Source organism: Micromonospora sp. RHAY321 (genome assembly GCF_023896955.1).
Taxonomy (GTDB): domain Bacteria; phylum Actinomycetota; class Actinomycetes; order Mycobacteriales; family Micromonosporaceae; genus Micromonospora.
Map to the genome: position 1 here is coordinate 449,553 of NZ_JAMHIW010000003.1, position 57,671 is coordinate 507,223.

The 57,671-nt window shown below is 71.4% G+C and carries 46 protein-coding genes and 2 pseudogenes (2 of these 48 cut by a window edge); 16 read left to right on the top strand and 32 right to left on the bottom strand.

Annotation, left to right across the window (positions count from 1 at the left end; translation table 11 throughout):
• The 9 genes from M8C17_RS10200 to M8C17_RS10240 all read right to left on the bottom strand — a co-directional run.
• Positions 1-684: the 5' portion of a hypothetical protein gene (locus tag M8C17_RS10200; RefSeq protein WP_252416347.1), read on the bottom strand. It extends 522 nt beyond the left edge of the window; the window shows 684 of its 1,206 coding nt (coding positions 1-684); it begins with the start codon at positions 682-684; the stop codon falls past the left edge of the window.
• Positions 681-1,892 (bottom strand): TadA family conjugal transfer-associated ATPase, encoded by a 1,212-nt coding sequence (locus tag M8C17_RS10205; RefSeq protein WP_252416155.1) that lies wholly within the window; start codon positions 1,890-1,892, stop codon positions 681-683. Before M8C17_RS10205 ends, M8C17_RS10200 begins: the two co-directional genes overlap by 4 nt.
• Positions 1,889-2,992 carry a septum site-determining protein Ssd gene (gene ssd, locus M8C17_RS10210; RefSeq protein ID WP_252416156.1) on the bottom strand — a complete coding sequence of 368 codons (1,104 nt, stop codon included), beginning with the start codon at positions 2,990-2,992 and terminating at the stop codon, positions 1,889-1,891. The genes M8C17_RS10205 and ssd overlap by 4 nt, the downstream gene beginning before the upstream one ends.
• A 213-nt stretch (positions 2,993-3,205) precedes the next feature.
• On the bottom strand, positions 3,206-4,213 hold the full coding sequence (locus M8C17_RS10215) for a CU044_5270 family protein (protein WP_252416157.1): 1,008 nt from the start codon (positions 4,211-4,213) through the stop codon (positions 3,206-3,208).
• Positions 4,213-4,764 (bottom strand): RNA polymerase sigma factor, encoded by a 552-nt coding sequence (locus M8C17_RS10220; RefSeq protein ID WP_252416158.1) that lies wholly within the window; start codon positions 4,762-4,764, stop codon positions 4,213-4,215. The genes M8C17_RS10215 and M8C17_RS10220 overlap by 1 nt, the downstream gene beginning before the upstream one ends.
• A gap of 91 nt (positions 4,765-4,855) precedes the next feature.
• A complete protein-coding gene (locus M8C17_RS10225; RefSeq protein ID WP_252416159.1) occupies positions 4,856-5,947 on the bottom strand; it encodes a hypothetical protein in 1,092 nt (363 codons plus the stop codon).
• A gap of 251 nt (positions 5,948-6,198) precedes the next feature.
• Positions 6,199-7,053: an alpha/beta fold hydrolase gene (locus M8C17_RS10230; protein WP_252416160.1), complete on the bottom strand. Its 855-nt coding sequence runs from the start codon at positions 7,051-7,053 to the stop codon at positions 6,199-6,201.
• A gap of 179 nt (positions 7,054-7,232) precedes the next feature.
• A complete protein-coding gene (locus M8C17_RS10235; protein ID WP_374557910.1) occupies positions 7,233-7,679 on the bottom strand; it encodes a DUF3592 domain-containing protein in 447 nt (148 codons plus the stop codon).
• A gap of 719 nt (positions 7,680-8,398) precedes the next feature.
• Positions 8,399-9,526 carry a VCBS repeat-containing protein gene (locus M8C17_RS10240; RefSeq protein ID WP_252416162.1) on the bottom strand — a complete coding sequence of 376 codons (1,128 nt, stop codon included), beginning with the start codon at positions 9,524-9,526 and terminating at the stop codon, positions 8,399-8,401.
• Between the two features lie 430 nt (positions 9,527-9,956).
• Here M8C17_RS10240 and M8C17_RS10245 point away from each other — a divergent pair, with 430 nt between their 5' ends.
• On the top strand, positions 9,957-10,406 hold the full coding sequence (locus tag M8C17_RS10245) for a DUF4259 domain-containing protein (RefSeq protein WP_252416163.1): 450 nt from the start codon (positions 9,957-9,959) through the stop codon (positions 10,404-10,406).
• Positions 10,407-10,560: 154 nt separating this feature from the next.
• Here the strand turns inward: M8C17_RS10245 and M8C17_RS10250 are convergent, their stop codons facing one another.
• The 3 genes from M8C17_RS10250 to M8C17_RS10260 form a co-directional block, all read right to left on the bottom strand.
• Complete coding sequence (locus M8C17_RS10250; RefSeq protein ID WP_252416164.1) at positions 10,561-11,019, bottom strand: SUKH-3 domain-containing protein; 459 nt, start codon at positions 11,017-11,019, stop codon at positions 10,561-10,563.
• A 262-nt stretch (positions 11,020-11,281) separates the two neighbouring features.
• Positions 11,282-11,602 (bottom strand): hypothetical protein, encoded by a 321-nt coding sequence (locus M8C17_RS10255; RefSeq protein ID WP_252416165.1) that lies wholly within the window; start codon positions 11,600-11,602, stop codon positions 11,282-11,284.
• A 133-nt stretch (positions 11,603-11,735) separates the two neighbouring features.
• The gene (locus M8C17_RS10260) at positions 11,736-11,909 is read right to left on the bottom strand and encodes a hypothetical protein (RefSeq protein WP_252416166.1); all 174 of its coding nucleotides are present in this window, start codon (positions 11,907-11,909) and stop codon (positions 11,736-11,738) included.
• Positions 11,910-12,241: 332 nt separating this feature from the next.
• Between M8C17_RS10260 and M8C17_RS10265 the strand changes: the two genes are divergently transcribed.
• Together M8C17_RS10265 and M8C17_RS10270 are read left to right on the top strand one after the other, a co-directional pair.
• Positions 12,242-13,387, top strand: coding sequence for a tyrosine-type recombinase/integrase (locus M8C17_RS10265; protein ID WP_252416167.1), 1,146 nt, complete (start codon positions 12,242-12,244; stop codon positions 13,385-13,387).
• A 24-nt stretch (positions 13,388-13,411) separates the two neighbouring features.
• Positions 13,412-14,215 carry an HAD family phosphatase gene (locus M8C17_RS10270; RefSeq protein WP_252416168.1) on the top strand — a complete coding sequence of 268 codons (804 nt, stop codon included), beginning with the start codon at positions 13,412-13,414 and terminating at the stop codon, positions 14,213-14,215.
• 36 nt (positions 14,216-14,251) lie between these two features.
• Here M8C17_RS10270 and M8C17_RS10275 read toward each other — a convergent pair whose 3' ends face one another.
• Positions 14,252-14,998: an oxidoreductase gene (locus M8C17_RS10275; protein ID WP_252416169.1), complete on the bottom strand. Its 747-nt coding sequence runs from the start codon at positions 14,996-14,998 to the stop codon at positions 14,252-14,254.
• 188 nt (positions 14,999-15,186) lie between these two features.
• Between M8C17_RS10275 and acs the strand changes: the two genes are divergently transcribed.
• From acs to M8C17_RS10305, 6 genes and pseudogenes are all read left to right on the top strand, one after another.
• A complete protein-coding gene (gene acs / locus M8C17_RS10280) occupies positions 15,187-17,151 on the top strand; it encodes an acetate--CoA ligase (RefSeq protein ID WP_252416170.1) in 1,965 nt (654 codons plus the stop codon).
• Between the two features lie 263 nt (positions 17,152-17,414).
• Positions 17,415-20,210, top strand: coding sequence for an immune inhibitor A domain-containing protein (locus tag M8C17_RS10285; RefSeq protein WP_252416171.1), 2,796 nt, complete (start codon positions 17,415-17,417; stop codon positions 20,208-20,210).
• 374 nt (positions 20,211-20,584) lie between these two features.
• Entirely contained in the window at positions 20,585-22,891 is a 2,307-nt protein-coding gene (locus M8C17_RS10290; RefSeq protein ID WP_252416172.1) for an immune inhibitor A domain-containing protein, read from the top strand.
• A 322-nt stretch (positions 22,892-23,213) separates the two neighbouring features.
• Positions 23,214-25,639 (top strand): annotated as a pseudogene (locus M8C17_RS10295) (immune inhibitor A domain-containing protein).
• A 107-nt stretch (positions 25,640-25,746) separates the two neighbouring features.
• Positions 25,747-26,244, top strand: coding sequence for a hypothetical protein (locus M8C17_RS10300; protein WP_252416173.1), 498 nt, complete (start codon positions 25,747-25,749; stop codon positions 26,242-26,244).
• Positions 26,245-26,321: 77 nt separating this feature from the next.
• Positions 26,322-27,254, top strand: a complete 933-nt coding sequence (locus M8C17_RS10305) for an alpha/beta fold hydrolase (RefSeq protein ID WP_252416174.1) — start codon at positions 26,322-26,324, stop codon at positions 27,252-27,254.
• A 4-nt stretch (positions 27,255-27,258) separates the two neighbouring features.
• Here M8C17_RS10305 and M8C17_RS10310 read toward each other — a convergent pair whose 3' ends face one another.
• Together M8C17_RS10310 and M8C17_RS10315 are read right to left on the bottom strand one after the other, a co-directional pair.
• On the bottom strand, positions 27,259-27,624 hold the full coding sequence (locus tag M8C17_RS10310) for a hypothetical protein (protein ID WP_252416175.1): 366 nt from the start codon (positions 27,622-27,624) through the stop codon (positions 27,259-27,261).
• A complete protein-coding gene (locus M8C17_RS10315; protein ID WP_252416176.1) occupies positions 27,621-30,386 on the bottom strand; it encodes an SseB family protein in 2,766 nt (921 codons plus the stop codon). Before M8C17_RS10315 ends, M8C17_RS10310 begins: the two co-directional genes overlap by 4 nt.
• Positions 30,387-30,538: 152 nt before the next feature.
• Between M8C17_RS10315 and mycP the strand changes: the two genes are divergently transcribed.
• The gene (mycP, locus tag M8C17_RS10320; protein ID WP_252416177.1) at positions 30,539-31,762 is read left to right on the top strand and encodes a type VII secretion-associated serine protease mycosin; all 1,224 of its coding nucleotides are present in this window, start codon (positions 30,539-30,541) and stop codon (positions 31,760-31,762) included.
• Between the two features lie 85 nt (positions 31,763-31,847).
• Here mycP and M8C17_RS10325 read toward each other — a convergent pair whose 3' ends face one another.
• Together M8C17_RS10325 and M8C17_RS10330 are read right to left on the bottom strand one after the other, a co-directional pair.
• Positions 31,848-32,141: a WXG100 family type VII secretion target gene (locus M8C17_RS10325; protein ID WP_252416178.1), complete on the bottom strand. Its 294-nt coding sequence runs from the start codon at positions 32,139-32,141 to the stop codon at positions 31,848-31,850.
• Positions 32,142-32,164: 23 nt separating this feature from the next.
• Positions 32,165-32,485: a WXG100 family type VII secretion target gene (locus tag M8C17_RS10330; RefSeq protein ID WP_252416179.1), complete on the bottom strand. Its 321-nt coding sequence runs from the start codon at positions 32,483-32,485 to the stop codon at positions 32,165-32,167.
• A 228-nt stretch (positions 32,486-32,713) separates the two neighbouring features.
• On the opposite strand from M8C17_RS10330, the pseudogene eccE reads away from it, so the two are divergent.
• The 4 genes and pseudogenes from eccE to rarD all read left to right on the top strand — a co-directional run bounded on the left by eccE (position 32,714) and on the right by rarD (position 36,651).
• Positions 32,714-34,667 (top strand): annotated as a pseudogene (gene eccE / locus M8C17_RS10335) (type VII secretion protein EccE).
• Positions 34,668-34,719: 52 nt separating this feature from the next.
• Positions 34,720-35,106 (top strand): phage holin family protein, encoded by a 387-nt coding sequence (locus M8C17_RS10340; RefSeq protein WP_252416180.1) that lies wholly within the window; start codon positions 34,720-34,722, stop codon positions 35,104-35,106.
• A gap of 127 nt (positions 35,107-35,233) precedes the next feature.
• The gene (locus M8C17_RS10345; RefSeq protein WP_252416181.1) at positions 35,234-35,710 is read left to right on the top strand and encodes a GNAT family N-acetyltransferase; all 477 of its coding nucleotides are present in this window, start codon (positions 35,234-35,236) and stop codon (positions 35,708-35,710) included.
• Between the two features lie 17 nt (positions 35,711-35,727).
• A complete protein-coding gene (rarD, locus tag M8C17_RS10350; RefSeq protein WP_252416182.1) occupies positions 35,728-36,651 on the top strand; it encodes an EamA family transporter RarD in 924 nt (307 codons plus the stop codon).
• Positions 36,652-36,663: 12 nt separating this feature from the next.
• Here the strand turns inward: rarD and M8C17_RS10355 are convergent, their stop codons facing one another.
• A complete protein-coding gene (locus M8C17_RS10355; RefSeq protein ID WP_252416183.1) occupies positions 36,664-37,383 on the bottom strand; it encodes an anti-sigma factor in 720 nt (239 codons plus the stop codon).
• A complete protein-coding gene (locus tag M8C17_RS10360; RefSeq protein WP_266249813.1) occupies positions 37,380-37,895 on the bottom strand; it encodes a sigma-70 family RNA polymerase sigma factor in 516 nt (171 codons plus the stop codon). Before M8C17_RS10360 ends, M8C17_RS10355 begins: the two co-directional genes overlap by 4 nt.
• A gap of 242 nt (positions 37,896-38,137) precedes the next feature.
• Here M8C17_RS10360 and M8C17_RS10365 point away from each other — a divergent pair, with 242 nt between their 5' ends.
• The gene (locus tag M8C17_RS10365) at positions 38,138-40,273 is read left to right on the top strand and encodes a PhoX family phosphatase (RefSeq protein WP_252416184.1); all 2,136 of its coding nucleotides are present in this window, start codon (positions 38,138-38,140) and stop codon (positions 40,271-40,273) included.
• 79 nt (positions 40,274-40,352) lie between these two features.
• On the opposite strand, the gene M8C17_RS10370 is transcribed toward M8C17_RS10365, so the two are convergent.
• Positions 40,353-41,135, bottom strand: coding sequence for an IclR family transcriptional regulator (locus tag M8C17_RS10370; protein ID WP_252416185.1), 783 nt, complete (start codon positions 41,133-41,135; stop codon positions 40,353-40,355).
• 154 nt (positions 41,136-41,289) lie between these two features.
• Here M8C17_RS10370 and M8C17_RS10375 point away from each other — a divergent pair, with 154 nt between their 5' ends.
• Positions 41,290-42,507: an MFS transporter gene (locus M8C17_RS10375; protein ID WP_252416186.1), complete on the top strand. Its 1,218-nt coding sequence runs from the start codon at positions 41,290-41,292 to the stop codon at positions 42,505-42,507.
• Here M8C17_RS10375 and M8C17_RS10380 read toward each other — a convergent pair.
• The 12 genes from M8C17_RS10380 to M8C17_RS10435 all read right to left on the bottom strand — a co-directional run.
• Positions 42,483-43,568, bottom strand: a complete 1,086-nt coding sequence (locus tag M8C17_RS10380) for a polyprenyl synthetase family protein (RefSeq protein ID WP_252416187.1) — start codon at positions 43,566-43,568, stop codon at positions 42,483-42,485. The genes M8C17_RS10375 and M8C17_RS10380 overlap by 25 nt on opposite strands.
• A 41-nt stretch (positions 43,569-43,609) precedes the next feature.
• The gene (nuoN, locus tag M8C17_RS10385; protein ID WP_252416188.1) at positions 43,610-45,163 is read right to left on the bottom strand and encodes an NADH-quinone oxidoreductase subunit NuoN; all 1,554 of its coding nucleotides are present in this window, start codon (positions 45,161-45,163) and stop codon (positions 43,610-43,612) included.
• A 52-nt stretch (positions 45,164-45,215) separates the two neighbouring features.
• Entirely contained in the window at positions 45,216-46,748 is a 1,533-nt protein-coding gene (locus M8C17_RS10390) for an NADH-quinone oxidoreductase subunit M (protein WP_252416189.1), read from the bottom strand.
• Positions 46,749-46,812: 64 nt separating this feature from the next.
• Positions 46,813-48,738: an NADH-quinone oxidoreductase subunit L gene (gene nuoL / locus M8C17_RS10395; RefSeq protein WP_252416190.1), complete on the bottom strand. Its 1,926-nt coding sequence runs from the start codon at positions 48,736-48,738 to the stop codon at positions 46,813-46,815.
• A gap of 11 nt (positions 48,739-48,749) precedes the next feature.
• Positions 48,750-49,049: an NADH-quinone oxidoreductase subunit NuoK gene (gene nuoK / locus M8C17_RS10400; RefSeq protein WP_007454601.1), complete on the bottom strand. Its 300-nt coding sequence runs from the start codon at positions 49,047-49,049 to the stop codon at positions 48,750-48,752.
• Positions 49,046-49,816 (bottom strand): NADH-quinone oxidoreductase subunit J, encoded by a 771-nt coding sequence (locus M8C17_RS10405; protein ID WP_252416191.1) that lies wholly within the window; start codon positions 49,814-49,816, stop codon positions 49,046-49,048. The genes nuoK and M8C17_RS10405 overlap by 4 nt, the downstream gene beginning before the upstream one ends.
• A complete protein-coding gene (nuoI, locus tag M8C17_RS10410; RefSeq protein WP_252416192.1) occupies positions 49,813-50,454 on the bottom strand; it encodes an NADH-quinone oxidoreductase subunit NuoI in 642 nt (213 codons plus the stop codon). Before nuoI ends, M8C17_RS10405 begins: the two co-directional genes overlap by 4 nt.
• A 1-nt stretch (position 50,455) precedes the next feature.
• Positions 50,456-51,808, bottom strand: a complete 1,353-nt coding sequence (gene nuoH / locus M8C17_RS10415) for an NADH-quinone oxidoreductase subunit NuoH (protein ID WP_252416193.1) — start codon at positions 51,806-51,808, stop codon at positions 50,456-50,458.
• Entirely contained in the window at positions 51,805-54,312 is a 2,508-nt protein-coding gene (locus tag M8C17_RS10420) for an NADH-quinone oxidoreductase subunit G (RefSeq protein WP_252416194.1), read from the bottom strand. The genes nuoH and M8C17_RS10420 overlap by 4 nt, the downstream gene beginning before the upstream one ends.
• Positions 54,312-55,628: an NADH-quinone oxidoreductase subunit NuoF gene (nuoF, locus tag M8C17_RS10425; RefSeq protein WP_252416195.1), complete on the bottom strand. Its 1,317-nt coding sequence runs from the start codon at positions 55,626-55,628 to the stop codon at positions 54,312-54,314. The genes M8C17_RS10420 and nuoF overlap by 1 nt, the downstream gene beginning before the upstream one ends.
• Positions 55,625-56,779 (bottom strand): NADH-quinone oxidoreductase subunit NuoE, encoded by a 1,155-nt coding sequence (gene nuoE, locus M8C17_RS10430; protein ID WP_252416196.1) that lies wholly within the window; start codon positions 56,777-56,779, stop codon positions 55,625-55,627. The genes nuoF and nuoE overlap by 4 nt, the downstream gene beginning before the upstream one ends.
• On the bottom strand, positions 56,776-57,671 hold the 3' portion of the coding sequence (locus tag M8C17_RS10435; protein WP_252416197.1) for an NADH-quinone oxidoreductase subunit D. It continues 430 nt past the right edge of the window; the window shows 896 of its 1,326 coding nt (coding positions 431-1,326); its start codon lies beyond the right edge, outside the window — the gene reads right to left on this strand; its stop codon occupies positions 56,776-56,778. Before M8C17_RS10435 ends, nuoE begins: the two co-directional genes overlap by 4 nt.

Consider the following 57,671-nt stretch of genomic DNA (forward strand, 5'->3'; position numbering starts at 1 on the left):
GGCCACCGGCCCGGCGAGCACGGCGCCGACACCGGCTCCCAGCAGGCCGACAAGCAGCAGCATGCTTGCCGGCGAACGTGGGGCACGCGGTGGGATCGGCCGCCCACCAGCCCCGGCGGCGGTCCTGGTCATCGAGTCGACGGCCCGAAGTCCGCCGCCGTCGACTGCTGCCACGGTGAACGGATCGTCCCGAACCGACAGGTCCGCTTCGATCACTGGCACGGAGGCGGGCGTTACCGGCCGCCGCTCGGTGTCCGGTGCGAGGGCCACCGGTCGGGCGGTACCGGCCGGACCACGGGGGTCGCGCCGGGTCGGCGGACGTTGCGGACCTGCCGGTCGCGTGGATCCCACTGCGCCGCCCGCCGCTCTCGGCCAGGGCTGGTCGCCGCTGACGTCCCTGGTGGACCAGCCAGTCAGCGTCCGCCGGCCGCCGACGTTCCGGGCTACGGGCGGCTGGTGACCGGAGGAGGGTGGAGTGCCGAACCCATCGACAGGGACGTCCAACCCGTGACCGAGTTCTCTGACCCAGTCCACCAACGCGTCGTCCGGGTCGGCACCGCTGTTTCCACGGCCGGCCGCCGTCAACACGCGACGGCGACGGCCCCGGATGCTGTGCACAGGCCAGGCCACGAGTGCCGCGGCGGCCAGCAGCAGTGCCACCACCAGCAGCGCCCCGCCCGTCATGCCGGACCCGCCGATCCGGGCCACGGCTCGCCGAGGATCGGCGGCACCGCCACGCCACGGTCCCGCAACAGCGCGCCGAACGCACGGGCGGCCAGCCCGAGCCCTCGACCGCGTACCCACGCGGGCACCACGGTGACCACCCGGTCGGGGCCTTCCGGGAGCAGCAGGCAGATCGATTCCAGGACCCGTCCCCGATCGCCGCGACGGACCTGGAACAGGACCTGCAACGCGGCGATCACCTGAGCGTGCAGCGCGGCGCGCGGCAGGCCACCCAGCATGCCGAGCGCCTCCAGCCGGGCCGGCACGTCGGATGGTGTGTTGGCGTGCAGCGTGCCGGCGCCCCCGTCGTGGCCCGTGTTCAGCGCGGCCAGCAGGTCGACCACCTCGCCACCCCGGCACTCGCCGACCACCAGCCGGTCCGGACGCATCCGCAACGCCTGCCGGACCAGGTCGCCGAGGCTCACCACGCCCGAGCCCTCCACGTTGGCGGTACGCGCCTGCAGCCCCACCACGTGCGGGTGCCCCGGTTGCAGTTCGGCGGCGTCCTCCACGAGCACGATCCGCTCGGTGGCCGGCACCAGCCCGAGCAGCGTGTTGAGCAGGGTGGTCTTGCCCGACCCCGTGCCGCCGGTGACCAGGTAGGCCAACCGGGCTGCGACGACGGCGGCGAGCACGGGTGCCACCGGTCGTGGCACGGTCCCCTGGCTCACCAGCTCGTCCAGCGTGAACGGTCGGTGCCGGAAGGTTCGCAGGGAAAGGTACGGGCCTTCGGTCGCCACCGGCGGCAGTACGGCGTGCAGCCGGGTGCCGTCGGGAAGCCGGGCGTCGGCGTACGGGGAGCCGTCGTCGAGCCGCCGCCCGGCGCTGGCGATCAGTCGCTGCGCCAACCGGCGAACGTCCTCGACCGTGCCCACCGGGACCGCCACCTGGTGCAGCCCCGCTCCCCGGTCGACCCAGACGCGCGTCCCGTTGACGAGTACGTCGGTCACTTCCGGGTCGGTCAGCAGCGGGGCCAGCGGCCCGGCGCCCACGAGGTCGTCGTGGACCCGGTCGGCGATCCGCAGCACAGCGGTGTCGCCGAGCACCGCCGCGGTGGGTTCGGCCCGTACCGCGGAGACGATCGCCGCCGGGGTGACCGGGGTGGTGGCCGCGGCGATGCGCTGCCGTACCCGGCCGGCGAGGGTGGCGTCCTCCGGCCGGCCACTCATGCCGCACCCGTGGCCGGTACGCCGGTGAGCTCGGTGACGATCCGCTGGCAGAGGGCGGCCAACGGGCCCTTGCCGGCGGCGGCCGGAGCCTCGCCCCGTTCCAGCCCGCGGCAGAGCCCTGGCTCGGGGCGTAGCGTGCCGGCGAGGGGAAGCCCGAGGGCGCGTGCCACCTCCGTCGCGCGCAATCGACCCGGCGCGGGACCGCGCACGACCACCGAGAGTGCGGAGCAGTGCGGGACGGCGGCGGCCACCACCCGCGCGGCTGCGGCTGTGGCTCGCAGCTCGGCCGGGACGACGACGAACGCCTGGTCGGCCGCCTGCAAGGCGACCAGGGCGGCGTCGTCCAGCTGTCGAGGCAGGTCGATCACCACGACGTCCCGGCCACGCCGGGCCGCGTCCACGGTCGCCGCCATCGCCGCTGCGGGCAGCGGCAGCAGGTCGCCGCGGTCCCAGGAGAGCACCACCAGGTCACCGCGGCTGGGCAGTGCCCGGACCAGCGCCGGGGCGTCGACCCGCCCGTCCGCACCGGTCAGCGACGGCCAGCGCAGCCCTTCCAGCTGCTCCCAGCCGAGCACGAGGTCGAGACCGCCGCCGAGCGGGTCGGCGTCGACCAGCAGCGTGCGAAGTCGGGCCCGCGCGGCGGTCACGGCGAGCCCGCCGGCGAGCACGCTCGCCCCGGCGCCACCCCGCCCGCCGAACACCGCGACGATCCGCGCGCCGGAGCCGTCCGGCCGGTCCGGGCCCTGCTCGGCGAACCGGTCCACCAGCCACGGTTCCGCGGCGGGCAGCGCGGCGACGTGCTCGGCACCGATCAGCTCGGCGATCTGCCAGCCGGGGTCGATCTGGCCGGCCCGGCCGACCAGCACCAGCCGGGGTCGGTGCGGCAGCCGCGCGCGAAGGCACGACTGCGCCTGGTCGGCGCCGAGCAGCACCAGCGGCGCGGGCAGCCAGCGGGTGCGGGCGGCCGCTGGGTCGGCGGCGAGCTCGACCTCGGTCCCGCCTGCGGCGGCGAGCCGGAGCAGGTCGTCGAGCAGGTCGGCGTCCTCCGTGACGATCAGGGGGAGTCGTCGGATCGGCGGAACGGAGGTACGGGGTGCCATCGCGGCCTCCAGCGGGTCGGGCTCGGGTGTGCCGCCGACCCTGCTCGGATTCCGCCCCGCGAACCGTCCCGACCGCACTGCCTGTGGACAAAGCGGCGGCCTGTGGACAACGCCCGCCGAGCCACTTGATCTGCTACGCGCACCCTGTCCGACCGCCCCGGAACACAAACGCAGCGGGGCCGCTCCCGAAGGAGCGGCCCCGCTGTCGGTCGGTCAGCCGATCCGGTCGGTCCAGGCGGTATCGAGGATCACCTTGTACGAGCTGATCCGGACGGGTGCGAGCGTCAGCCGCTCGTGGGCGAGCAGCTCACCCGTTTTCGGCTCGAAGATCAGCAGAGACTGAGCGTCGTGCTCTCGGTCGTCGAAGGTCACCGCCACGCCCTTCCGTCCGGCGCGGTCGGTCACCTGCCCTCGCCACCGGAAGCCGGGAACGTCGGCGAGGACCCGGAGGATCTCCGCGCGGGTCTGACGCGGTACGACGTACCGCCCGTACACGGTGCTGACCTCCTTGCTCACCGCACCCGCTCCGTGGACGACCTTGAGCAGTTCGCGCAGCTGCGACCTGTCGGTCGGCAGCGGCGTGAGGTCCCTGGGTGGCAGCGGAAAGCTGGCGGGTGCGGGTGTGCCGGCGACCCCGGGACGCGTCCAGGGATTCCGCTGCCAGTAGTCCCGGGACTCCTGATCCGGGTACTGCGGTTCCAGTTGGACGGTGACCTGGTTGCCGGTCCCGTCGGCGGCCTGCCAGACCTTGGTCTCGTCGGCGAAGGCAACGTGGTGGCGGCCGTCGGAAGAGGTCATCACGGGATCGCCCCACAGTTTCGTGTGGTGGTACATGTAGCGCCCGCCGCGGTTGTCGTACCCCGTGCCGACCAGCTTCCCGGCCAGGGCCCGCAGCTGCGGGCCGGCCGGCGGCGCTTCCGAGGCGAACTGGTACGCGACCGGCACGAGCACCGAACCCGGTGCGGCAGCCGGCACGTCCGCGGTGTCCGGGGTGGCCCCGCCGAAGGGCTGGAGGACCGCCACGGCGCCGGCCGCGACCGCCATGGTCCCGGCCGTCAGGACCAGCCGCCGGGTCGGGCGTACCCGGCGGTGATTGGTTGTCGGCTCGGCCTCGCCGGCCCGGTCGATCAGGTCGCGCGCCGAGACCGGGGGTGGCGCGACGGCGGCCCGGGCCGGGTCGGCCGGGCCGAGGAGGGTACGGGTTCGCTCTGCTCCGAACATCACAGGTCCTCTCGAATGCTGGCCAGCACCGGACGCCGGGGCCGGACGGGGCGGTCTGACATCGCTTCGGTGAGGCGTCGGCGGGCACGGTGCAGACGCACCGCCACGGTGGTGCGGGCACAGCCGAGTACCTGGGCGGCCTCGGAGACCGTCAGCTCCTCCCAACCGATCAGCCGGAGGATCTCCTGATCGAGGTCGTTGAGGGTCGCCAGGGCAGCCCGGATGTCGGCGACTCCCACGGTGGCGTCAGCGCCGGACGGGTGCGCCACCCGCGCCAGGTCGGCGTCGCTGATCGGCAGGACGTCCGGGGCGGCGCGCCGGGACCGCCACTGGTTCGCCAGGAGGCGCCGGGCCACCCCGTACAGCCAGGGCAGGCTGCGGTCCGGCACCTCGCCGCGGCGCCGCCAGGCGACGACGAAGACCTCCTGGGCGAGCTCCGCCGACGCGTCCGCGTCGGCGAGTCGACGCAGGCCGTACCTGACGATGTGCGCGTACTCGGCGGCGTAGAGGCTGGTGAACCAGTCCTCGTCGCGTTTCTTCGGTGGACCCACCCGAACCCCCACTGCCTCGGCGACTCTCACCTTGGCTTGTGTCGCGGCCGGCCAGACGATTACCGGACGGGGCATGATCGGGTCGGGACGGCTACGTGGTGGCGCCCGGGGCGAGGACGGTCACCGACTCGGGGAACGTCGTCACGAGGCGCCGGACACTGCGGCGAGGGTCGATGACAAGCAGCTCGGTGCCGACCCCGGTCTCGCGCTGCACCACGACGCCGTCGGCCACCACCCCTCGACACAACTGCCGGCCACCTGCGCCGGAAGGAGCTATCTCGATCCGGCCGGCGGCGACGCCGGAGGCCACGTCGACGCCCAACAGCGCGACCGAGGGCGCCACCAGCATGCCCTCCGGGGCGCTGGTCGGCACCAGATCGGGTCGGCCGACCTCCACCCAGATGCTCGGTGGGCTCCCACCCCCGTGGATCAGCGCGAAGGGACCAGCCACCTCACCCGGCCCGAGCTGACCCGGTACGACCACCGGCAGTGCCCGGCCCTCACCCGTGAGGATGTCCTTGAGCGTGACAGCCACCTCGTGCGGCGCGGACCCGACGAGCAGTGGTTTCGGATCGAACACCGCCAACTCCCTGCCGGCGATGAAGGCCACCACCGCGGCGGCTGGAGGGAGGGCCACGGTGAGCTGTCGCACCGTGCCGCCTGGCAACGCCATGGTCGAGAAGGTCCAGGCCGTGCCCGGCTTGCCCAGCAGGGCCGAGCGGCCGTCCGTGGACCACCGCAACAGCTCATGCTCCTCGGGAACCTCGTACTCCGTCACGGCCGACAGGTCCCTCAACCACCACCGGCCGTCCCGCTTCCCGCCCAGCCACCGCCCGTCCGGCGACAGGGACAGGTTGAGCGGTCCCGTGTCCGGGGGCGTACGGCCGACGCGAAAGTGCTCGCCGGACCGGGTCACCAGGTAGACGTCGTTCTGCTCGAACGTACGGCTGACGGGATTGAAGCTGTCGGCGTCGACGGCCCGGTGGTACATCAGCGCTGCCGACCCCACCCCGTGGTCAGCCGGCAGGTCCGTGACCCGGGCAGGCGGTCGCAGCTGAGCCGGCAACCCGCCGAACACCTCGGCGACAACATCGGGCGCGGCGGGTGGGCCAGGCCGCTGTTTCTGCGTCACCCCCCATGCCGCCGCACCGGCGACCAGCAGCGCGACCGTCGCCGCGCTCACCACCGCGACGGTCCGCCAGCGCCGCCCTGTCGGCGGCTGGACCGCATCTCCCGGTGCCGTAGGCGATGGCATCGCACAGTCCCCCGTTCCCGGGGCACGGACGGCCCGCGCCTACAGCGAAGGGGAGGCGACCAGCGGGGTCAAGGGGTGCCTCCAACCCGACGCACGGCGTAGATCGAATCGAGATTCGGTCGCGCCTACGAAGAGACGCGGGGCTGCAAGAACGCGGCGCCCGCAATGCGTGATGACGCCTACAGCGCGAGCATCGCCGCGGCGACCTCATCGGCGGCCTTGTCGGGGATCGCGGTCGCGGCCTGTTCGAGCACGAGCAGCCGCGCCCCGGGGATCTCGCGCGCGAGCGCCTCGCCGTTGCCGACCGGGAAGAACGGGTCGCGACGACCGTGCACCACGAGCGCCGGTATCGCGAGTTCGGGCAGACGCTCGCGCCAGCGCGGCTTGCAGTCGAGCTTGGAGAACACCATGCCCATCTGGTTGGCCATCTGGACCGCGGGCTCCGTGCCGGGGGTGCGGTCGAAGATGCGGCCGGCGGTCGCGTGCGCTGCGGCGGGATCGTCGCCGAGGATCTCCGCGCCGGCGGCGGCGAATTCCGCCACGGCAGCGCGGTCGGACCAGTCGGGCATCGGGAGCGCGAACAGCCGGTTCATCGTCGCCGCGTCGTGGTCGGGCAGGTCGTCGTCGACCGGGCCCGGTGCGACGGGCCGCGTCCCGGCGAGTGTGAGCGCCGAGAACGCCTCCGGGTGGCCGAGCGCGGCGACCTGGGCGACCATCCCGCCGACGCCGATGCCCGCCAGGTGCGCCGGTCGGTCGTCGAGACCGCGGGCGAGCTCGGCGGCGTCGGCGGCGAGGTCGCGCAGCGTGTACGCCGGCGCCTCGGGGTCGACGGTCGTCGACGCGCCGGAGTCACGCAGGTCGTAGCGCACGACGTGACGTCCGCCGCGAGCGAGGTTCTCGCAGAGCGCGTCGGGCCAGGAGAGCATGGTCGTGCCGCCCACGAGCAGCACGAGGGGCGCCGCCGCGTCGCCGAAGTGCTCGACCCCGAGCGTCACGCCCTCGGGCGTGCGGAACGAGTGGACCGTCGAGTGCATCGTCAACCTCCAGGACAGCCGCGTGACTGCGGCACACGCTACGCGCGCAACGTCGACCGCAGCCTCGCTATCAGCACCAGCACCGACTCAGGAATCCGGCCAGAGCGCAGCTCGGAACCGTCGTGGACGGACCGCGGACAGTGCCACGCGACTCGGCCATACCGACCTCGTCCGACTCATCAGGGCATGCCCGCGTATCGCAGCGGGATCGGAGGGCGGGGGCGACGCCACGAAACATAGGCCAGGATGGCGAAGGCGATCAGAAGTACCACCGCGATGAGGAGGGTGAACCATCCGGAATGATCGCCCACCTCGCTCACTCTCAGGCAGGGGTCGCTCTTGGCGTAGCGAACACGGATGCGCTGGCCGGTGCTCACAGCTCGGTTTGCGTCGACCGTAACGCGCAGGCTTGATTCACACACCTCGCCACGGTTTGTAGTGAACTGGACCGTCAGGAAGGTTCGCGCCCCGCGATGCTCGACCTCCAGCACGTCAGCCACTGCCTCCGATCCCCGACGTTCGTCTGTGATTGACCATGCGCCTATTACCGTTAGCGACGTCGCAAAGACGAGACTGAACATCGAGAACACCCGCAGGAAGGTTCGGCTTGGCCGTCGCCGGTTCATGGCCGGACTCTAGAACGGGCCAGCAACGAGGCCGGTGCGGTCAACAGAGTCACAACCGCCTACCCCCAACGGCTCCGGATCTCGACCCGGCAAGCACGAACGGACAGCCAGGCCCTCGCCTGTTGCCGCCATCCCATCTGCCGTCGACCCGCTCTCGGGGAGCGGTCCGCCGCCCGGCGCGCCACGTCAAGCAGTTCATGGGCCACGAGCAGGCGTCGACGACGATCAACGGGGTACATCCACCCCCTCGGAACGACTACGCCGCCCGCTTCCTGGAGGCATTCGATTGCTCTGCTGCCCTCCCTGCTGCCTCCGGCCGCCTAGACGCCGCCCCCAAGGGCCTGGACAGCCTGGAGACGACCTGTGACCTGCTGTGGCGCGCCTACCCCGGAAAGGGACGACCCCCGTCCGGGGGGATGCGGTGTCAAGCTGTCGGCCGCCGCCAGCCGGTGGCAACCCGCGTCGGGGAGCAGGTAGCGAGCGCCGTCGGTTCACGCTCGGGGTCAACCCGCACCGGCGCTCGTGCTGCCTTCTTGCTGCCTCGCTGCCTGACCTCGGCTCTTAGGATTGCCAAAATGGCCGAAGCACCCGGAGGATCCCGGGCGCTTCGTCCGTTGGCGGGCCCTGCGGGTGCCTGATTAATACTTGCTTGGTCAGGCCGTTTCGTCACCCAACAGTTCCGACTGGCCGTTCGTCTACCGCCCTCCCCGGTCCGGCGCTTAGATGGCCGGGAAGAACCAAAGGATGTCGCTCAGGCCGTTGGCGTTCGGCACGACGATGTCGTCCCGCCCGTCCCCGGTGAAGTCATCCACCACGGGCGCGCCGGCAACACCGGGCGTGGCCAAGGTGGCCGGGGCCTGGAAGGTGCCATCGCCGTTGCCGAGCATCACCAGCACGCCGTAGTAGCCGCCGCCGAACGCGAGATCCGCGCGACCGTCGCCATCGAAGTCGCCGGCGGCGGCGGTCCGCTCACCTTGCCCGAAAGCGAGCGTGCGCTCCTCGGTGAAGGTGCCGTCGCCGTTGCCCGCCAGGTAAAAGGCGTCGCCCCACTCGGGTCCCGGTACGAGCGCGTCGACCCGACCATCGGTGTTGAAGTCGGCGAGCACGGCCGGGCTGCGGGGAGTCGGTAGTTCGTGCCACACCCCGGGCGTGAAGGTGCCGTCGCCCGCGTTCAACCAGGTCACCACCCGGCCATAGCCGCCGCCAGTCGCCACCAGGTCGGTGTGGCCGTCCCCGTTGAGGTCTGTCCCGGCCAGCCCGTCGTTGGCAGTCGGCTCGGCCGCTAGAGTCGCCCCTGGTGTGAACCGGCCCCGTCCGTCATTGCGCAGCACCTGGACCTGCTCTCGCCCCGCGAGGGTCAGCGCCAGGTCGACGTCTCGGTCACCGTCGAGGTCGGCCGGGACCAGGTTTCGGGGGATGCTGTTCGAGGCCAGATCGATCACCCGGGGCACCCGGAACCGGCCGTCGCCTCGACCGAGAGCGACCACCACCTGATCGAGCTCGATGTCGACGATCGTGGCGACCAGGTCCCGCCGGCCGTCACCGTCAACGTCGGCGAGCGCGACCGAGCGGGGCGCGCCGCCGAGGGCCACCACGGTCCCGGTCCGGAAGCCGGTCGCCCCCTGGCTGAGCAGGATCGAGACCCGGTCCGCGTCCGTGTGCGCGACCGCCAGGTCGGGCCGCGCGTCGCCGTCGAGGTCGCCGGTGGCCATGGCGCCCGGGACAGCGCCCGTCGCCACGTCGACCGGCGGGCCGAAGTTGGCGGTCCCGGCGGTGGCGGCGGTCGGGGTGACGGCCATCAGCAGGGCGACGGCCAGCGCGGGCACCCCGAGGGTATGAATTGGCATAGGTGATCCTCCCGTGTAAACCCGGAACGGTCCTTCCCCGACCTGGGCAGGGACCAGCCTCGCGCGCGGTGGGATAAGGCCGGGTTAAGCCTGTGCTAACGCCCACAACGAGGGCCCGGCTCGGACGGAGTCCCGCCCCAGGGCCTCTCGTGTGGAGCGGCTAACGGATCCGAACCCGAACTGTCAGCTTGGGAATCGGGTTGATCGGCACCATAGGTAGCCGTGGTGCCTCGCCAGCGAGCACAACGTGTTCAGAGTGCGGCTGCCTGAGGTGCCCTTGTAGGCCGGTGTTGACCTCTGCATCGGGCACGCATCGGGCGCGTGACAGATCGGTATCAGGACGTGCGTGACAGCGCGCTACGCTGCCCGGGATCTTGTGCAGTGCACTCATCGACTTTCGACGGTGGCTGTCCTCTGACGAGAGGGTGACGTGGGCACGTTCGGAACCGGACCGTTCAGCAGTGACGGCGCCCTAGACTTTGTCGAAGAACTCGCCGAAAAGCCGCCAGAGCACCACCTCGACGCGCTCCGGCACATGTTCGCCTACGTCCTGGCGAACCGCGACCTCCTCTGGCGGGAGTTCTTCCCTGACCAGGTCGTCGCGGCGGCAGCACTCGTGGCCGCCGCGCTTCCCGGCGGGGAACACCTCCAGGCGGAACTGTCGGACGAGACAGACATGGCGCTGCTTCCCGCGTCAGCGTCGGACCTCGCCACGCCGGCACTGGAGGCGTTGCTCTTTGTCGCCGGCCCCGATGGGCCGTGGCATCAGGGGTGGACCACCGAAGCGCACCGACTCGACGCGCGAAGGACCATCAACGACCTCGATGCCATCCTCAGCGCGGCGGTCTCACCGGACGTGTCACCCATGTCCCGAGACTGATCTGTCATGCAGGTCCTGAGACTCGACATCGCCGGCTGCCGGCCTGTCCTCCGTCGGCTGATGCGCGGCAGTCGTCCGCCCGGTGATCTGCGACAGCAAGAGCGCGGATCGCGGCAGATCCGGATGTCTACGACAGTCTGCCGATCGGGGTAAGTCAGGTGATGTCGCGAGGCATGTATCCGAGAACGAGGTGGTCCAACGCCTGCGGCATCTGACCGAAGGTGGCGAGCACATCGACCACGACGTAGATCTCTGCCTGCTCGTCAATGCCGAGAAAGGAACACGCGCAGGTTCCGCTTGCCAGCTCACCGATCGGGGCGATGTCGCGGCCGATGTGCATGCCCCATTCGATGAATCGGTCGGCTTCGCCGGAGCATTCGGTTGGCACGAGTGTGATCGGCTCGCGGGCGCGGGTGACGCCAGCCCCGCCACCAGGAAGGAGGAGGCCTCCGAACTCGGAGAGGAATTGGAGGGCGACGGCGTGTAGGGGCGGGAACCCGTCTGCGGCCAGTTCTGACTCCCATCGCGTTGTACTGACAGTGCGGCCGGCGTGCCACCCGACCTTTTCGAGGATGCGACGGGTTTGCTGCTGAAGGTCGCTTGGGGCGTTCACGGCAGCAACGTTAAGGCACAGGCGGCCAAGCGCCGGGCGACCCACGACGTCCTCGACTCGGCAGATCCGTGCATCGACCGCGCGGGTTTCGAAGGCTTCTAGGCCTGTCGCACGTTTCCAGGCGGAGATGTGTCGCGCATCAGCCGACGGAGCACACGCCGGCTGCCGGCCGGCCGCTACTTCGCCGCAGCCTGTCCGGGTCGGACTGCCTCGTCGACCAGTACAGCAGCGAGTTCGGGGGAAGACCTGGACGTGTCGATGGTCAGATCGGCGGTAGGAACCGTCTCTGTCTCGTCCATGCCCTGAGGCGTTCTGCCGTGTCACCGGTCTGCCGTTCAGCGATGCGTCGTTCCGCCAAGTCCCGAGGACAGGTAAGAGCGACCACGGTCCACCGCACGTCGGGAAATGCCGTACGAACCGCGTCGACCGCGTCGACCTGGCCCACGTGCACCACGGGGATCTGCCGGTCGAGCTGCTGACGCAGACCAGGGGCGTCGATCACATACACGGAGCCATACCGCCGGTTCTCCCACACCACATCGCCCAAGGCGCGCAACGACGCCAGTTCCGCATCGGTGCTCATTCGGTAGCCCGCAGTGCGTCCCTGCCCGACTTTCAGGCGCCGGAACTGCTCGTACTGGTCGTGGAGCTGGTGCAGCCTGCGGTCACCGTGTCCTTTCCGGACGCCGGCGCACCGTAGAGGATCACGCCCCGCATCAGTCGAGTTCCAGCCCCATCAACGACTTCACGAGCGCTTCGGCCTGGTCCTGTAGCGGCCTGGCCGAGGTGCAGTTGTTGATGACGATGTGCTCGACCAGCGGGCGGGAATCAGGGTCGATGCGGCTCAGGTAGCCGGTCCAGTCGGCAAGCTTCGGCGGTCGTTGGCTCATCCCGCGCACCTGGTTTCACGCCTGGCTCGATGGCGTCACCGAGCAACCCGCCGCCACCGGTACCGAGCATGGGCGGAGGCACTGATGGGCTTCGTTCGCAAGACTCCGGCTGGCACCTTCCGCGCCTGCTGGCGTGACCCTGCCGGGTGGGCAGAAGTCCAAGAGCTTTCGCACCAAGCGAGAGGCCAGCGCGTTCCTGGCGGAGGTTGAGGGCAGCCTGAACCGGGGCACCTACGTCAACCCACACGCTGGCCGCACCCGCGTGGGCGACTTCACCCAGCAGTGGCTTGCCACCCGGGCGGTCGAGGGCGCGAACCAACCCGGCCGAAGGGGTGAAGCTGCCGCGTGACCGGTCCCGGGACGTGAAGCCGGTCACGATCAGCCGGGAGGACTTTCTCGGCCGGCTGCTGCCCGCCGTCCCGACTCGGCACCGGGCAATCGTCTCGGCCGCCGCCGGGGCCGGTCTGCGCTGGGGTGAATGCGCTGGGCTGACGTGGTCGTCGGTCGACCTCGACCGAGCATCGCTACGCGTGGTCCAGGTGGCCGAGGAAACCCACGGCGGGATCGTGCTGCGCCCGTACCCGAAGAGTCGCGCCGGGGTTCGGACCGTGCCGCTGCCCGGCTTCCTCCTGGCCGCGCTCCGCGAGCTGTACGCCGCCGCCGGCAACCCGGACCCACGCACCCTGGTCTTCCGCGACCGGGTAGGGCGCCCACTACGCCGGTCGAACTTCCGGCGTCGGATCTGGCTGCCCTCACTCGTCCGCGCGGGTCTGCTCGGCCAGGTCGTCAACGCCGGTCCGCACCGATACCGCGCGGTCTGGCCCGTCCGGGAGGGCATCGAAGGGTCGGCCGAGTTCACCACCGAACGGGAGGCCATCGCCTGCGTCGCGGCAAAGGCTGCCGGTGGGATGCGGTTCCACGATCTGCGGCACGCCTACGCCACCTGGCTGGACACCGACGGCGTCCCAATCAACCTGGTGCAGCGGGTCATGGGCCACGAACAGGCATCGACGACGCTCAACCGCTACACCCACACCCCGGACGACTACGCGGCCCGCGTCCTGGAGGCGTTCGACGGCTCTGCTGCCTCCCTGCTGCCTCCGACCGCAGAAACGCCGTCTTTGGGCGGCCTGGACGGGCAGGAAGACGACCTGCTGTGGCGCGCTTACCCCGGAAAGGGACGACCCCCGTCGGGGGGAGACGGGGGTCGTCGAAAGGTTCGGCTCCGGGGGGGTCGAGCCGAACCACTCAGCGGTCACGGGGGGTGCAACCGCCGAGGGTCTGTCTGTTTTCGGAGATATGAAAACTCGTCGTGCGAACAAGTCTGCCTGAGCGGGCCCGTCACGTCGAGTGGTGTCGACCCCACTCACTGCGAAAATCTCCTTGCGGAGTGTGAGCGCGGTCACGCCGAGTGGAGGTGGTGGCGCCGGCCCGCAGGTCCGAGGGGTGGCCTGACCCCGGGCACCCGCCGACGATAGACCATCCGGCTAGACTTTCGCGCCGTGGGCCGAAGTGCCGCTTTCTTCGATCTGGACAAGACCGTCATCGCCAAGTCGAGCGCCCTGGCGTTCGGTCGGCCGTTCTACCGGGACGGGCTGATCACCCGGCGTGACGTGGTCAAGTCGGCGTACGCGCAGCTGATGTTCCGGCTGGGCGGCACCGACGAGCAGACCATGGCCCGAACACGGGACTACCTGGCTGCGCTCTGCAAGGGCTGGCAGGTGGAGCAGGTCCGCCAGATCGTCGCGGAGACACTGCACGAGCTGATCAACCCCTACGTGTACGCCGAGGCCGCCGCGCTGATCGAGGAGCACCAGGCGGCCGGGCGGGACGTGGTGCTGGTCTCCGCTTCCGGTGAGGAGATGGTCCGGCCGATCGGCGAGCTGCTCGGGGTGACCGACGTGATCGCCACCCGGATGACGGTGCGGGACGGCCGGTACAGCGGTGAGGTCGAGTTCTACGCGGCCGGCCCGAGCAAGGTCGAGGCGGTCGGTGAGTTGGCCGCCGCGCGCGGCTACGACCTGGCTGAGTCGTACGCCTACTCCGACTCGTACAGCGACCGTCCCCTGCTGGAGTGCGTCGGGCATCCGAGCGTGGTCAACCCGGACCGTCAGTTGCGCAAGCTGGCTTCTGAGAACGCCTGGCCGGTGCTGGAGTTCCGGCACCCGATCCCGCTGGGGCGTCGGCTGCGGGAGCGGCCCGCCGTCCCGGTCGCCGCGGCGGCACTGGGGGTGGGTGTGGGCGTGGCCATCGGCATCGCCTGGTATGGGCGGCACCGTCGCACCCGCGCCGCCGCCACCGCCTGACCTCCGCACCCGGATCGAGGGGGCGGGGCAGCGGGCTCAGGCGGCGGCGAGGATCTCGTCGCCGATGACGGTGAGCTGGTCGGCGCCGACCTCCACGGCTGACATGTAGTGGCGCAGCCAGGAGCGCAGCCCGTCCGGGGTGCCGGTGGCGAAGGCGCCGGCCGAGCCGACGTACTCCGGTTCGCGCTCGCGGTGGCCGACGTCGACGGCGAGCAGGCCGCGCGGGTCGAGGCCGCTGGCGAGCAGCACGAGGCGCGCGGCGCCCCGGGCCACCACGCCGGACGGACCGGCGAACGGGCGCAGGTTCAGCAGTTCCCCGTGGACCACGGCGGCGAGCACCAGCGGGGAGACCTTCGTGCCGCCGGCGACCAGGCCGGCGAGCCCGTCCAGCCGGGCGGCGACCACCGGGTCGGCGACCGGCCGGCCCAGCTCGTCCTCCTGCACCATGTCGCGGGCGGCGAGCACGTGCAGCTTCGCGAGGGCCTGGCGGGGGGCCTTGGGCCAGAGTTCGCTGAGCCCGGGCAGCGCCCCGGCGACCCGCAGCGCCCCCTGGAGCACCGGGTCGGTGACGGTGCCGGCGCGCACCGCCTCACGATCGTGGGTGGCCCCTTCGAGGGCGGCGCTCGCCACGGCGGACCGGAGGCTGACCTCGGCCGCGACCTGGCCGCCGTGCCGGCGCAGCGCGCGGTGGCCGAGCGCCTGGTCGAACCGCTCGCGGGCCCGCTCGACGGCGGGGGTGATGTCGGCGAGCGCGAGCAGCGGGGCGAGCGGGTCGATGGTCACCCCGCCACGCTAGCGACCCGGCCTGGCCTGCCGGGTCGCACCCGGCCGTAACGCGACCCCGGCCACCGTCGGGCGCGCGGCGGGGGCCGCTCGGCGCGACGGACCGGGCAGCCGTGGCCGGCGGGGGGCCCCACGACTAACCTCGTGCCCAGCGAGACGCAGGTCACCCGAGGACGAGGAGTCACGGCATGAGCGAGGCATTGGCCAATCTGCTGAACGAGACGCGCCAGTTCCCCCCGCCGGCCGAACTCGCCGCGCACGCCAACGTCACCGCCGACGCGTACGCCGAGGCCGACGCCGACCGGCTCGCGTTCTGGGCGAAGCAGGCCGACCGGCTGGCCTGGTCGAAGAAGTGGGACGAGGTGCTCGACTGGTCGAACCCGCCGTTCGCGAAGTGGTTCGTCGGTGGGCAGCTCAACGTGGCGTACAACTGCCTGGACCGGCACGTCGAGGCGGGCCGCGGCGACAAGGTCGCCATCCACTGGGAGGGCGAGCCCGGCGACACCCGCACCATCACCTACGCCGAGCTGCACGAGCTGACCTGCCGTGCGGCCAACGCGTTGACCGACCTCGGCGTGGCGGCCGGCGACCGGGTGGCCATCTACCTGCCGATGATCCCGGAGGCGGCGGTCGCGATGCTGGCCTGCGCCCGGATCGGCGCGGCGCACAGCGTGGTCTTCGGCGGCTTCTCCGCCGACTCGCTGAGCAACCGCATCCAGGACGCCAGCGCCAAGGTGGTGATCACCGCCGACGGCGGCTACCGGCGGGGCAAGCCGTCGGCGCTGAAGCCGACGGTGGACGAGGCCGTGGCAAACTGCCCGTCGATCGAGCACGTCCTGGTGGTCCGCCGTACCGGCGAGGACGTGGCGTGGTCGGAGAAGGACCTCTGGTGGCACGAGACGGTGGAGACCGCGTCGGCCGAGCACACCGCGCAGCCGTTCGACGCCGAGCACCCGCTGTTCATCCTCTACACCAGCGGCACGACGGCCCGCCCGAAGGGCATCCTGCACACCACGGGCGGCTACCTCACGCAGGCGTCGTACACGACGCACGCGGTCTTCGACCTGAAGCCCGAGACGGACGTCTACTGGTGCACCGCCGACATCGGCTGGGTCACCGGCCACTCCTACATCGTGTACGGCCCGCTCTCCAACGGCGCCACGCAGGTGATGTACGAGGGCACCCCGGACACCCCGCACAAGGGCCGGTTCTGGGAGATCATCGACAGGTACGGCGTCACCATCCTCTACACCGCCCCCACCCTGATCCGGACGATGATGAAGTGGGGCGACGACATCCCCGCCGGCTTCGACCTGTCCTCGCTGCGGTTGCTGGGCAGCGTCGGTGAGCCGATCAACCCGGAGGCGTGGATCTGGTACCGGCAGCACGTCGGCCGGGGCGAGCTGCCCGTCGTGGACACCTGGTGGCAGACCGAGACGGGCGCCATCATGATCTCCCCGCTGCCGGGTGTGACGGCGGCCAAGCCGGGCTCGGCGATGACCCCGCTGCCGGGCATCGTGGCCGACGTGGTGGACGACCAGGGCCAGTCGGTGCCCAACGGCGGTGGCGGCTACCTGGTGCTGCGCGAGCCGTGGCCGTCGATGCTGCGCACCATCTGGGGTGACGACAACCGGTTCCTGGAGACGTACTGGAGCCGGTTCCAGGGCATGTACTTCGCCGGCGACGGGGCGAAGAAGGACGACGACGGGCACATCTGGCTGCTCGGCCGGGTGGACGACGTGATGCTGGTGTCCGGGCACAACATTTCCACGACGGAGGTGGAGTCGGCGCTGGTGTCGCACCCGTCGGTGGCCGAGGCGGCCGTGGTGGGCGCGACCGACCCGACCACCGGTCAGGCGATCGTCGCGTTCGCCATTCCGCGCGGCAGCGCGGACGTCGCCGGCGAGGCGGGCGAGGCGCTGATCGCGGAGCTGCGCAACCACGTGGCGAAGGCACTGGGCCCGATCGCCAAGCCCCGGCAGATCATGCTGGTGCCGGAGCTGCCGAAGACCCGCTCGGGCAAGATCATGCGCCGGTTGCTGCGGGACGTCGCGGAGAACCGGTCGCTGGGCGACGTGACCACCCTGCAGGACTCGTCGGTGATGGAGCTGATCTCCTCCGGGATGAGCGGCACGAAGTCCGACGAGGACTGACGGCAGGCGTACACCCCGGTGGGTGGCGGTCCGGACGGACCGTCACCCACCGTCGTCTTTTGTGGAGAGTACGGCCGGCAGCACCTGCTCACCTGGCCAGTCGGTCGGTGAACCGCGCCGATCATCCGGATAACGCATCCATCACGTTCCTGCCCATCGACGCGTTTCTCATTTAGTTTCACGAACGTCGGCAGGTCTCGATGCGCCCCGTCGCGCCCGTGGCCGGCAGACTCCCTCCGCCCATGCCCGAGAAACGGAGCGGCATGAACAGAAATCCCCATCCGGGGTCGCGCCGACGACTACTCGTCGCGCTACCCGCCATCGCCCTCGCAGCCACGTCACTGACCGTGACCGGCAGCGCGGCGGCCCAGTCGTCGTCCCCCACCCCCCGGGCGGTGATCGGGGCCGATGAGCACTACATCAACTACGCCGAGCCCGAGGTGCAGCCGGACACCGCCGGCCGCGAGGTGAAGGGCAAGGGTGGCGTCTACGCCCCCGCCGTCGACGACGCGCGCGCGTTCGACCAGAAGCACGCCCGGGGCAACCCGGTGACCGCCAGGCAACTGGCGAAGATCGAAGCCAAGTCGATCAAGACCGGCAAGAACCCCCGGCAGATCAAGCAGGCGCCGACCACGCAGACGGCGAAGCTGCTGACGCTGCTGGTGGAGTTCAACGACCAGGCGAACGACGACTTCACCGACGTGATGGTGCCGAAGACGGTGTTCGAGGACCGCACCTGCGTCCCCGGCACCGTGCAGAACGGCCCGAAGCACAACAACATCCCGAACCCGGCGACCCTGCCGCACGAGGACAACAACTCGATGTGGGTGCCGGACTTCTCGCCGGCCCACTACGACAAGATGCTCTACAGCAAGAAGGGCATCACCGAGCGGGTCCGCAAGGACCTGCGGGGCCCGGACGGCAAGCGCGGCATCGACATCTCCGGCCGCACCATGCACAACATGTACCTGGAGATGTCCAAGAACGCGTACACGGTCGACGGGCAGGCCAGCCCGTGGATCACCGTGCCGCACTCGGAGGGCTGGTACGCCGCCAACCGCTGCACCCAGGACGAGAACGGCAACTGGGTTCCCGGCCGGGAGCAGTCGATGAACGGCCACCCGGACAACCCGGCCGGCGCGGGGCGGCTGGCGACCGACGCCATCGACGCGCTCGCCGCGAAGGACCCGAGCTTCCCGTGGGCCGACTACGACATCGAGGACCAGGCCGACCGCGACGGTGACGGCAACGTCTTCGAGCCGGACGGCGTGATCGACCACCTCGTCCTGGTGCACGCCGGGCAGGGCAAGTCCCGCGGCGGCGGCGACCAGGGTGTGTACGCCGTCTGGGCGCACTCCTCCTCGGTCGCCGGTGGCTACAACATCCCGGGCACCAACCTGCAGGTGTCGAACTACATCGTGCAGCCGGAGGACGCCGGCGTCGGCGTCTTCGCGCACGAGTTCGGCCACGACCTGGGTCTGCCGGACCTCTACGACACCTCCGGCAACGCCGACTCCGACGTGGACTTCTGGGACCTGATGGCCTCCGGTTCGCACTCGGGTGAGATCTTCCAGGCGCTGCCGACGCACATGGGCATCTGGGACAAGTGGGTGCTCGGCTGGGCCGACCCGCTCACCATCCGCCCCGGGTCGAACTCGCGCGAGGTGAAGCTCGGGCAGACCAGCCGTACGCCGATCGACTCCGAGGACGGCATCAAGGTCGACCTGCCGGACAAGGTGACCACGCTGGCCACGCCGCACAGCGGCACGAAGATGTGGCACAGCAACAACGACCAGGAGTGGGCCGACGTCAAGCTGGGCCGCTCGGTCGACGTGCCGGCGGCGGCGGACGCCAAGTTCTGGATGTGGAACAACTACATCATCGAGGAGGACTGGGACTACGGGTTCGTCGAGATCTCGACGAACGGCGGGACGTCCTGGACCGAGGCGAAGGTGTACGACGAGGCCGGCAACGTGGTCACCACGCCCGACGGCTACCCGGACCCGAACGGCCGGATGAACGACTTCGGCGGCAAGAAGTACGGCCTGACCGGCAGCACCGACGGCTGGCGTCACGACTACGTCGACCTGTCGGCGTACGCCGGGACGACGATCCAACTGCGGCTCCGGCTGGCCACCGACGAGGCGTTCGAGGAGCGCAACTGGTTCGCCGACGACTTCTCGGTCACCGGCGGCGGTGCCACCACGTGGAGTGACGACGTCGAGGGTGGCGCCAACGGCTGGACGGCCACCGGCGGCACCTGGGTGGACACCACCGGCGCGGGCTGGAAGGTCAGCAGCGGCACCGAGATGCACGCCCACTACTACCTGGCCGAGTGGCGCAACTTCGACGGCTTCGACAAGGGCCTGAAGTACGCGTACGACACGATCTACTCGCACGACGCGTGGAAGGTCGACCGGATCTCGTACAACGCGCCGGGCATGCTGGTCTGGTACCGGGACACCGCGCTCGGCGACGTCAACCACGTCACCGGGCAGATGACCGCCCTGCCCAGCTACGGCGCGAAGGGCGGCCTGCTCATCGTCGACTCGCACTTCGACCCGTACCGGCGTACGGGCGAGGCGGCCGTGAAGGACCCGTCGGTGACGGACAACCTGCCCAGCCGTCCGCAGTCGGCGAACGCGGCGTTCTCGCTGAAGCCGACGTACCCCTTCACGGAGTGCCTGGAGGCGGCGGACGAGCCGTACAGCGAGTACTGCACCAAGTTCCGGTCCCAGCCGTCGGTGAAGAGCTTCACCGACGCCAAGACCTGGTACCCCGGCATCGAGATGCGGGACGGTGCCGCGTACGCGCGGGACAACGACGCCTCGGTGGTGCTCCCGTCGCGGAACAACGCGCCGTACACCACCCGGGTCACCCACCCGGACGGCAGCCCGGCGCCGGAATTCTACGGCGTGACCCTGGGCGGCGGCGCCATCGTGCTGGGCACCGGTAACCCCGGTGACCAGGGCGTCAACTACGGGGTCTCGCTCACCGTCAAGAAGGCGGCACGGGACAACTCGTCCGCCACGGTGTACGTGACCTCGGCGAGGAACTGAAGCCAACTGGTCCGTCGTCCGACGGACCAGCGGGCGGCCCGCTCGGAGCACCACGCTCCGGGCGGGCCGTTCCGCGTTCGGGCCCGGCGCGCCGCGTGACGTTACCGCCGGGTTGGGCGCTCCACTTCCAGGGACCTCATAATCCCGACCGGAAATGGATGATCTTGATAGAACCGTAATGTAAATAGTCGCCTGAGGCTACGACTATTTGGTCGTGTTTTGTCCCCTCAAATCTCTCCAAAACCCGCCAGTGGCTTCCTGATCGACTCGTGACAACCGCCCGAACCGTCTGCAAGGGTGAGTGGCGCATCTCATGACAGTGATCGCTTCGGTGACCCCTGCCATGTAACACAGGTCCACAAAGGAGGAGACCTTTGAGGAGACGAGTCACAGCCGGTCTGGCCACTGCCACGGCCGCGCTGCTGGCGGCGGGAGTCGTGGCGACGCCGGCCTCCGGCGCCCCGGCGGCGGGCCCGACCCCCGGTTCCGACAAGGCGAAGCAGAGCAGGGACAACCTCCCGGATCCGATGGCGGATCAGCAGCGGGAGGTCCGGAAGCAGGCCATCGCCGACCTGCTCGCCGGCAAGGCCAAGCTCCAGACGCGCAACGGCTCGAAGGTCATCCAGGTCAAGGACGACCTGTTCGTCGAGTACCAGCAGCCGCCGAAGACCGACCCCATCTTCACGATGCTGGTCAACTTCGGCACGCAGACCGACCCCCGCACCGGCGGCACCCCCGGCCCCGTGGTCAACCAGATCCAGGAGCCGGACCGCAACTGGGACGGCAACGCCACCGACGACAACAGCACCCTCTGGCGGCCCGACTTCCACCGGGAGCACTACCAGGAGATGTTCTACGGCGACGGCGAGTCGATGCGGGACTTCTACCTGAAGCAGTCCGGCGGCCGGTACACCGTCAGCGGCGACGTCACCGACTGGGTGACCGTGCCGTTCAACGAGGCGCGGTACGGCAGCAACGCCATCCCGGAGAGCGACGGCTCCTGGAACTTCGTCAAGGACAGCGCCACCTCCTGGTACGAGTCGCAGGTCGAGGCGGGCAAGACCCCGGAGCAGATCAAGCAGTACCTGGCCCAGTTCGACATCTGGGACCGGTACGACTTCGACGGCGACGGGGACTTCAACGAGCCCGACGGCTACATCGACCACTTCCAGGCGGTGCACGCGGGCGAGGGCGAGGAGGCCGGCGGCGGCGCCCAGGGCGAGGACGCCATCTGGTCGCACCGCTGGGCGGCGTACCCCAACCTGGCCGGCACCGCGGGCCCGACCGGCAACAAGGCCGGCGGTGTGCAGATCGGTGACACCGGGATGTGGATCCGCGACTACACCACCGAGCCGGAGAACGGCGGGTTGGGCGTCTTCGCCCACGAGTACGGCCACGACCTGGGCCTGCCGGACCTCTACGACACCGCGGGCGGCGACAACGGCGTCGGCTTCTGGAGCCTGATGTCCTCCGGTTCGTGGCTGAGCCACGGCACCGACGACATCGGCTCGACCCCGGGCTACATGGACCCGTGGTCGAAGCTCTTCCTCGGCTGGCTCAACCACTCCACCGTCGAGTACGGCAAGGGCACCACCCAGGTGACCCTCGGCCCGGCCGGCGACAGTGACGGGCCGAAGGCCCAGGCGGTGGTCGTCAACCTGCCGTCGCAGACCCAGACGACCAGCTACAACACGCCGTACGGCGGGTCGAACGAGTGGTGGGGCGGCAGCGCCGACGACCTGAACACCACGCTGACCCGTCAGCTGGACCTGACCGGTACGACCACCGCGTCGATCACCGCGAAGGCCTGGTACGACATCGAGGAGGACTACGACTACCTCTACGCAGAGGTGTCGACCGACGGTGGCGCGAGCTGGACGGCGCTCACCAACTCGCTGGTGGACGCCGGCGAGACCGGGGTGGACGGCTCCACCAGCGGCAACTGGGTGGACCTGAACTACGACCTGTCGGCGTACGCCGGGCAGACGGTGCAGTTCCGCTACCGCTACCAGACCGACGGCGGCGTGCACCTCGCCGGCGCGTTCCTGGACAACGTCTCGCTGGTCAAGGGCGGTGCCACCGCATGGACCGACGACGCGGAGACCCTGGCTGCGGAGTGGACCGCCAAGGGCTTCACCCGGATGGGTGGCGCGGTGACCGCCACGTACCCCCGCTTCTACATCGCGGAGAACCGCAGCTACGTCGGCTACGACGACACCCTGCGGACCGGTGGGTACAACTACGGTTTCACCAACACCCGGCCGAACTGGGTGGAGCGGTTCGCGAACCAGCCCGGCATGCTGGTCTGGTACGTGAACTACGCCTACGGCGACAACAACACCTCGGAGCACCCGGGCTTCGGCCTGAACCTCCCGGTGGACGTCCGTCCGGGAGCGATCACGGTCAAGGGCCAGGGCACGATCACCAACCGGCGCAACGGCTTCGACGGCACCTTCAGCCGATTCGCCAAGCCCGCGCAGACCTTCCACCTCAACGGGGTGGCGACCACGCTGCCGACGCTGAAGGCCAACCCGGTCTTCGACGACAGCGCGGTGAACCGCTACTGGACGCCGGGCAACGAGCAGAACTCGGTCAAGGTGGCGGGAAGCGGCACCCGGATCGAGATCGTCAAGCAGGGCACGCAGCCCACCGATGAGATGGTTGTGCGGATCAGAAACTGATCACTCAGTGCGGAGTGGGGCCGGTGGCGGATACGCCGCCGGCCCCACTGTCGTATGCCCGATCACATTGATCGAAATCTGTCACTGTCAAACGCTGCTGACCGATCCAGCCTGGTCAGCGTCGCAGATGAAGGGCAGGGGTGTGACGGCGGAAGGCATTCCCAACAAAATCTTGCAATAAATCGACGCACGCATCTTCCCACCTGTCCCGCCAGTGTCTATGTTCACCATTGGTCCCACTAGTGGGATCGATCTGTCACCGGCCCGTACCCCCGTTGGGCCGGTTCCCTCACACCGGAGGTACCACGTGCGCAAAGTCGCAGTGGGTCTGCTCGGGCTTTCGCTGACAGCGACGGGGCTGGCGTTCGGACCGTCCGCCAGTGCCGCGCCGCAGCCGAAGTTGCCGACGGCCGCCCCGTCGGTCGCCGAGCCCGCCCATGCGGACCACGACCTGCCGAACCCGCTCGAGGACAAGCGGCGCGCGCTGCGCCAGGAGGGCCTGAGCGAGGTCCTCTCCGGCAAGTCCAAAGCAGAGAAGATCAACGGCAGCACGGTCGTCAAGGTGGGCAAGACCCAGTCCGACGGGGCCACCGCCCGCACCACCGGGGCGGGCACGGCTCAGACGGAGGACCAGTACGTCGAGCTCTCCCGCGAGCGGACCGACAAGATCTTCGTGATCCTCGCCGAGTTCGGTAACGAGCGGCACCCGGACTTCCCGGACAAGAACATCGACCCCAACACCGCGGGGCCGACCAAGTTCGACGGGCCGCTGCACAACGAGATCCCGGCTCCCAACCGGGCGGTGGACAACTCCACCGTCTGGCAGCCGGACTTCAACGCCGACCACTACCGGCAGCTCTACTTCGGCACCAACCCCGGTGACGAGTCGCTGAAGCAGTACTACGAGGCCCAGTCCTCGGGTCGCTACAGCGTCGAGGGCGAGGTCACCGACTGGGTCAAGGTCAAGTACAACGAGGCCCGCTATGGTCGTTCCGACGACCCGGAGGCCGACGACGACCCGACCGGCGACCCCGCGGTCTGCGACAGCAACGTCTGCAGCAACACCTGGGACCTGGTCCGCGACGCCGCCAACCAGTGGGTCAAGGACCAGGAGGCCGCCGGCCGCACCGACGAGGAGATCGCGGCCGACGTCAAGTCGATGGACGAGTACGACCGGTACGACTTCGACGGCGACGGCAACTTCAACGAGTCGGACGGCTACATCGACCACTTCCAGATCGTCCACTCCGGCGGCGACCAGGCCGACGGTGACCCGATCCAGGGTGAGGACTCCATCTGGAGCCACCGTTGGTACGCCTACGCGTCCGACCAGGGCAACACCGGCCCGGAGAACTTCCCGGCCGGCGGCACCGAGATCGGCGACACCGGCGTGTGGATCGGTGACTACACCATCCAGCCGGAGAACGGCGGCCGCAGCGTCTTCTACCACGAGTACGGCCACGACCTCGGTCTGCCGGACGACTACAAGTCATCAATGGTGGCGACAACAACAACGAGCACTGGACCCTGATGGCCCAGAGCCGGCTCGGTGCCAAGAACGACGGCGGCATCGGCGAGCGCGGTGGCGACCTCGGCGCGTGGAACAAGCTCCAGCTCGGCTGGCTCGACTACGACACGATCGGGCCGAACGAGAAGCGCACCGTGAAGCTCGGCCCGCAGGAGTACAACTCGCCGGAGGCGCAGGCCGCGGTGGTCAACCTCCCGCCGCGTGACTACACCTTCTCGAACGGCGCGCCGTTCGAGGGCAGCAAGCAGTTCTTCTCGGGCAACGAGGACGACCTGAACAGCACGATGACCCGGACGCTGGACCTCACCGGGAAGTCGTCGGCCGCCCTGACCATGAAGGGTCGCTACAACATCGAGACCGGGTTCGACTACCTGTTCTTCGAGGCCTCGGTGGACGGCGGCAAGACCTGGGCGACCCTGCCCGGCACCGTCAACGGCAACCCGCTGAAGGAGATCTCCCCCGGGCGCTTCGCCCTGGACGGCTCCAGCAACGGCCAGTGGGTCGATGTCAACATCCCGATGAACTCCGTGGCGGGCAAGGTCGCGCAGTTCCGACTGCGCTACCAGACCGACGGTGGCCTGTCCCGGGGCGGCTTCTACGGTGACGCGATCACCGTGACCGCCGATGGTCAGACCGTGTTCACCGATGGTGCCGAGAACGGCGCCAACGGCTGGACCTTCGCCGGGAAGTTCGAGATCGCGGCGGCCACCTACACCAAGAAGTTCGCGAACTACTACATCGCCGGCACCCGGTCGTACATCTCGTACGACAAGTACCTGAAGACCGGCCCGTACTTCTTTGGCTACGCGAACACCCGCCCGGACTACGTGGACCACTACGCGTACCAGGAGGGTCTGCTGATCTCCTACTGGAACCTGCGCTGGGCGGACAACGACACGTTCGAGCACCCGGGTGAAGGTCGGAACATGATCATCGACGCGCACCCGCGGCCGCTCTACAACCTGACCGGTGCCCCCTGGCGGGCCCGCGTCCAGGTCTACGACGCGCCGTTCAGCCTGAAGAAGGCGGACTCGTTCACGCTGCACGTCAACAGCGAGCCGCAGTACGTTCGTGGCCAGGCTGCGCAGCCGCTGTTCGACGACACCCAGCAGTACTGGTACCCGGAGCTGCCGAACCACGGCGTCAAGCTCCCGGCGACCGGCCGGAAGATCAAGGTTCTGTCCCAGGACGGCATCTACACCAACGTCCGCTTCTTCTGATCCTCGGATCAGGCGGAACCCGCACCACGGCGATGCCCGGGCAGGTCACCTGCCCGGGCATCGCCCGTTACGGGAACCCCGAGGAGGCCCAGCGCGTCCGATCACCCGTGCACCCCCGAACCCGCACCACCCTGACCGGCGCCGGCCTGGCCACCCTGCTGGCGCTCACCGGCTGCGCCGGTGCCCGCAGCGGAGGAGACGCCGTGTCCGCCGAGCAGAGCCCGTCCGGCACCCCCTCGGACAGCGCACCAACCTCCGCCGCCGCTCCGACCGGTCCCAGCGACCCGACGCCGTCCTCCCCCGCCGGCCGTCCGTCGCGCGCACAGACTCCGCTGCCCACCCTGGGCCCGCCGACCGGACCGCCGCGCAACCCGACCGACGCGCGCAAGGCCAACGTGTTGGCCGGCCGGATCACCCGGGGCGGTGACGGCCCCTGCTACGGCCTGGTCACCGACGACGGCCGGCAGTACGCGCTGCACGGCACCGGCATGGGCACCTTCGCCGTCGGCACGACCGTCCGGGTGACCGTGGGACCGGCCGACCGGACCGTCGACTGCGGCCCCGGCACGCCGGCCACCATCGTCACGATCAGCCCGGTGGGCTGACCACCGACGCCGCGCTCCCGACCCCACACCGGGCCGGCGAAAAGGCTGCTTACCGATGGGGTCCTAGGCTGTCAGCCATGACCGACCAGCGCGGCGCGGCCGTCGACGAGTCCTGCGTCCTCACCGAGGGGCCGTGGACGCACCGCTTCGTCGGCGCCAACGGCAGCCGGTTCCACGTGGTCGAGGCCGGCACCGGGCCGATGGTGCTCTTCCTGCACGGCTTCCCCGAGCACTGGTGGGCGTGGCACGAGATGCTGCCGGCGGTCGCCGACGCCGGCTTCCGCGCGGTCGCCGTCGACCTGCGCGGCTACGGCGCCAGCGACAAGCCACCCCGGGGGTACGACGGCTACACGCTCGCCGCGGACATCGCCGGGTTGATCCGCGCACTCGGAGAGCGGTCGGCGACGCTCGTGGGCAGCGGCGTCGGCGGCATGGTCGCGTGGACGGTGGCCTCGTTCCACCCGTCCCTGGTCCGCCGGCTGGTGGTGCTGGGAGCACCGCACCCGCTGCGGCTGCGCGCCGCCATCTTCGCCGACCCGCGCGGGCAGTTCGCCGCCTCCACCCCGGCGCTGAAGTTCCAGCTTCCCCGCTACGAGCACGTGCTGACCCGGGACGGCGCCACGGCCGTGGCGGAGATCCTGCGCCGCTGGGGCGGGCCCCGCTGGTTGGCCGGGCCGGCCTTCGAGGCGTACGCCGAGCGGTGCCGGGAGGCGATGCGCATCCCGCAGGCAGCGTTCTGCGCGCTGGAGGGGTACCGGTGGGCGTTCCGCTCGGTGCTGCGGCTGCACGGCTACCGGTTCGTCCGGCTGATGCAGAAGCCGCTGGTCACCCCGACCCTCCAGTTGCACGGCGCGCTGGACGTCGCCGCCCTGCCGCGTACCGCACTGGGCTCCGGCCGGTACGTCGTCGCCCCCTACGAGTGGCGGCTGCTCGACGGAGTGGGGCACTTCCCGCACCTGGAGGCCCCCGAGTTGGTGCTCGGCGAGATCCTGCGGTGGGCCAAGTCCTGAACGGTCAGACCCGCTGCTCCCGCAGGTCGGTGACCTCGGCGGCCGGCGCCCAACCCTGGTAGACGCCGAAGTCGAACACCTCCAGCCGCATGGCCTCGGCGACCGGCCAGCGGCCACCGGTGTACTCCACCCGCAGCCAGGCGTCGTGCTCACCGAGCACGATGAACGGCTGCCCCTGCCAGGTGCAGGTGGTCCGCACGTACGCCAGGTCCTCGACCTCGCTCGCCGGCAGCACCCGCACGTACCGGCCGGCGCGGACCTCCTCGAACCCCTCAGCGGGCTCGGGCTGGTACAGCCGGATGTCATCGCCGTCCGGGCTGGCCTGGTACTCCCGACCCTGCCAACGGGCCACGTAGCCGTCCCGCATCACGCCTCACCGACCCGTCGCCACGACACCGTGTCCGTGTCGAGCACCGCGACGACCCGCTCGGTACCGTCCACGCCGATCCGCCAGAGCTGCGCGCCATGCGGCAACCGCGCGCTGTCCACCTTGAACTCCGCCACCACGTCGCTGCTCTCGCCCGGCGCGAAGCCGTTGCCCCGGAACGGTGGGCGTTCGATGACCCAACCCTCCATGGCCCGCATCGCCGGCTCGTTCTGACCGCCGTACGGGATCCGGTAGAGGCTCGGGCGGTGCGCCGGCCAGCGCAGCACGTAGATCTCCTCGGCGTCTCGGGAGAACGGCGAACCCGGGTAGCTCAGGCCGAGCGCGTCGTGCAACTGGGCCGGCGTGGTCAGGTGGGCCAACTCCCCGGCCCGGTGCACGAAACCGGAGACCCGGTCGTACCCCCGCTCCAGGTAGTAGGCGAGTTGGCTGGGCGCGATCGCCTTCTGCATCACGGTCGGTCGGGCCGGGTCGACCGCCGCCGGGGCGTACCGGGGGCGGGCGGCGGGCTCCGCCACGGCCGGCGGCTCCTCCGGGTCCACCTCCAGGTCGTCGCCGAGCCCGACCTCGGCGGCCCAGTTGGCCAACGCCACGATCTGCTCGCCGGGCAGCTTGGCGCCGACCGGAGTACCCGGGTTGACGGCGAACGACCAGTCCTCGTCCGGCCAGCGGCGGATGAGTTGGGCGAACTTCACCCCCACCGTGTCGACGTCGCCTCCGGCGTGGTCGGCGAGGCGCTCCGGGGAGGTGTAGACCACCACGTACGTCTCGTCGTCCAACTGCGCCGTGCGCCAGACGAAGCCCGGGTCGCCGGGGCGGCTGCCCGGCACCGACTCCGGGGCGGCCGGCAGCAGGACCCGGGCCAGCAGGAGCGTGGACAGGAACGTGTCCGTGCTGCCGGCACCGGCCGCGTTGAGCAGGTCCTCCTCCACCGTGTTGGCCGGCAGGAACTCGACCGGCGGCGGCGCGTGCTGCCCGGCGTCGTCGGGGATCGCGCGCTCTGCGCTGCTGTCGGTGGCGGGATCTCCACCGTCCGGGCCAACCACACGGTCGTCGAGGCGCACCGCCGGGCGGCCACCGTCCGTCAACCCGCCGCTCACACCGGCCTCCGCCGGAACGAACGGACCCGGCCCGGCCTCCGGCGGACCCAACGGACCCGAACCCGACTCCTCCGGACCGGAAGGAACCGACCCGGACTCCGCCGGGCCGAACAGACCGGCACCGGACGACGGCGCGTCGAACGCCGCCGGACCGAACTCATCCGCACCGACCGGATCGCCGGCGTCGGCCCGGTCGGTGAGGTCGCGGGACTCGATGATGGTGCCCTCGATGACGATGGGCGTGAAGCCGCGGCGCGGCGCGGGCGGGCCGGAGACCGGCTCGGCGATGGACGGCGGCAGCTCCTCCACCGGCTCGAAGCGGCCAACGCCCGGTCGACCGTGGGGGATCGCCTGGGTCTCGTCCGCCGAGAGGTCGCCCGGCCCGAGCCGGGTCAGCGGTGGCTCGCCGGTGGGCCCACCGGGCACCCGGAAGGCACGGGTGGGCTCCTCGGCCAGCGGTTCGGGCCGGCGGGGCGGCAGCGGCTGGGTGGGTTCGTCGTCCGGCGCCGGTGGTCGTACACCCCGGGACACACCCAGGTCGTTGGCCGGCGGCCGCAGCGGGCGGGTGGCGTCCGGATCCGGCATCGGGAAGGCCCGGGACGCGTTGTCGCCGACCGGACCGTCGGCCGGGCGGCGGCGCGGGAAGGGCTGGCTGCCGCGCCCGAACCGGGACGGCGGCGCCGCCCGGTCACCGGACCGGCCACCGGCCGACGTCGGGCCGGGTGTCCGGTCCCGGCCGGACGCCGGTTCGAAGAAGGAGCGTCGGCCGCTCTCGGCGCCGCCGTTGTCGGCGGCCGGGCCGTCGACGCCCGGTCGACTCGCGGGCGGCCAGCCCGAGCCGGCCCGGTCGGCGGGGGCGACACCGGGGCGGTCGGGGGGCGTCAGCGGTGTGAACCGGGATGCGGCGGGCCGTGCCGCGCCGGGCACCGGGTCGCCCGGCCGGCCGGGGCGGGGCGGGGCGGTCGGGTGCCGCTGACCGGCGGCAGGCAGGTCCTCGCCGGATCGGCGCGACAGCTCACCCGGAGCGGGCGTCCGGGGCGACGTGCCCGGTGCCGTCGGACCGCCCGGCCGGGGCGCCGCGCCCCGCGTCCGCGGGGGTGGCCCGGGCACGGTCGCCGCCGGGTCGAACCCGGACGACGGTCCGGTGGCGGGAGCCGACCCCGTGCCGGTCGTGACGTCCCGACCGGACGCACCGGGCCGGGTGCGGGCCAGGGTCTCTGCCCGCTCCAGGCGGGCGCGGGCACCCATGGCGCGCCCGGGCAGCCGAACGTCGCCCCGCGAGAGCTGGGAGACGAACCACGGCGGCAGGTAGCCCTCGACGGGCAACCCGGGGTTGACCGCGAGCCACCATTCCTGGTTGGGCCAGCCGACCGCGAGGTCGGTGAAGGGGACGCGGCGGTTGCTGCCGGGGTGATCGCCGAGGCAGGCCCGCAGCGCGGCGGCGGAGGTGAACGCCAACACGTGGGTACGGCCGCCGGTGGTCCAGGTGCCCCAGCCCGACGGTGCCTGACCGGGCGGGGCCGGCGGGGAGACCGGCAACAGCAGATCGGTGCGGGACAGAAGCCGGAAGTAGAGCTCCTGGTCGTTGGCGCGCAGCGCGTCCCGCATCGCCACCTCGGCCTCCGTGGCCGGCTCCCATTCGGTCACGGCCACCTCTCCTTCCGAGAACAGGCCACAGGTATCGCGTACAACCTACAAGGTGGTATCAAGATCACAATGGCTGGCCGGCGGCGGTCTGCCGGGGCGCCGGTGAGGCGATAACATCCCGTCCCGGAGCCGACACGATACGGAGGCCGTCGATGTCCCGGTCGATTGCGCGCCCGGTCCTTGCAGGTCTGACGGCCACCCTGCTGATCGGCACGGCCGCACCGGCCGTCGCCGCCGACGTCGCACTCCGGGTGGCACCGGCCTGCGCGACCCCACCCGCCCCCGTCCGGCCGGTCACGGCCCTGCCCTGGCCACAGCAGCGGTACGACCCCGCCCGGCTCGCGCCGCTGGCCACCGGCACCGGGATCACGGTGGCGGTGGTCGACTCCGGGGTGGACCGGGTGCACCCCCAGCTGGCCGGGCGGGTGCTGGAGGGCACCGACCTGCTCGACCCCGGTGGGGACGGCAGTCGGGACTGCGCGGGGCACGGCACCGGTGTGGCGAGCATCATCGCGGCGGCACCCCAACCGGGCGTCGCGTTCCACGGTCTGGCGCCCGATGCCCGGATCCTGCCGGTGCGGGTGAGTGAGCAGCAGGTGGTGCAGGGGCGGGAGTCGGGGCGTACGGTCAGCGCCAGCGAGTTCGCCCGGGCCATCCGCTGGGCCGTCGACCATGACGCCGACGTGCTGAACCTCTCCGTGGTGCTGTACGCCGACGACCCGGCGGTCCACTCCGCCGTCCGGTACGCGATCGACCGGAACGTGGTGCTGGTGGCCGCCGCCGGCAACCTGCACGACAACGGGGACCCGCGCCCGTTCCCCGCCGCGTACGACGGGGTGCTCGGGGTGGGGGCCATCGGGGTGGACGGTGGGCGGGCGACGTTCTCGCAGACCGGCCCGTACGTCGACCTGGTCGCACCGGGCAGCGGGGTGCTGGCCGCCGCGCCCGGTCAGGGCCACCACCAGGTCGAGGGCACCAGCTACGCGGCGCCGTTCGTGGCCGCCACCGCGGCACTCCTGCGCCAGTACCGGCCCGAGTTGACCGCCGCCCAGGTGGTGGAGCGGATCATCGCCACCGCCGATCCGGCACCCGGTACGGGTCGTGGCGGCGGGTACGGCGCCGGTGTGCTGAACCCCTACCGGGCGGTCACCGAGACCGGCGGTGCCCGACCGGGCCGCCCACGGCCGGTCACGGCGCTCGCCGACGACCGGGCCGACCCGGCGCTGGTCGCTCGCCAGGCTCGCCGGGCGACGGCCCGTGACCGGGCACTGCTGGTCGGCGCGGTGGTCGGCACGACGGCGGTCGCCCTGGTGCTGCTCGCCCTGGTGCTGCCCCGGGGCGCTCGCCGGCGCTGGCGCCCGGCCGACCCGACCTGACGCCGCCGGCCCGTGGGCCCGCTCCTCGACCGGGCGCGGCCGGGGCGCCGACCCGGACACGGTCAGCGCTCCCGGCCCACTCATCTCACTGGAACAGCCCGGTGTTCTTCTTCTCGGTGTCCAGATAGTCGGTGGCGGAGTCGTTCACCGCCAGCCTGATGTCGCGCAGCATCGCCTGGAGGTCCTGCGAGGCGGACCGCCACCGCGCCTGGCGCTGCTCGTAGGCCTGCCGGGCCTCGCCCGTCCAGCTCGCCACCAGTGGAGCGGCGTCCCGTTCGAGTTGGCCGAGCTGCGAGTCGAGCGTGTTCAGCGCCTTCTGGATGTCCCCGCCAGCCTGTTGAAGCGCGGCGAAGTTGACGACCAGCACACCGTGGTCCATCGGATCTCCCCTTCCGAGCGGGATCAGAGCGGCAGTTGGATGCCGCCGCGGTTGGTGCCGGCCACCCGGCTGGCCGCCTCGTCGTCCGAGACGTCGTACTGCCGGCCGGCGGTGCGGATCGCCCCGGCGGTCTCCCGCAGCGCCCGGTGCAGCGCCGCCTGGTCCTGCGACCACTGCTGCTTGACCTGCTCGAAGGACCGCCCGCCGGCGCCGCGCCAGGCCTGCTGCAACACCTCCAGCTCGGCCAGCAGGCCGGTCAGCATGGACTGCAACGACTGGTCCACCTGCTCGAACTTCGTGGCGGTCTGCTGCATGACCGTTGCTTCTGCCTGGGTCTGGGACACCCGGACGTCACCTCATCTCCTCGATCGTGGCTGGCCGTCGGCGCGCCCATCCTGGGGACGCACCGCTCGCGTCGCCCGGTCGTCGAGCCCGGCGGACGCGGGTCAGCGATGAACTTCGTGGCTGACGGTAGCGGCCCGGTTGCGGTTCTGCTACCCCGCGCGGCTCTCCTGTGGACAACCACGGCGGCCATCGGTCGCTTACGATGTGCCGCAGCCACGTCGCGGGGCGTGACGGGCCGCCGGAGCGGCCGGCCGCCCGGCACGGTCCACACTGGTCGAGGAGGCGCGGTGCCGGCGATCACCACCGGAGGAGCGCAACCGGCGGCTCCCATCGGGTCCGGGTCGGGCGTCGTCGCGCCGCCGAGCGAGCCGGAAGGGCTCGCGGGCTCCGGGGCGGGCCGCTCCACACCTCACCGGCCACCGTCGGGCACCCGCTGGGCATCGCCGGGCCGGCGGGCGGGCGCAGGGGTACGCGCCGGCCAACTGGTCGCCGGGCAGGTCGCGGTGGCGCTCGTCCTCGCCGCCCTGGGCCGGGGCGCCCTGGTCACCGTCGCGGCTCTGCTGGCGGCGCTGCTGCTGGTGGCGATCGCCTGGCTCCGGGTCCGGGGCCGGTGGCTCTTCGAGTGGCTGGCCACCGCCGTCGGGCACCTGACCCGTCGCCGCGCGCTGGTGGGGCCGGCCGGCCCGGCCGAGCTGCTCGATCTGGTCGCCCCGGGTGCCGTGGTCCGCTCGACGGAGCTGCCCGGCGGGCCGGCGGCGCTCCTGGAGGACACCACCGGCCTGGTGGCACTGCTGGAGCTCGGCGACCCTGGCGACCTGCTCGGCGACGCGTCCCGGGCGATCCCCGCGCCGTCCGCCCTGCTGCCCCCACCCGGGCCGGACGTGCCGCCACTGCGGATCCAACTGCTGCTCGCCGGCACACCGGCGCCCGCGCCGGCGGCGGGCGGAACGGTCGGCACGTCGTACCGGCAGCTCACCGACGGGCGGCTCGCCGGGCGGGAGCGGGCCGTGTTGGCGGTCCGGGTGCTGCGGGTGGACGGTTGGTCGGAGGAGGACCTGCGGCGCGTGCTCGCCGGCACGGTGCGCCGGCTCGTCCGCCGGCTCGGGCCGCTGACCGCGCGGCCGCTCGGCGTACCCGCGGCGCTGCGCGTGCTGGGCGAGCTGGCCCACCACGACGGCCACCCGGTGCGGGAGTCCTGGCCGGTGCTCCGGTCCGGGGCACTGCTCCAGGCAACCTTCCGGCTGGTTCGCTGGCCGGACGCCGACAGCGCGGGTGCACGGCGGCTGGTGGCGCGGCTGCTCGCGCTGCCGGCGACCGCGACGACCGTGTCGCTCTGCGCGGGGCCACCGGCGGCCACCGGGGCGCCGACCGAGCTGACCGTACGCCTGGCCGCCGGGACGACGGCGGAGCTGACCGCGGCCGCCGAGGCGCTGGACCGGCTGGTGACCGGCCTGGGCGGGGAGGTTCGCCGGCTCGACGGCGCGCACCTCGACGGCCTGGCCGGCACGCTGCCGCTAGCGCTCACCGCCGCGGGGGCCCAGCCGCGACCGGCGGTGGACGGTTGGGAGCTGACCCTCGGTGAGGCCGGGATGATGGTCGGCACGAACCGGCACGGCGGCGCCGTCACCGTGCGGCTGTTCCGACCGGAGGCCACCCGCCTGCTGCTGGTGGGCGGGGTACGCGCCGCCCAGTTGGTGACGCTGCGCGCGATGGCGCTGGGCGCTCTGGTGGTGGTGCAGACCGCGCGCCCGCGCGCCTGGGAGCCGTTCGTCCGGGGCGTCGGCGCGCCCGGTGGAACGATCCCGCTGATCCCGCCGGGTCGGCCGGTCGCCGACGTGGGCACGGCGCTGCGGCCACTGCTGCTGGTGGTCGACGCCGGGCCGGTGCCGGCCGAGGCCGAGCCGGGCCCGCCGTGGCGGGCCACCCTGGTGGTCCGGGACGAGCTGACCCCGGCGGACGTGGACGCGCTGAGCCGGGCCGACCTGGCGGTGCTGCAGCCGCTGGGCGCGGGAGAGGCCGCGCTGGCGGGCACCGCGCTGGGGCTCGGCGGCTCGGCCGAGTTGCTGACCCGGATCCGGGACGACATGGTGGCCGTGGTGAACCGGGCGGGCGCTGCGCTGGGCGCTGCTCTCCCCCACCCCGATCGAGTCGCAGCTGATCGGACGCCCGGCGCGCGGCTGAGCCGTCAACTGGCGGGTTACGCCGGTGGCCGGTCCGTGGCACGATCCCCGCCATGGGTTTCCTGAAAGGGCTGCTGATTCGGCTGGCCACCACGGCGCTGGCCTTCTGGCTGGCCACACTGCTCATTCCCGGCATCACCCTGGAGTCGGGGTCGGCCGTCGAGACGGTCACCACGCTGGTCCTGGTGGCGGCGATCTTCGGCGTGGTCAACGCGGTGCTCCAGCCGATCATCAAGACCGTCGGTTGTGGCTTCTACCTGCTGACCCTGGGCCTCATCGCCCTCGTGGTCAACGGTCTGCTGTTCCTGCTCACCAGCTGGATCGCCGACCAGGCCGGGCTCGGGTTCTCGGTGGACGGCTTCTGGCCGGCCGCCGTGCTGGGCGCCCTCTTCGTGAGCATCGTGACCTGGATCCTCGGCGCGGTCCTCGACCGGGACTGACCGGCCACCAACCGACCAGCACCGACCCGGGCCGTCCGGGGCCCCGACCGGAGCCCCGGGCGGCCCGGTGACCAGATTCCGGGAATTGGCCGGTGCCAGGGCCGACCGGGTCGGCTAGCGTCGCTGCGTGTTCTCGCTGACCCGCGCCGACGGCCACCTGCTGAGCACCGATCCAGCCCGGCTCGATCTGGACCGCGTGCACCACTGGCTCTCCACCGACGCGTACTGGGCGCTGGGGCGCGACCGGGACACGGTCGCCCGGGCGTTCGCCGGCTCGCTGCCGTTCGGCGTCTACCGGCCCGGCGACGGCCGCCAGGTGGCGGTGGCCCGGGCGGTCACCGACGGCGCCACCTTCGCCTGGCTCTGTGACGTGTACGTGGACCGGCCCGCCCGGGGTGACGGGTTGGGCGGCTGGCTCGCCGGCGCGGTCCGCGACCACCTGGCCGAGCTGGGCGTACGCCGGATCCTGCTGGCCACCAACGACGCGCACGAGGTGTACGCGCGGGTGGGGTTCACGCCGTTGGACGTCCCGCACCGGTGGATGCAGCTCGATCGGCGGCCACCGGTGACGCCGGTCACCGGAAAGGAACAAAGCGCCAGTTGACCCCTTACGGTGGAGCCGTGACGCCACTCCGTCTGGGATACCTCTACGGCCTCGGCGCGTACCTGCTCTGGGGTTTCTTTCCGCTCTACCTCAAGCTGCTGCGACCCGCCGGCCCACTGGAGATCCTGGCCCACCGGATCGTCTGGTCGGTGGTCTTCGTGGCCCTGCTGCTGGCCGCGCTGCGCAACATCGGTTTCCTGCGGGCGCTGCTGCGCCGGCCCTGGGCACTGGCCGGGATCGTCGTCGCCGCCGCACTGATCGCGGTCAACTGGGGCACCTACATCTACGGGGTCAACTCGGACCGGGTGGTGGAGACGGCGCTCGGCTACTTCATCAACCCGCTCGTGGTGGTGCTGCTCGGGGTGACGGTGCTGCGGGAGCGGCTACGCCCGGCCCAGTGGGTGGCGCTGGGCATCGGCGCGTCCGCGGTCGCGGTGCTCACCGTGGACTACGGCCGGCTGCCCTGGCTGGCACTGACCCTGGCCTTCAGCTTCGCCGGCTACGGCCTGGTGAAGAAGCGGCTGGGGCTGCCCGCCGCGGAGGGGCTGTTCGTCGAGTCGGCGGTGCTGGCCCTGCCGGCGCTGGGCTACCTGGCCTGGCTGACCCGCCGCGCCGAGTCGACCTTCGGGCAGGTCTCGGCCGGGCACACCGCGCTGCTGGTGCTGGCCGGTGCGGCCACGGCGATCCCGCTGCTGCTCTTCGCCGGGGCCGCCAACCGGCTGCCGCTGTCCAGTCTCGGCATGATCCAGTATCTGGCGCCGATCCTTCAGCTCGGCTGCGGTGTGCTGATCTTCCACGAGCCGATGCCACCGGCCCGAATCGCCGGCTTCGCGCTGGTCTGGCTCGCTCTCGTCGTCTTCACCGCCGACGCCGTCCGCCAGTCCCAGCGCACCCGCGCCCGCACCCGCCTCGCCGCCAACACCCCACTCCCCACGCCCTGACCCGTCGCCGGTCTACGGCACGGCGAAGGTCAGGAGGGGCGTGCCGTCGGCGCGTTGCAGCTCCACGCTGACGAGTTCCGCGTCGGTGAACCGGGTCGCTCCGGTGAACCGGAGGTCGTCCCCGGGCGCCGCCAGCCAGGAGCCGATCTGTTCGGTGGCACCGTTCGGCCCGCGTGCCACCAGCCGGAACGGGTACGCCTTGCCGTAGCTCGTCCGCGCGTCATACCCGCAGTGCATGGTCACCTCGGTGCCCCACTCGGTGCCGGTCAGCCCGATCTCGGCGTGCACCGGCCCGGCGGCGGCCACCGGTCGCATCGCCACCATCGACACCTTCGGCCCGGGCGTGGTGCCCTGCGCCTCGGGAGTGCCGGGCGGGCCGGCCGGGCGGGGCAGCACCGCGGCCGTCCCGACACCGACCACCAGGGCCAGCGCGGCGGCGGCCAGTGTGGTCAGCGCGTACCGCTGGCGGGTCGCGGAACGCTCGCGGCGCCGGCGCTTGCGGGCCTCCTCGATCAGCGCCGGCACCCGGGGCGCGGTCGGCGGTGGCAGGAACTGCTCCAACCCCGCCGGGTCGAGGCGGCCGAGCAACCCGGGCAGGACGGCGATCTCGGCGACCGCGTCCCGGCAGGACGCACAGCCGGCGAGGTGCCGCTCGTACGCCGCCCGCTCGGCGGGGGCCAGAGCGCCCAGCACGTACGCGCCGTCGTCGTGCGCGAACTCGCACCGGGTCATCCCGTCACTCCCATCTCAGCCAGGACCAACCGTAGTGACCGCAGCGCGTAGTGGGTGCGGGACTTCACGGTGCCCGGTGGCACGCCCAGCCGGGACGCCGCCTCTGCCACCGAGCGCCCCTGGTAGAAGCACTCGACCAGCACCTCCCGGTGGGTGGGGCTGAGCCGGTTCAGTGCCTCGGCGACCGTCCACGCCTCCACGGCGCGTTCGGCCTCGTCGACCACCTCCGGCGGTTCGGGCAGCTCGTCGGTGAACACCTCACCCACCCGCGTCGACCGGCGTCGCCAGGCGTCGATGGCCAGGTTGCGGGCGGTGGTGAAGAGCCACGCCCGCACCGAGCCGCGTCGCGGGTCGAGCGACTCCGGGTGTCGCCAGGCCCGCAGCAGCGTCTCCTGCACCAGGTCCTCGGCCCGCTGCCGGTCACCGTTGACCAGCCGCAGGGCGTGTGCGTACAGCGCCTCCGCGTGCTCGTCATGCAGCGCGCGCAGCAGTTGGGCGTCATGGTCGCTGATGGCGGTCTCCTCGCTTCCGGCGCGCGTCCGGCGGTGCGTCCGCTCGTGAATACGTGCGGTCACGCCGATCGGTTCAGCCCGAGGTCAGACCGGTTGCGCATCGATACGCGTCCGGAGACTTGTTCACGCCTGGTTCACATCGCGGCCGACGAGCGCTCACCACGTCCTCCTAGCGTCCGGCAGGTACGCCCGGCCGATGCCTGATCCAGCCGTGCCACCGACCTTCCCAGGAGGCTTCTCCCATGAGCGACCGTCCCCGGCTGCTCCCGCTGTTGGGTGCCAACCGCCACGGCACCCGCGACGCCATGACCTGTCTCTACCGCTGTGGAAACGCCTGCGACCACCCGGTTCCGAACACGTCCGACAACGCGTACTTCGGGGACGTGGTGAACGCGGAGGTCTCGCGGCGCGGCGTGGTCCGGGCCGGCGCGGTCGGCGCGCTGGTGCTCGGTTTCGGTGGCGCTGCGGCCGGTGCGCTGGCTGGCGCCGCCCCCGCCATGGCGGCCCCCACCACCCCGGCGCTCCCGGACGTCCCGGAGGCCTTCGGTTTCGGGCGTCCCACCACCGGTGTCGGCAGCGGCAAGCTGAGCTTCAAGCCGATCCCGCCGAACAAGCTGGACACCCTGGTCGTGCCGAACGGGTACGACCACGCCGTGGTGATCAAGTGGGGCGACCCGGTGGTGCCGGGCGCGCCCGAGTTCAACGTGCACAGGCAGACCGCGGCGGCGCAGTCCAAGCAGTTCGGCTACAACAACGACTTCGTGGGCGTGCTGCCGCTGGACAAGCGGGGCAACCGGGCGCTGCTCGTGGTCAACCACGAGTACACCAACGAGGACCTGATGTTCCCGGGCTTCCCCGGCCTGGACGGGCTCTCGGTGGAGCAGCTGCGCACCGCGATGGCCGCGCACGGCATGTCGGTGGTGGAGATCGAGCGGGTCGCCGGCACCGGGCAGTGGACGCCGGTCGACAACGGTCGGCGGCCGTACAACCGCCGGGTCACCGCGCTGAGCACCAAGTTCGACCTGACCGGCCCGGCCGCCGGCTCGGCGTGGCTGAAGACCGCCGCCGACCCGAAGGGCCGCACGGTCGTCGGCACGCTGAACAACTGCGCCGGCGGGGTGACCCCGTGGGGCACGGTGCTCTCCGGCGAGGAGAACTTCAACCAGTACTTCGTCGGCGCCGACGGCGTCCCGGCGGAGCTGAAGCCGAAGATGGACCGGTACGGCATCAGCACCGCGTCCCGCTACCCCAGCGGCAGCCGTAAGTGGGAGCGGGCGGACGAGCGTTTCGACCTGGCGAAGCACCCGAACGAGGCGCACCGGTTCGGCTGGATCGTCGAGATCGACCCGTTCGACCCGGAGAGCCGCCCGCGCAAGCACACCGCGATGGGCCGGTTCAAGCACGAGGGTGCGAACGTCATCGTCGCCAGGGACGGGCACGTGGTCGCGTACATGGGCGACGACGAGCGGTTCGACTACCTCTACAAGTTCGTCTCGGACAAGAAGTTCCTGAAGGGCAACTCCTGGGCCGCCCGCAAGCACAACCTGACGCTGCTGGAGTCGGGCACGCTCTACGTCGCGCAGCTGGAACAGACCAGCGCCGGCGAGATCGACGGCTCGGGCAAGCTCCCCACCGACGGCGCGTTCAACGGCCGGGGCCGCTGGATCAAGCTGGTCAGCGGCAACCGTTCGTTCGTCGACGGGATGACCGCCGCCGACGTGCTCACCTTCACCCGGGTCGCCGGCGACAAGGTCGGCGCGACCAAGATGGACCGCCCGGAGGACGTCGAGCCGAGCCTGCTCACCGGCAAGGTGTACGTGGCGCTGACGAACAACACCAACCGGGGCGTCGGCAGCAACCCGAAGGCGGACGAGGCCAACCCGCGGACCGCCAACAAGCACGGGCAGATCCTGGAGCTGGTCGAGGACCGCAGCGACAACACCGCCGAGAGCTTCGCCTGGTCGCTGCCGATCGTCTGCGGCGACCCGACGGACCCGTCGACCTTCTTCGCCGGGTACGACAAGACCAAGGTCTCCCCGATCTCGTGCCCGGACAACGTCGCCTTCGACGCCACCGGAAACCTGTGGATCTCCACCGACGGCAACGCGCTGGGCAGCAACGACGGCCTCTTCGCCACCGCCGTGGAGGGCCCGGAGCGGGGTCACCTCAAGCAGTTCCTGACCGTTCCGCTCGGCGCCGAGACCTGCGGCCCGTTCATCACCGGCGACAACCGCTCGGTCTTCGTCGCCGTGCAGCACCCGGGTGAGATCACCGGCGCCTCGGTGGAGAACCCGGCCTCGAACTGGCCGGACGGCGACTACGCCAAGCCGGGCGTGGTGGTCACCTGGCGCCTCGACGGCGGCCCGGTGGGCAGCTGACGTCACTCCGGCGGTCCGGTGCTGGACCGCCCCGAGAGGCCCTCTCCCAGCCTGGGAGAGGGCCTCTCGGCGTCGCGGGTCAGTGGTCGGCGGCGATGCCGTCGGCGACGGCGCGGGCGACGGTGAGCAGCTTGGCCCGGACCACCCGGGCGGAGGTCATCATCTCGCTGGCCGGCAGCGCGCAGGCCAGCACGACCCGCCGTTCCATGTCCTTGTCCGGCGAGACGAGCACCGCCGCGCAGGCGACCCCCTGGCGGAACTGCCCCATCTCCAACTGCATGCCGCGCCGGTCGCCGGCGGCCAGGTCGGCCTCGAACGCCTCGGTGCTGGTCAGCGTGGCCGTGGTGAACGGGCGCATGCCGTACTCCCGCAGGTAGCGGAAGCGTTGTTCGGCGGTCAGGGTGGCGAGCAGCGACTTGCCGAGCGCGGTGGCGTGCGCCCCCTCGTCGAAGCCGGGGACCAGGTCCTCCAGGTAGGGCGACCGGTGCCCCTCCGCGACCGCTGTGAGGGCCACCTGGCCGCCGACGAAGCGACCCAGGTAGTGGCTGTAGCCCGTGTCGACGGCGGCCCTGCGCAGGGTCTCACCAACCGCCGGCGGGCCACGGAAGGCGGTGACCAGCTCGCGGTAGCGGTCGGCCACCTCCAACCCCACGATGTACGTGCCGTCCTCCCGACGGATCACGTAGCCCTCGTAGGCGAGTGTGCGCACCAGGTGGTACGTGGTGGCCACGGTCAGCTCGCACCGCCGGGCGATCTGTTTGACGGTCAGGCCCTTCGGGGCGCGACCGACCGACTCCAGGACCCGCAGCGCTCGGGACACGCTGCGGATCAGGTCCGAAGGTTCTGCCAAGGGGTCGCGCACAACCACCTCCGCCGCCGGGGACTTACACCATATGAAATACAGGCCGGGTGCGATATGCCTGTTCGGGTCGAGGATGCCAGATCACCATCCACGCCTTGTGCCTCGCCGGTCACGCGGAGTGGCCTGAGCGGGTCTCGCGTAGGTTTGCCGGACGATGACCAACACCGCCTCCACCCCCGCCCCGACCCGCCCGGTTCGGGTCAGCGCCGGTGCCGTCGCCACGACCATCGCCTGCGTGCTGCCCGTCTTCCTGCTCGGTGGCCTCGCCGTGCAGATGGGCGAGGACCTCGGCTTCTCCCCGGCCGGCCTGGGCCTGGCCGTCGCCGTCTACTTCGGGGTCAGCGCGCTGGCCTCGGTGCCCTCCGGCCGCCTCGTCGAGCGGTACGGGCCCGCCGTGGTGGCCCGCTGCGGCATCCTGCTGTCCGCCGGGTCGATGCTGGCCGTGGCAGTGCTCGCCCGGTCGTACCCGGTGCTGGTGGGGCTGCTGGCGCTGAGCGCCGGCGCGAACGCCCTCGGCCAACTGGCCAGCAACGCCGCGCTGGCCCAGCACGTCCCCGCCCGCCGCCAGGGGCTGTCGTTCGGCGTCAAGCAGGCGGCCATTCCGGTCTCGACCCTGCTGGCCGGCGCGGCGGTGCCAACCATCGCGCTCACCGCCGGTTGGCGCTGGGCGTTCGTGGTGGCCGCCGGCGCGGCGCTGACGACACTGCCATCCGTACCCCGTCAGCAGGCCGGCCGCGCCCGGCGGACCGGCACCGGGCGCGCGGGCCGGGCCACGGCGGCGCTGGTGGTGGTCGGCGCGGCGGCGACGTTGGCCTCGGGCGCGGCCAACGCCCTCGGCACCTTCCTGGTGGACTCGGCGGCCGCCCGTGGCCTCTCACCGGGCCTCGCCGGCCTCACCCTGACCCTGGGCAGCGCGGTCTGCGTGCTGGCCCGGGTCGGCGCCGGCTGGCTGGCCGACCGGCGGTCCAGCGGCCACGTGGCGCTGATCGCCGCGATGCTGGTGGTCGGCGCGGCCGGGCTGGGTCTGCTCGCCCTGACCGGCGCGGTGCCACTGGTGGCGGGCGTGGTGCTCGGCTTCGGCCTCGGCTGGGCCTGGCCCGGCCTGATGAACTTCGCGGTGGTCCGGCTCCACCCGCAGGCCCCGGCCGCCGCCACCTCGATCACCCAGACCGGGGTGTACGCGGGCGGCTGCCTCGGACCGCTGACCCTGGGCCCGCTCGCCGCCCACCTGGGCTACCCGACGATGTGGAGCACGGCGGCGGTGTCCATGCTGCTCGCCGCCGCCCTCATGCTCGTCGGCAGCCGCCTGTTGACCCGCACCGCCGCCGGGACGGGTCGGGGCGGGGATCAGCTGGTGCGGTCGGCGATGTAGTCGCAGAGCGACTCGAGGGCGCGGCGGGACGGGCCGGTCGGCAGCGGGGCCAGCCGCGCGCGGGCGTCCTCGGCGTAGCTGCGCACCGTCTCCCGGGCCCGCTTGAGCGCCGGGCTCTCCCGGAGCAGCCCCAGCGCCTCGGCGTGCAGCGCGTCGTCGGTCAGCGGGCCGGTGGCCAGGATCTCGCGCAGCCGCACCGACGCCGCGTCCGAGTCGTCCGCGGCGCGGGCGTAGAGCACCGGCAGCGTCGGAACGCCCTCACGCAGGTCCGTGCCGGGCGTCTTGCCGGACTGCACCGACTCGGAGGCGATGTCCAGCAGGTCGTCGGAGAGCTGGAACGCGACGCCGATGGTCTCGCCGTACCCGGCCAGCGCCTCGACGTGCTCAGCGGAGGCGCCACCGAACATGCCGCCGAACCGGGCCGACGTGGCGATCAGGGAGCCGGTCTTCTCGGCGATCACGTGCAGGTAGTGCGCGACCGGGTCGTCACCGGCGCGGGGCCCGACGGTCTCCGCGATCTGACCGTGCACCAGCCGGGCGAAGGTGCGCGCCTGCAGGCGGACGGCCTCCGGACCCAGGTCGGCCGCGATGTCCGCGGCCCGGGCGAAGAGGTAGTCGCCGACCAGGATGGCGACCGAGTTGGTCCAGCGGGAGTTGGCGCTCGGCGCGCCCCGCCGCACGGCGGCCTCGTCCATCACGTCGTCGTGGTAGAGGGTGGCCAGGTGGGTGAGCTCCATCACCACGGCCGCCGGGACCACGTTCGGGGCGGCCGGGTCACCGAACTGGGCGCCCAGCGCCACCAGCAGCGGCCGGAACCGCTTCCCACCGGCCTCGACGAGGTGCCGGGCGGCCTCGGTGACGAACGGATCGGCGCTGGCCACACTGGCCCGCAGGTCGACCTCGACCGTGTCGAGCAGACCCAGCACGGACGCCTCGACGCGGGGATCGGCGAGATGGAGGCCGAGCGCGCCGAACTGACTCGTGCTCGCCCGACCCCGGCGACCGCCGGGGCCGGTGGCACCTGAACGCTCGCCAGCCGGAATCACCACGCCATCAACCATGCCACACCCGTTCTACCTGCTCCGGGTCGCCGAAGCTGTGGTCACCGCACGAAGTCGGCGGCTCCGGTAGCCAGATCGAGCAGCGGCGCCGGGGCGACACCCAGCACCAGGGTGGCCAGGACGCCGATCATCAGCGCGGCGGAGGTTAGCCCACCGGGCACGGTGACCGTCGGGGTGGACTCGCCCGGCTCGGACAGCCACATCATCACCACGACCCGCAGATACGGGAAGGCCAGCACCATGCTGGTCAGCACACCGGCGATCACCAGCCACGCCTGGCCGCCGTCCAGCGCCGGCCCGAAGATCGCGAACTTGCTGGTGAAGCCGCTGGTGAGCGGGATGCCGGCGAAGGCCAGCAGGATGAACGTGAACAGGCCGGCGTAGAACGGCGAGCGCCGGCCCAGCCCGGCCCAGCGGGACAGGTGGGTGGCCTCCCCGTCGGCGTCGCGGACCAGGGTGACGACCGCGAACGCGGCGAGCACCGAGAATCCGTACGCGACCAGGTAGAACATCGTCCCGGAGAGCCCGTCACGGCTCGGCGACAGCACACCGACCAGCAGGTAGCCGGCGTTGGCGATCGAGGAGTACGCGAGCAGCCGCTTGATGTCGGTCTGGGTCACCGCGAGCACCGCGCCGACCAGCATGGTCAGCACCGCCACGGCGCCGAGCACCGGGGTGAAGTCCCAGGCGGCACCGGCGAACGCCACGTGAAAGACACGCAGCAGCGCGCCGAACGCGGCGACCTTGGTGCAGGCGGCCATGAAGCCGGTCACCGGGGTCGGTGCGCCCTGGTAGACGTCCGGCGTCCAGACGTGGAACGGAGCCGCCGCGGCCTTGAAGAGCAGGCCGATGGCGAGCAGCGCCATGCCGGCGAAGAGCAGCACCGGGCTGGTCGGCGACTCGGTCACCGCCGCGTTGATCGTGGAGAAGTCGACCCCGGCCCCACGGCCCGGGATCCCGGACGTGAACCCGTAGATCAGGGCCACCCCGAAGAGGAAGAACGCCGAGGCGTACGCGCCGAGCAGGAAGTACTTCATCGCCGCCTCCTGACTCAGCAGCCGCCGGCGACGGGCCAGCGCGCAGAGCAGGTACAGCGGCAGCGAGAAGACTTCCAGCGCGATGAACATGGTCAGCAGGTCGTTCGCCGCCACGAAGATCAGCATGCCGCCGATCGCGAACGTCGTCAGCGGGTAGATCTCGGTGAGGCCGTTGCGCCCCTCGGCCTGCCGTCGGTCGTCGGCCGACTCGGCGGTCACCGCGGCCTGCGCGACGAACGCGCCGCCCCGCTCCACCGAGCGGTCGCCGATCAGCAGCAGCGCCATCGCGGCCAGCACCAGGATCGCGCCCTGGAGGAAGAGCGTCGGCCCGTCCACCGAGATGGCCTGGCCGGCGGTGATGAGCCGGTCGTCGGCGTTGAGGACCACCATGGTCAGCGCGGCGAGGACGGCCAGCAGGGCCAGCGTCAGCTGCACGACGTGCCGCGAGCGCCGGGGCACGAAGGCCTCGACCAGCACGCCGACCAACGCGGCGCCCAGCATGATCAGGATTGGGGCGAGTGCCGCGTAGTCGAGCGACGGCAGTTTCAACTCGGTCACTGGGCCGACCTTTCGTTCACGACTGCGGGGCTCGCAAGCTCACTCCTCGCGTTCACCGGCGCGCCTCCTGGACGGTGCCCACCGACGGGGCGGGGTCGGTCCTGCCGATGTCGTCCATGGTCGCCTGGACGGCCGGGTTGATCACGTCAGTGACCGGCTTCGGGTAGAAGCCGAGCAGCACGATCAGCGCGATCAGCGGGGCGACCACGACCTTCTCGCGCAGGTTCAGGTCCCGGCGCATCCCGTCGACCTCGGTCAGGGCCGGATTGAGCGTGCCCTGGGTGGTGCGCTGCACCATCCACAGCACGTACGCGGCGGCCAGGATGATGCCGAGCGTGGCGATGACCGCGACCGGCTTGTTCACCGTGAACGTGCCGATCAGCACCAGGAACTCGGAGATGAACGGCGCGGTGCCGGGCAGCGCGAGCGAGGCGAGACCGGCGAAGAAGAGCACCCCGGCGAGCACCGGGACCAACTTGCCGGCACCACCGAAGTCACTGATCAACGCCGAGCCACGCCGGGCGATCAGCATGCCCACCACCAGGAAGAGCAGGCCGGTGGCCAACCCGTGGTTGAGCATGTAGAGCACCGCGCCGGTGCCGGCCTGGGTGGTGAAGGCGAAGATGCCCACCCCGATGAAGCCGAAGTGCGCGATCGAGGTGTACGAAACCAGCCGCTTGAGGTCGTTCTGGCCGACCGCCAGCAGCGCGGCGTACACGATGCCGATCACGCCGAGCGCCAGCGCCCACGGCGCGAACCACTTCGACGCCTCGGGGAACAGCGGCAGGCAGTAGCGCAGGATGCCGAACGTACCGACCTTGTCCAGCACGCCGACCAGCAGCGCCGCCGCGCCCGCGGGGGCGGCGCCACCGGCGTCCGGCAGCCAGGTGTGGAACGGGAAGAACGGCGCCTTGATGGCGAACGCGAGGAAGAAGCCGAGGAACAGCCAGCGCTCCGTGCCGGTGCTGATGTCGACCTGCGACAGGGCCTGCCAGTCGAAGGTCTTGCCGCCGACCACCCAGAGCCCGATCACCGCGGCCAGCATGAACAGGCCGCCGACGAGCGAGTAGAGGAAGAACTTCACCGCCGCGTACTGCCGCTGGTGGCCGCCGTAGCTGCCGATCAGGAAGTACATCGGCACCAGCATGACCTCGAAGAACACGTAGAACAGGAAGACGTCGGCGGCGGCGAAGACGCCGATCATCGTGCACTCGAGGACCAGCAGCAACGCGAAGTAGACGGGCACCGACCGCTTCGACGACTCCGCGTCGTGCCAGGACGCCAGGATCACCAGCGGCACCAGCACCGCGATCAGCATCAACATCACCAGCGCGATGCCGTCGGCGGCGAAGGTGAAGTTGACGCCCCAGTTCGGGATCCACGAGTACGACTCGCGGAACTGGAACCTGTCACCGCCTGCCTTGAAGCTGACCCACATCACCACCGAGAGCACCAGCACCAGCAGCGACCAGACGAACGCCACCTGCTTGGCCAGCTCCGGCCGGTGGCGCGGCAGGAAGGCCACCACCAGGGCGCCCACCAGTGGCGCCACGGTGAGCACCGAGAGGAACGGGAAGTTGGACATTATGCGGCCTTACCTCCGTCGTCACTGCGTGGTCCGCCGGCGGGGGCGGCCGGAAAGAGGTCGATCACGCCAACCACCCCGCCTGCACGGCCAGGAACGCCGCCATCACCAGCAGCGCACCGGCCAGGATCGAGGTGGCGTACGAGCGGACGAAGCCGGTCTGCAGCCGCCGGAGCCGGCCCGAGCCACCGCCGACCGCGGCGGCGAGCCCGTTGACCAGCCCGTCGACGCCCCGGTTGTCGAGGTAGACCAACGCCCGGGTGAGGAAGATGCCCGGCTTCTCGAAGACCGCCTCGTTCACCGCGTCGGTGTAGAGGTTGCGCCGTGCGGCGGTGACCAGCACCCCGGCCGGTTGCGGCGCGGTGGCCGTACCGGCGCGGAACAGGAACCAGGCCAGCCCGGCGCCGAGAACGGTGACCAGCAGCGAGAGCACGGTGATCACGGCGTGCGAGAGGACCGCCTCGTGCTCGGCGTGCTCGCCGCCCAGCCCGGCGGTCGCCGTCAGCCAGTCCGGCACCGAGGTGGAGAGCAGGAAACCGGCACCGACCGAGCCGACCGCCAGCAGGACCAGCGGGATCGTCATCAACGCCGGCGACTCGTGCGGGTGCTCGATGTCCTCGGTCCACCGCTTCGGGCCGTGGAAGGTGAGCACGAACAGCCGCGTCATGTAGAACGCGGTCAGCCCGGCGCCGAGCAGCGCCGCACCGCCGAAGAGCCAGGCGGTCCAGTCCTCCCGCTCGAAGGCCGCCACGATGATCGGCTCCTTCGAGAAGAAGCCGGAGAACGGGAACATGCCGATGATGGCCAGCCAGCCCATCATGAAGGTCAACCAGGTGATCTTCATGTGCTTCGACAGCCCGCCGAAGCGGCGGATGTCCACCTGGTCCTTCATCCCGTGCATGACCGAGCCGGCGCCCAGGAACATGTTGGCCTTGAAGAAGCCGTGCGCCAGCAGGTGCACGATGGCCAGCGCGTACGCCCCACCGCCCAGGCCGACGCCGAGGAACATGTAGCCGATCTGGCTCACCGTCGACCAGGCGAGCACCCGCTTGATGTCGTCCTTGGCCGCGCCGATGATGCAGCCCATCAGCAGGGTGAGCGCGCCGACGCTGACCACCACGAGCTGGAGCGTCGAGTTCGCGGAGAAGATCGGGTTGGAGCGGGCGATCAGGTAGACGCCCGCCGTGACCATGGTGGCGGCGTGGATGAGCGCCGACACCGGGGTCGGGCCCTCCATCGCGTCCGGCAGCCATGCCTGGAGCGGGAACTGGCCGGACTTGCCTGCCGCGCCGAGCAGCAGCAGCAGGCCCAGCACCAGCACGGTGGCGCCGGTCAGCGCGCCGACACCGTTGAACACCTCGTCGTACTGGGTGGTGCCCAGCGTGGCGAACATGATGAAGATGCCGATGGCCAGGCCGGCGTCGCCGACCCGGTTCATCAGGAACGCCTTCTTGCCGGCGGTGGCCGCGCTGGGCCGCCCGTACCAGAAGGAGATCAGCAGGTACGACGCCAGGCCGACGCCCTCCCAGCCGAAGTACAGCATCACGTAGTTGTTGCCGAGCACCAGCAGCAGCATGGCCGCGACGAACAGGTTGAAGTACGCGAAGAACCGGCGGCGGCCCGCGTCGTGCGCCATGTACTCCACCGCGTACAGGTGGATCAGGAAGCCCACCCCGGTGATCAGGAGTACGAAGACCGCGGCCAGCGGGTCGAACAGCAGGCCGAAGTCGACCCGCAGGTCACCGACTGCGATGAAGTCCCAGAGGCTCAGCTCGACCGACTTGTTCTCCAGGCCGCGAAGCTGGAAGAAGGAGGACAGGCCCAGCACGAACGCGGCACCGATGGCGGCGACGCCCAACCAGTGCCCCCAGCGGTCGGCACGCCGGCCGAGCAGCAGCAGGACGGCCGCGCTGACCAACGGGATCGCCACCAGCAGCCAGACGCTGCCGAGCAAGCCCGTGGCCTCTGCGTAGTGCACAGTCTCTTCCACTTGCTTGCCCCTTAGTACTTGAGCAGGTTGGCGTCGTCGACACTCGCCGAGCGTCGAGTCCGGAAGATCGACATGATGATCGCGAGCCCGACCACGACCTCGGCCGCCGCCACCACCATCACGAAGAACGCCATGATCTGACCGTTGAGGTCGCCGTTGATCCGGCTGAAGGTGACCAGGGTCAGGTTGGCCGCGTTGAGCATCAGCTCCACGCACATGAACAGCACGATCGCGTTGCGCCGGATGAGCACCCCGGACGCGCCGATGGTGAACAGCACCGCGGCCAGCACCAGGTAGTGGTTGGGCGTCACTGGTCCGTCCCCTTCAGCGAGGTCTCCTGGGCGGTCAGCTCCCGCACCGGCAGGATGTCCGGCGTGCTCCGCTCGGTGAGCCGTCCGTCCGGCAGGCGCGCCGGGGTGGCCACCGAGGAGGAGGTCGCGAAGACACCGGGGCCGGGCTTGGGGCCGGGGTAGTTGCCCGGCGCGAAGCGCGCGCGCATGGTCGACGGCTGGTCGACCTTGTCCTGCTTACGCCGCTCGATGTGCGCGAGCACCATGGCTCCGACCGCCGCGGTGATCAGCAGGGCCGAGGTCAGTTCGAACGCGAAGACGTACTTGGTGAAGAGCAGCCGTGCGATGCCCTGCACGTTGCCCTCCGCGTTGGCCTGCTCCAGGCCGACGGCGGTCGTTCCGTCCATCGCCCGGTAGAGCGCGCCGCCGACCAGGCCGGCGAAGCCCAGCCCGAGCACGATCGCGGCGACCCGCTGGCCGCGCAGCGTCTCGATCAGGGAATCGGACGCGTCCCGACCGACCAGCATCAGCACGAACAGGAACAGCATCATGATCGCGCCGGTGTAGACGATGATCTGCACCATGCCGATGAACGGCCCGGCCTGGAGCACGTAGAACACGCCCAGGCAGAGCATGGTGAGCACCAGCCAGAGCGCCGAGTGCACGGCGTTACGGGCGGCCACCATCCCGATCGCGCCGATCAGCGCGAGCGGCGCGAGGATCCAGAAGGTGATCTCCTCGCCGCCGGACACGTCGCCCGCCGCGGCCAGCACCGTAGACGTGGTCATGCTTCCTCTCCCTTGCCGGCCGCCGCGCGCTGGGCGGCCTGCTCGGCGCCCGGGAACGTCACACCGGGGTGCTCCTCGACGTGGTAGCGGCCGGGGCCCATCGGGGACGTCTCGGCACCGGCGGAGGTGCCCGGGTTGTCCAGCGCGCCGACGTAGTAGTCCTTCTCGCTGTCGCCCAGTCGCATCGGGTGCGGCGGCTGCTCCATGCCCTCCAGGAGCGGCGCGAGCAGCTGCTCCTTGGTGAAGATCAGGTCCTGCCGGTTGTCCCGGGCCAGTTCGTACTCGTTGCTCATGGTGAGCGAACGCGTCGGACAGGCCTCGATGCAGAGCCCGCAGAAGATGCAGCGGGCGTAGTTGATCTGGTAGATGCTGGCGTACCGCTCACCCGGCGAGAAGCGCTGCTCGTCGGTGTTGTCGCCACCCTCGACGTAGATCGCGTCCGCCGGGCAGGCCCAGGCGCACAGCTCACAGCCGATGCACTTCTCCAGGCCGTCCGGGTGCCGGTTGAGGATGTGCCGCCCGTGGTAGCGCGGCGCCGACACCGGCGGCTTGAACGGGTAGTCGGTGGTGACGACCTTCCTGAACATGTGCGAGAAGGTGACCCCGAATCCCTTGAACGTTCCGGTGATCGCGCCCACGTCACACCTCCCTGGAATCCGAGCCGGTGGCGATGTTGGCCGGCTCCCGCTCGGCGACCACGCGCGTGATGCGCGGGCTCGGTGGTACCTGTAGATCCATCGGTGGCAGCGGGAAGCTGCCGTAGGGGCGGTTGTCCACCTGTTCCTGGGTGGTCGGCTTCGGCTGCGGCCGGCGGTTGGGCCAGAACAGCGTGGCGACCAGCAGGATGCCGGCCGGGATGCCGACCGCGATCAGCTTGCCGCGCGAGTCCCAGTCCTCGATGGAGCGCAGGCCCGACAGGACCAGGATCCAGACCAGGTTGATCGGCAGCAGCACCTTCCAGCCGAAGCGCATGAACTGGTCGTAGCGCAGCCGGGGCAGCGTGCCGCGCAGCCACACGAAGACGAAGACCAGCGCGATCACCTTGCCGAAGAACCAGAGCATCGGCCACCAACCGGAGTTGGCGCCCTCCCAGATCGTGATCGGCCACGGTGCCCGCCAACCGCCGAGGAACAGCGTGGTGGTGACCGCGGACATGGTCACCATCGCGACGTACTCGCTGAGCATGAAGAGCGCGAACTTCAGCGAGCTGTACTCGGTCATGAAGCCGGCGACCAGCTCGGACTCGGCCTCGGGCAGGTCGAACGGTGCCCGGTTGGTCTCGCCCACGGTGGAGATGAAGAAGATGATGAAGCTGGGCAGCAGCAGGATCGCGTACCAGCCCGGCGCCGGGATCGAGTTGCCGAAGATGGTCAGCTCGGTGCCGTGCCCCTGCTGGGCGACGATCCCGCTGGTGCTCATCGTGCCGGCGGTCATGAACACCGCCACGATCGAGAGCCCCATGGCGACCTCGTAGGAGATCATCTGGGCGCTCGACCGCAGGCCGCCGAGCAGCGGGTACGTCGAGCCGGAGGCCCACCCGCCCAGCACGATGCCGTAGACGCCCATCGAGGAGCAGGCCAGCAGCACCAGCACCGCCACCGGCACGTCGGTCACCTGCAACGGCGTGTGGTGGCCGAAGATGCTCACCATCGGGCCGAACGGCACCACCGACAGCGCGGTGACCGCGCAGATCACCGAGATGGTCGGCGCGAAGAAGTAGACGACCTTGTCGGCCGCCTTCGGCAGGATGTCCTCCTTGAAGGCCATCTTCAGACCGTCGGCGAGCGTCTGCAGCAGGCCGAACGGACCGACCTGGTTGGGGCCGGGCCGCACCTGCATGTAGCCCACCACGCGCCGCTCGAACCAGACACCGAGCAGGGTGGCCAGCAGACCGAAGGCGAACGCGAAGACAATCTTGATGAGGACCAGCCACCACGGATCCCGGCCGAAATCGGCCAGCGTCGGGTCCTGGGCCAGGTAGGACGGGCTCACTGGTTACCCCCAGCGTTGAGGAGCGGACCCGGGAGACCGGCCTCGTCCGCCGCCACGCGCCCGGCCGGAACGGCCGCGCCCGGTGCGGGGATGGAGATCCGGACGACCGCGCCGGACGTCGCCCCGAGGCTGCGTCGCACGGTCGAGCCCGGTGAGTTGGTCGGCAGCCAGACCACGCCGTCCGGCATCTCGGTGATCTCCGCCGGCAGGGTGAGCGCCCCTCGGTCGGTGCCCACCGTGACCGCGTCACCGTCGGCGACGCCCAGCGCCTCCGCGGTGCCCTTGCCCAGCCGGACCACCGGCGGGCGGGCGGTGCCGGCGAGGTTCTCGTCGCCGTCGGTCAGGGTGCCCAGGTCGACCAGCTGGTGCCAGGTGGCCAGCACGGCCTCCCCGGCGCGCGGGTGCGGCACGGTGCCCGGCGCCACCGACGGCGGCGCCGGCCGCTGGGTGCGCGTCGCCGGCAGCGCGCCCAGCTCGCGGCGCACGCTCGGCACGTCCGCGGTGCCGAGCCGCACGTCGAGCAGCGCGGCCAGCGCGTCGAGCACCCGGCCGTCGGTCATCGCGGCGGTCTGCAGAACCGCCTCGAACGGGCGCAGCCGGCCCTCCCAGTCCAGGAAGCTGCCGGCCTTCTCGACCACCGGGGCGATCGGCAGCACCACGTTGGCCCGCCGGGTGACCGCGCTACCGCGCAGCTCCAGGCTGACCAGGAACGGCACCGCGTCCAGGGCGGCCTCGGCCAGCCGCGGGTCGGCCAGGTCGGCCGGGTCCACACCGCCCACCACCAGCGCGCCGAGCTGCCCGTTGGCCGCGGCCGACAGGATCTGGTCGGTGTCCCGACCAGGCTGGCTCGGGATCACCCCGGCCGGGATGTCCCACGCCTCGCCCAGCTCGGCCCGGGCGGCCGGCTCGTTGACCAGCCGACCACCGGGAAGCAGGTTGGGCAGGCAGCCCGCGTCGACCGCGCCGCGGTCACCCGCGCGCCGCGGCACCCAGGCCAGCTTCGCGCCGGTACGCCGGGCCACGTCCGCCGCGGCGGAGAGCCCGCCCGGCACACTGGCCAGCCGCTCGCCGACGATCAGGATCGCACCCGGTGCGCTCAGTGCCTCGGAGACCGTGGCGTGCTCGGCCAGCACGCTGGCCTCCTCGCCCGGCACGACCCGGGCCAGCTTGGCGCCCAGCTTCTCCAGCCCGCGGGTGGCGAACGGCGCCAGCGCGTACACCGTCAGCGTCTTCTTCAGGTACGCCTTGCGCAGCCGCAGGAAGAGGATGGGGCACTCCTCCTCCGGCTCCAGGCCCACCAGCACCACCGCCGGCGCGTTCTCCACGTCGGTGTAGGTGACGTCGGTGACCCCGGCGACCGAGCTGGCCAGGAAGTCGGCCTCCTCGCGGGAGACCGGCCGGGCCCGGAAGTCGATGTCGTTGGTGTTCAGCGCCACCCGGGCGAACTTCGCGTACGCGTAGGCGTCCTCGACGGTCAGCCGACCACCGGTGAGCACCGCCGTGCCCTGCCCACCGTCCCGGGCCGCGCGCAGCCCCTCGGCGGCGACGGTGAGCGCCTCGCTCCAGGATGCCTCCCGAAGCTCACCGGTGCGCTCGTCGCGGACCAGCGGGTTGGTGAGGCGGTCGGTGGCCCGGGTGTACTGGAAGGCCCACCGGCCCTTGTCGCAGTTCCACTCCTCGTTCACGGCCGGCTCGTCGCCGGCCAGCCGGCGCAGCACCTTGCCGCGCCGCCAGTCGGTGCGCTGCCCGCAGCCGGCCGAGCAGTGCTCGCAGACGCTGGGGCTGGAGACCAGGTCGAACGGGCGGGCCCGGAACCGGTACTGGGCGCCGGTCAGCGCACCCACCGGGCAGATCTGCACGGTGTTACCGGAGAAGTAGGAGTTGAACGGCACGTCGCCCGCGTCGCCCTGCTCGCCGTACGCGTCGTCCCGGTAGATGTTGATCTCTTCGGCGGACGACCGGCCCATCAGGTCGATGAACTTGTCGCCGGCGATCTCCTCGGAGAACCGGGTGCAGCGCTGGCAGAGCACGCAACGCTCGCGGTCCAGCAGCACCTGGCTGCTGATCGCCATCGGCTTCTCGTACTCCCGCTTGTGCTCGTGGAAGCGCGAGTCGGTGCGGCCGGTGGACATCGCCTGGTTCTGCAGCGGGCACTCGCCGCCCTTGTCACACATCGGGCAGTCCAGCGGGTGGTTGAGCAGCAGCAGCTCCATCACCCCCTCCTGCGCCTTCTTGGCGACCGGGGAGGTGATCTGGGTGCGGACGACCATGCCGTCGGCGACGGTCTGGGTGCAGGAGGCGACCGGCTTGCGCTGCCCCTCCACCTCGACCAGGCACTGCCGGCACGCGCCGGCCGGGGCCAGCAGCGGGTGGTCGCAGAACCGGGGGATCTCGGTGCCCATCTGCTCGGCGACCCGGATCAGCAGCGTCCCCTTGGGGGCGGTGACCTCGACGCCGTCGATGGTGAGGGTGACGGTCTCGGTCTGCTTGGCTACGTCGGTCATCAGTGCGCCCCTACCAGGGTCTTCTCCGACAGCTTGGGTGCGGTACGTCCCTCGATGTAGTCGAGGTAGTCCTGCTTGAAGTACTTCAGCGACGAGGTCACCGAGCTGGTCGCGCCGTCACCGAGACCGCAGAACGAGCGGCCGAGGATGTTGTCGCAGGTGTCCAGCAGGGTGTCCAGGTCCTCGTGGGTGCCCTGGCCGGCGAGGATCCGCCGGTAGACCCGGACCATCCAGTAGTTGCCCTCGCGGCACGGGGTGCACTTGCCGCACGACTCGTGGTGGTAGAACTCCAGCCACCGGTACGTCGCGTAGACCGGGCAGTCCTGGTCGGAGAAGATCTGCGTGGCCGTGGTGCCCAGGATCGAGCCGGCCGCCGCCACCCCCTCGAAGTCCAGGGGCACGTCCAGGTGCTCGGCGGCGAGCAGCGGGGTCGACGAGCCGCCCGGGGTCCAGAACCGCAGGTTGTGGCCGGGCTGCATCCCACCGGCCAGCTCCAGCAGCTCGCGCAGGGTGACGCCCATGGAGCACTCGTACTGGCCGGGGTTGACGATCCGGCCGGACAGCGAGTAGATCATCGGCCCGGACGACTTCTCCGTGCCCATGGACTTCCACCAGTCGGCCCCACCGAGCACGATCGGCGGCACGCTGGCGATGGTGCCGACGTTGTTCACCACCGTCGGGCTGGCGTACAGGCCGTGGGTGGCCGGGAACGGCGGGCGCAGCCGGGGCTGACCCCGGAACCCCTCCAGCGAGTCCAGCAGCGCCGTCTCCTCGCCGCAGATGTACGCCCCGGCGCCGGAGTGCACCACCAGCTCCAGGTCGTAGCCGCTGCGCAGGATGTTCCGGCCGAGGTAGCCCTTGTCGTACGCCTCCTGGACCGCGTTGCGCAGCCGGCGCGCGGCGTGCACCGCCTCGCCCCGGATGTAGATGTAGGCGCGGCTGGCCCGGATCGCGTACGACGCGATGATCACGCCCTCGACCAGCGCGTGCGGGTCGTGGGTCATCAGCGGCAGGTCCTTGCAGGTGCCCGGCTCGCCCTCGTCGGCGTTGACCACCAGGTAGTGCGGCTTGCCGTCACCCTGCGGGATGAAGCCCCACTTGAGACCGGTGGGGAAGCCGGCGCCACCCCGGCCGCGCAGCCCGGAGTCCTTGATGAGCTGGATCAGGTCGTCAGGGTGGGCCTTGAGGGCCTTGCGCAGCGCGGCGTAGCCGTCCAACTGCTCGTAGGTGCCGATGCGCCAGGCGTCCGGCGACAGCCAGCGCTTGGTCAGCACCGGCGTCAGCTTGGCCAGCGTCTCCGGGCGGGGAGTGGTCACTTCTGTGCCCCCGTTTCGCTCGCGCCGGCGGAGTTCGCGCCACCGGCGCTCGCCGACGCTTCGTTGAGGTTGCGCTCCTGCGCGCCGGTGGTGTCACCGGCGGGCTTGCCGTCGCCGGCCGGCTCGTTGGCCGCCACGCCGGCGGCCTCCGCCTCCTGCGCGTCGCGCGGGGCCGGCGGCGAGGTCTCCGCCGGGACCTTGGTGCCAGGGGCGTCCGGCGCGGGGGTCGCCGCGTCCGGCTGCCGGGTCTCGGCGGTACGCACCTGCGGCGACTTGTCGTCCGGTGCCTTCACGTCCGGCGCGGTGCTGCCCGTCGCGGCGGCGGGCTCGCCGACGCGGGGCGTACCCGTCGGAGCGGACGCGCCGTCGCCACCCTTCACCGGGCCGACCTGCGCGGCGGGCGCCTCGACCGGCTTCGCGGCAGCCTCGGCCGCCTTCGCCTTCGCGGCCGCCTTGTCCGCCTCGGCCTTGCTGCGGATCGGAGTGTTCGGGTCGAAGCCCGGCACCGAGACCCCGTGCTGCTGTGCCAGCCGCAGCCCGCGCAGGGTGGGCTCGCCCGGCCCGCCGTCGGCGACCGCGCCCTCACGCTCGTCGGCGAAACCGGCGAGCTGCACCGCCATCTCCTTCAGCGTGCAGAGCCGGGCGCCCCGGGTCGGCATCGGCCGGCCGCCGGCGCGCAGCTCGTCAACCACCCCGACGGCGGTGGACGCGTCCACGCCGTCGAAGAAGTCGTAGTTGACGGTCATCACCGGGCCGTAGTCGCAGGCCGCCAGGCACTCGGCGTGCTCCAGGGTGATCTTCCCGTCGGCGGTGGTCTCGTCGTGCCCGACGCCGAGGTGCTCGGCGAGGGTGTCGTAGACCTCCTGGCCGCCCAGCACGTTGCACATGGTGTTGGTGCAGACGCTGACCAGGAAGTCGCCGGTCGGCTTGCGCTTGTACATGGTGTAGAAGGTGGCCACCGCGCCGACCTGGGCCTTGTTCAGGCCGAGCACCTCGGCGCAGAACGCGACACCGGCCGGGGAGACGTACCCCTCCTCCGCCTGGACCAGGTGCAGCAGCGGCAGCAGCGCCGAGCGGGACCGGTCCGCCGGGTAGCGCGCGATGATCTCGCGTGCCCGCTCCCGGGTCTCGTCAGTGAACGTCGTCGTCATCGGTCACAACCACCCATCACGGGGTCCAACGAGGCGCCGCCGGCGATCACGTCGGCGATCAGGCCGCCCTCGGCCATCGCCGGGAGGGCCTGGAGGTTGACGAAGCTCGGCTCCCGGTAGTGCACCCGGTACGGCCGGGTGCCACCGTCGGAGACCGCGTGCACGCCCAACTCGCCACGGGGCGACTCGATGCCGACGTACACCTGGCCGGGCGGGACCCGGAAGCCCTCGGTGACCAGCTTGAAGTGGTGGATCAGCGACTCCATCGACTGACCCATGATCTTCGCGACGTGCTCCAGCGAGTTGCCCATGCCGTCGACGCCGATGGCCAGCTGCGCCGGCCACGCGATCTTGCGGTCGGCAACCATCACCGGACCCGGACGGAGCCGGTCCAGCGCCTGCTCGACCAGCTTCATCGACTCCCGGATCTCGGCGAGCCGGACCTGGTAGCGGCCCCACACGTCACCGTCGGGGTGGGTCGGCACGTCGAACTCGTACGTCTCGTAGCCGCAGTACGGCATGGTCTTGCGCAGGTCCCACGCGAGGCCGGCGGAGCGGAGCACCGGACCGGTGATGCCGAGCGCCACACAGCCGGTGACGTCGAGCACCGCGACGTTCTTGGTGCGCTCGGTCCAGATCGGCTGGCCGGAGAGGAGGTCCTCGTACTCCTTGAGCTTCTTCGGCATCATCTTCAGGAAATCGCGGATCTTGACGATCGCCTCGTCCGGCACGTCCTGCGCCACACCGCCCGGCCGGATGTACGCGTGGTTCATCCGCAGGCCGGTGATGGTCTCGAAGATGTCGAGGATGTACTCCCGCTCGCGGAAGCCGTACAACATGATCGAGATCGCGCCCAGCTCCATGCCGGTGGTCGCCAGCCAGACCAGGTGCG

What these genes read in the sequence shown, in the direction of transcription:
- M8C17_RS10235 (WP_374557910.1), bottom strand. Translation starts at nt 7,679, where the DNA reads ATGAACCGGCGACGGCCAAGCCGAACCTTCCTGCGGGTGTTCTCGATG.
- M8C17_RS10230 (WP_252416160.1), bottom strand. Translation starts at nt 7,053, where the DNA reads ATGCACTCGACGGTCCACTCGTTCCGCACGCCCGAGGGCGTGACGCTC.
- M8C17_RS10380 (WP_252416187.1), bottom strand. Translation starts at nt 43,568, where the DNA reads ATGGTTGATGGCGTGGTGATTCCGGCTGGCGAGCGTTCAGGTGCCACC.
- acs (WP_252416170.1), top strand. Translation starts at nt 15,187, where the DNA reads ATGAGCGAGGCATTGGCCAATCTGCTGAACGAGACGCGCCAGTTCCCC.
- M8C17_RS10325 (WP_252416178.1), bottom strand. Translation starts at nt 32,141, where the DNA reads ATGGACCACGGTGTGCTGGTCGTCAACTTCGCCGCGCTTCAACAGGCT.
- M8C17_RS10420 (WP_252416194.1), bottom strand. Translation starts at nt 54,312, where the DNA reads ATGACCGACGTAGCCAAGCAGACCGAGACCGTCACCCTCACCATCGAC.
- M8C17_RS10305 (WP_252416174.1), top strand. Translation starts at nt 26,322, where the DNA reads ATGACCGACCAGCGCGGCGCGGCCGTCGACGAGTCCTGCGTCCTCACC.
- M8C17_RS10255 (WP_252416165.1), bottom strand. Translation starts at nt 11,602, where the DNA reads ATGAGCACCGATGCGGAACTGGCGTCGTTGCGCGCCTTGGGCGATGTG.
- M8C17_RS10365 (WP_252416184.1), top strand. Translation starts at nt 38,138, where the DNA reads ATGAGCGACCGTCCCCGGCTGCTCCCGCTGTTGGGTGCCAACCGCCAC.
- M8C17_RS10240 (WP_252416162.1), bottom strand. Translation starts at nt 9,526, where the DNA reads ATGCCAATTCATACCCTCGGGGTGCCCGCGCTGGCCGTCGCCCTGCTG.
- M8C17_RS10390 (WP_252416189.1), bottom strand. Translation starts at nt 46,748, where the DNA reads ATGTCCAACTTCCCGTTCCTCTCGGTGCTCACCGTGGCGCCACTGGTG.
- nuoE (WP_252416196.1), bottom strand. Translation starts at nt 56,779, where the DNA reads ATGACGACGACGTTCACTGACGAGACCCGGGAGCGGGCACGCGAGATC.
- ssd (WP_252416156.1), bottom strand. Translation starts at nt 2,992, where the DNA reads ATGGCACCCCGTACCTCCGTTCCGCCGATCCGACGACTCCCCCTGATC.
- M8C17_RS10215 (WP_252416157.1), bottom strand. Translation starts at nt 4,213, where the DNA reads ATGTTCGGAGCAGAGCGAACCCGTACCCTCCTCGGCCCGGCCGACCCG.
- M8C17_RS10340 (WP_252416180.1), top strand. Translation starts at nt 34,720, where the DNA reads ATGGGTTTCCTGAAAGGGCTGCTGATTCGGCTGGCCACCACGGCGCTG.
- M8C17_RS10205 (WP_252416155.1), bottom strand. Translation starts at nt 1,892, where the DNA reads ATGAGTGGCCGGCCGGAGGACGCCACCCTCGCCGGCCGGGTACGGCAG.
- M8C17_RS10260 (WP_252416166.1), bottom strand. Translation starts at nt 11,909, where the DNA reads ATGAGCCAACGACCGCCGAAGCTTGCCGACTGGACCGGCTACCTGAGC.
- M8C17_RS10375 (WP_252416186.1), top strand. Translation starts at nt 41,290, where the DNA reads ATGACCAACACCGCCTCCACCCCCGCCCCGACCCGCCCGGTTCGGGTC.
- M8C17_RS10405 (WP_252416191.1), bottom strand. Translation starts at nt 49,816, where the DNA reads ATGACCACGTCTACGGTGCTGGCCGCGGCGGGCGACGTGTCCGGCGGC.
- mycP (WP_252416177.1), top strand. Translation starts at nt 30,539, where the DNA reads ATGTCCCGGTCGATTGCGCGCCCGGTCCTTGCAGGTCTGACGGCCACC.
- M8C17_RS10355 (WP_252416183.1), bottom strand. Translation starts at nt 37,383, where the DNA reads ATGACCCGGTGCGAGTTCGCGCACGACGACGGCGCGTACGTGCTGGGC.
- M8C17_RS10285 (WP_252416171.1), top strand. Translation starts at nt 17,415, where the DNA reads ATGAACAGAAATCCCCATCCGGGGTCGCGCCGACGACTACTCGTCGCG.